55 protein-coding genes and 2 tRNA genes (1 of these 57 running past the window's edge) are annotated in these 57,671 nt (G+C 56.7%); 21 read left to right on the top strand and 36 right to left on the bottom strand.

All coding sequences use genetic code 11. The features are described from left to right. The 5 genes from A6F49_RS09525 to purN form a co-directional block, all read right to left on the bottom strand. A protein-coding gene (locus A6F49_RS09525) for a metallophosphoesterase (RefSeq protein WP_043057483.1) crosses the window boundary here: on the bottom strand, positions 1–1,229 show its beginning. 3,415 nt of this gene lie to the left of the window's left edge; only the first 1,229 of its 4,644 coding nucleotides appear in the window; it begins with the start codon at positions 1,227–1,229; the stop codon falls past the left edge of the window. A gap of 173 nt (positions 1,230–1,402) precedes the next feature. Continuing rightward, the gene (locus tag A6F49_RS09520; RefSeq protein WP_043057484.1) at positions 1,403–2,245 is read right to left on the bottom strand and encodes an AraC family transcriptional regulator; all 843 of its coding nucleotides are present in this window, start codon (positions 2,243–2,245) and stop codon (positions 1,403–1,405) included. Between the two features lie 81 nt (positions 2,246–2,326). Continuing rightward, entirely contained in the window at positions 2,327–3,700 is a 1,374-nt protein-coding gene (gene mgtE, locus A6F49_RS09515; RefSeq protein WP_043057485.1) for a magnesium transporter, read from the bottom strand. Positions 3,701–3,741: 41 nt separating this feature from the next. Next, positions 3,742–5,406, bottom strand: coding sequence for a bifunctional phosphoribosylaminoimidazolecarboxamide formyltransferase/IMP cyclohydrolase (purH, locus tag A6F49_RS09510; RefSeq protein ID WP_043057486.1), 1,665 nt, complete (start codon positions 5,404–5,406; stop codon positions 3,742–3,744). Positions 5,407–5,470: 64 nt separating this feature from the next. Further along, on the bottom strand, positions 5,471–6,076 hold the full coding sequence (gene purN, locus A6F49_RS09505; RefSeq protein WP_043057487.1) for a phosphoribosylglycinamide formyltransferase: 606 nt from the start codon (positions 6,074–6,076) through the stop codon (positions 5,471–5,473). A 76-nt stretch (positions 6,077–6,152) separates the two neighbouring features. On the opposite strand from purN, the gene A6F49_RS09500 reads away from it, so the two are divergent. After that, complete coding sequence (locus A6F49_RS09500) at positions 6,153–6,530, top strand: hypothetical protein (protein WP_043057488.1); 378 nt, start codon at positions 6,153–6,155, stop codon at positions 6,528–6,530. Here A6F49_RS09500 and A6F49_RS09495 read toward each other — a convergent pair. Further along, positions 6,527–7,804, bottom strand: a complete 1,278-nt coding sequence (locus A6F49_RS09495; protein WP_067605741.1) for a cell division protein PerM — start codon at positions 7,802–7,804, stop codon at positions 6,527–6,529. The two genes, A6F49_RS09500 and A6F49_RS09495, sit on opposite strands and share 4 nt — an antisense overlap. A gap of 225 nt (positions 7,805–8,029) precedes the next feature. On the opposite strand from A6F49_RS09495, the gene gdhA reads away from it, so the two are divergent. Beyond that, positions 8,030–9,367: an NADP-specific glutamate dehydrogenase gene (gdhA, locus tag A6F49_RS09490; RefSeq protein WP_043057490.1), complete on the top strand. Its 1,338-nt coding sequence runs from the start codon at positions 8,030–8,032 to the stop codon at positions 9,365–9,367. Between the two features lie 94 nt (positions 9,368–9,461). Beyond that, positions 9,462–10,118 carry a DedA family protein gene (locus A6F49_RS09485; protein WP_082911713.1) on the top strand — a complete coding sequence of 219 codons (657 nt, stop codon included), beginning with the start codon at positions 9,462–9,464 and terminating at the stop codon, positions 10,116–10,118. A 22-nt stretch (positions 10,119–10,140) separates the two neighbouring features. Here the strand turns inward: A6F49_RS09485 and A6F49_RS09480 are convergent, their stop codons facing one another. Both A6F49_RS09480 and A6F49_RS09475 read right to left on the bottom strand, forming a co-directional pair. Beyond that, the gene (locus A6F49_RS09480) at positions 10,141–10,575 is read right to left on the bottom strand and encodes an acyl-CoA thioesterase (protein ID WP_043057491.1); all 435 of its coding nucleotides are present in this window, start codon (positions 10,573–10,575) and stop codon (positions 10,141–10,143) included. Positions 10,576–10,592: 17 nt separating this feature from the next. After that, positions 10,593–11,627 carry an App1 family protein gene (locus tag A6F49_RS09475; protein WP_067605738.1) on the bottom strand — a complete coding sequence of 345 codons (1,035 nt, stop codon included), beginning with the start codon at positions 11,625–11,627 and terminating at the stop codon, positions 10,593–10,595. A 240-nt stretch (positions 11,628–11,867) separates the two neighbouring features. Between A6F49_RS09475 and A6F49_RS09470 the strand changes: the two genes are divergently transcribed. Next, the gene (locus A6F49_RS09470; RefSeq protein ID WP_235604954.1) at positions 11,868–12,659 is read left to right on the top strand and encodes an inositol monophosphatase family protein; all 792 of its coding nucleotides are present in this window, start codon (positions 11,868–11,870) and stop codon (positions 12,657–12,659) included. Between the two features lie 54 nt (positions 12,660–12,713). Beyond that, positions 12,714–13,232, top strand: coding sequence for a pyridoxamine 5'-phosphate oxidase family protein (locus tag A6F49_RS09465; RefSeq protein ID WP_067605735.1), 519 nt, complete (start codon positions 12,714–12,716; stop codon positions 13,230–13,232). On the opposite strand, the gene A6F49_RS09460 is transcribed toward A6F49_RS09465, so the two are convergent. Further along, a complete protein-coding gene (locus A6F49_RS09460) occupies positions 13,229–13,588 on the bottom strand; it encodes a DUF202 domain-containing protein (RefSeq protein ID WP_043057493.1) in 360 nt (119 codons plus the stop codon). The genes A6F49_RS09465 and A6F49_RS09460 overlap by 4 nt on opposite strands. Next, the gene (locus A6F49_RS09455) at positions 13,578–13,976 is read right to left on the bottom strand and encodes a YidH family protein (RefSeq protein ID WP_043057494.1); all 399 of its coding nucleotides are present in this window, start codon (positions 13,974–13,976) and stop codon (positions 13,578–13,580) included. Before A6F49_RS09455 ends, A6F49_RS09460 begins: the two co-directional genes overlap by 11 nt. Positions 13,977–14,060: 84 nt before the next feature. Between A6F49_RS09455 and A6F49_RS09450 the strand changes: the two genes are divergently transcribed. Continuing rightward, positions 14,061–15,191, top strand: a complete 1,131-nt coding sequence (locus tag A6F49_RS09450; RefSeq protein WP_043057495.1) for a VIT1/CCC1 transporter family protein — start codon at positions 14,061–14,063, stop codon at positions 15,189–15,191. A 104-nt stretch (positions 15,192–15,295) separates the two neighbouring features. Beyond that, complete coding sequence (locus A6F49_RS09445) at positions 15,296–15,778, top strand: glutathione peroxidase (protein ID WP_043057496.1); 483 nt, start codon at positions 15,296–15,298, stop codon at positions 15,776–15,778. Positions 15,779–16,199: 421 nt separating this feature from the next. Here the strand turns inward: A6F49_RS09445 and sucD are convergent, their stop codons facing one another. The 3 genes from sucD to pcrA form a co-directional block, all read right to left on the bottom strand. After that, positions 16,200–17,117 carry a succinate--CoA ligase subunit alpha gene (gene sucD, locus A6F49_RS09440; protein ID WP_043057497.1) on the bottom strand — a complete coding sequence of 306 codons (918 nt, stop codon included), beginning with the start codon at positions 17,115–17,117 and terminating at the stop codon, positions 16,200–16,202. 18 nt (positions 17,118–17,135) lie between these two features. Then, complete coding sequence (sucC, locus tag A6F49_RS09435) at positions 17,136–18,299, bottom strand: ADP-forming succinate--CoA ligase subunit beta (protein WP_043057498.1); 1,164 nt, start codon at positions 18,297–18,299, stop codon at positions 17,136–17,138. Between the two features lie 162 nt (positions 18,300–18,461). Then, a complete protein-coding gene (gene pcrA, locus A6F49_RS09430; RefSeq protein ID WP_082911711.1) occupies positions 18,462–20,948 on the bottom strand; it encodes a DNA helicase PcrA in 2,487 nt (828 codons plus the stop codon). 171 nt (positions 20,949–21,119) lie between these two features. Here pcrA and A6F49_RS09425 point away from each other — a divergent pair, with 171 nt between their 5' ends. From A6F49_RS09425 to A6F49_RS09415, 3 genes are all read left to right on the top strand, one after another. Further along, positions 21,120–21,809 (top strand): hypothetical protein, encoded by a 690-nt coding sequence (locus tag A6F49_RS09425; RefSeq protein WP_043057499.1) that lies wholly within the window; start codon positions 21,120–21,122, stop codon positions 21,807–21,809. 72 nt (positions 21,810–21,881) lie between these two features. Then, positions 21,882–21,955 (top strand) — tRNA-Arg (locus A6F49_RS09420). A gap of 217 nt (positions 21,956–22,172) precedes the next feature. Continuing rightward, positions 22,173–22,691 carry a Dps family protein gene (locus tag A6F49_RS09415; RefSeq protein ID WP_043057500.1) on the top strand — a complete coding sequence of 173 codons (519 nt, stop codon included), beginning with the start codon at positions 22,173–22,175 and terminating at the stop codon, positions 22,689–22,691. A gap of 101 nt (positions 22,692–22,792) precedes the next feature. On the opposite strand, the gene A6F49_RS09410 is transcribed toward A6F49_RS09415, so the two are convergent. Then, positions 22,793–23,746: a GlxA family transcriptional regulator gene (locus A6F49_RS09410; protein WP_043057501.1), complete on the bottom strand. Its 954-nt coding sequence runs from the start codon at positions 23,744–23,746 to the stop codon at positions 22,793–22,795. A gap of 99 nt (positions 23,747–23,845) precedes the next feature. On the opposite strand from A6F49_RS09410, the gene A6F49_RS09405 reads away from it, so the two are divergent. Next, a complete protein-coding gene (locus tag A6F49_RS09405) occupies positions 23,846–24,484 on the top strand; it encodes an HD domain-containing protein (protein ID WP_043057502.1) in 639 nt (212 codons plus the stop codon). Positions 24,485–24,568: 84 nt separating this feature from the next. Here the strand turns inward: A6F49_RS09405 and A6F49_RS09400 are convergent, their stop codons facing one another. The 5 genes from A6F49_RS09400 to A6F49_RS09380 all read right to left on the bottom strand — a co-directional run bounded on the left by A6F49_RS09400 (position 24,569) and on the right by A6F49_RS09380 (position 29,360). Then, the gene (locus A6F49_RS09400; RefSeq protein WP_052504788.1) at positions 24,569–25,069 is read right to left on the bottom strand and encodes an SAM-dependent methyltransferase; all 501 of its coding nucleotides are present in this window, start codon (positions 25,067–25,069) and stop codon (positions 24,569–24,571) included. A 157-nt stretch (positions 25,070–25,226) separates the two neighbouring features. Then, entirely contained in the window at positions 25,227–27,104 is a 1,878-nt protein-coding gene (locus A6F49_RS09395) for an ABC transporter ATP-binding protein (RefSeq protein WP_407643837.1), read from the bottom strand. A 54-nt stretch (positions 27,105–27,158) separates the two neighbouring features. Beyond that, positions 27,159–27,410, bottom strand: a complete 252-nt coding sequence (locus A6F49_RS09390) for a hypothetical protein (RefSeq protein WP_043057504.1) — start codon at positions 27,408–27,410, stop codon at positions 27,159–27,161. Positions 27,411–27,491: 81 nt separating this feature from the next. Then, positions 27,492–28,286 carry a C40 family peptidase gene (locus A6F49_RS09385; RefSeq protein WP_052504789.1) on the bottom strand — a complete coding sequence of 265 codons (795 nt, stop codon included), beginning with the start codon at positions 28,284–28,286 and terminating at the stop codon, positions 27,492–27,494. Positions 28,287–28,628: 342 nt separating this feature from the next. After that, entirely contained in the window at positions 28,629–29,360 is a 732-nt protein-coding gene (locus tag A6F49_RS09380) for a metal-dependent transcriptional regulator (RefSeq protein ID WP_043057505.1), read from the bottom strand. Between the two features lie 230 nt (positions 29,361–29,590). On the opposite strand from A6F49_RS09380, the gene serC reads away from it, so the two are divergent. Continuing rightward, complete coding sequence (gene serC, locus A6F49_RS09375) at positions 29,591–30,715, top strand: phosphoserine transaminase (RefSeq protein ID WP_043057506.1); 1,125 nt, start codon at positions 29,591–29,593, stop codon at positions 30,713–30,715. 198 nt (positions 30,716–30,913) lie between these two features. Here serC and A6F49_RS09370 read toward each other — a convergent pair whose 3' ends face one another. Both A6F49_RS09370 and A6F49_RS09365 read right to left on the bottom strand, forming a co-directional pair. After that, entirely contained in the window at positions 30,914–31,552 is a 639-nt protein-coding gene (locus A6F49_RS09370; protein ID WP_052504790.1) for a DUF3027 domain-containing protein, read from the bottom strand. Next, positions 31,545–31,928: a cold-shock protein gene (locus A6F49_RS09365; RefSeq protein WP_043057507.1), complete on the bottom strand. Its 384-nt coding sequence runs from the start codon at positions 31,926–31,928 to the stop codon at positions 31,545–31,547. The genes A6F49_RS09370 and A6F49_RS09365 overlap by 8 nt, the downstream gene beginning before the upstream one ends. A gap of 172 nt (positions 31,929–32,100) precedes the next feature. Here A6F49_RS09365 and A6F49_RS09360 point away from each other — a divergent pair, with 172 nt between their 5' ends. The 5 genes from A6F49_RS09360 (at position 32,101) to A6F49_RS09340 (ending at position 36,066) form a co-directional block, all read left to right on the top strand. Then, a complete protein-coding gene (locus tag A6F49_RS09360) occupies positions 32,101–32,352 on the top strand; it encodes a hypothetical protein (protein WP_043057508.1) in 252 nt (83 codons plus the stop codon). A gap of 57 nt (positions 32,353–32,409) precedes the next feature. Beyond that, positions 32,410–33,117: a response regulator transcription factor gene (locus tag A6F49_RS09355; protein WP_043057509.1), complete on the top strand. Its 708-nt coding sequence runs from the start codon at positions 32,410–32,412 to the stop codon at positions 33,115–33,117. Next, entirely contained in the window at positions 33,118–34,665 is a 1,548-nt protein-coding gene (locus tag A6F49_RS09350; RefSeq protein WP_043057510.1) for a sensor histidine kinase, read from the top strand. Between the two features lie 105 nt (positions 34,666–34,770). Beyond that, positions 34,771–35,061, top strand: coding sequence for a WXG100 family type VII secretion target (locus A6F49_RS09345; RefSeq protein WP_043057511.1), 291 nt, complete (start codon positions 34,771–34,773; stop codon positions 35,059–35,061). A 72-nt stretch (positions 35,062–35,133) separates the two neighbouring features. Further along, positions 35,134–36,066: a DUF4031 domain-containing protein gene (locus A6F49_RS09340; RefSeq protein WP_043057512.1), complete on the top strand. Its 933-nt coding sequence runs from the start codon at positions 35,134–35,136 to the stop codon at positions 36,064–36,066. On the opposite strand, the gene A6F49_RS09335 is transcribed toward A6F49_RS09340, so the two are convergent. The 5 genes from A6F49_RS09335 to A6F49_RS09315 all read right to left on the bottom strand — a co-directional run bounded on the left by A6F49_RS09335 (position 36,063) and on the right by A6F49_RS09315 (position 41,828). Beyond that, positions 36,063–36,980, bottom strand: coding sequence for an SDR family oxidoreductase (locus A6F49_RS09335; RefSeq protein ID WP_235604951.1), 918 nt, complete (start codon positions 36,978–36,980; stop codon positions 36,063–36,065). The two genes, A6F49_RS09340 and A6F49_RS09335, sit on opposite strands and share 4 nt — an antisense overlap. Before the next feature lie 137 nt (positions 36,981–37,117). After that, positions 37,118–38,482 carry a group II intron reverse transcriptase/maturase gene (gene ltrA, locus A6F49_RS09330; RefSeq protein WP_235604950.1) on the bottom strand — a complete coding sequence of 455 codons (1,365 nt, stop codon included), beginning with the start codon at positions 38,480–38,482 and terminating at the stop codon, positions 37,118–37,120. Positions 38,483–39,070: 588 nt separating this feature from the next. Next, positions 39,071–40,708: a chaperonin GroEL gene (gene groL, locus A6F49_RS09325; RefSeq protein WP_043057513.1), complete on the bottom strand. Its 1,638-nt coding sequence runs from the start codon at positions 40,706–40,708 to the stop codon at positions 39,071–39,073. Between the two features lie 212 nt (positions 40,709–40,920). Then, positions 40,921–41,592 (bottom strand): LytR C-terminal domain-containing protein, encoded by a 672-nt coding sequence (locus A6F49_RS09320; RefSeq protein ID WP_043057514.1) that lies wholly within the window; start codon positions 41,590–41,592, stop codon positions 40,921–40,923. Next, entirely contained in the window at positions 41,589–41,828 is a 240-nt protein-coding gene (locus A6F49_RS09315; protein ID WP_235604949.1) for a DUF3263 domain-containing protein, read from the bottom strand. The genes A6F49_RS09320 and A6F49_RS09315 overlap by 4 nt, the downstream gene beginning before the upstream one ends. A 74-nt stretch (positions 41,829–41,902) precedes the next feature. Here A6F49_RS09315 and A6F49_RS09310 point away from each other — a divergent pair, with 74 nt between their 5' ends. After that, entirely contained in the window at positions 41,903–42,616 is a 714-nt protein-coding gene (locus A6F49_RS09310; RefSeq protein WP_052504791.1) for a uracil-DNA glycosylase, read from the top strand. Between the two features lie 14 nt (positions 42,617–42,630). On the opposite strand, the gene A6F49_RS09305 is transcribed toward A6F49_RS09310, so the two are convergent. Together A6F49_RS09305 and A6F49_RS09300 are read right to left on the bottom strand one after the other, a co-directional pair. Next, positions 42,631–44,454 (bottom strand): threonine/serine exporter family protein, encoded by a 1,824-nt coding sequence (locus A6F49_RS09305; protein ID WP_052504792.1) that lies wholly within the window; start codon positions 44,452–44,454, stop codon positions 42,631–42,633. Positions 44,455–44,628: 174 nt separating this feature from the next. Next, positions 44,629–45,495 carry a regulatory protein RecX gene (locus A6F49_RS09300; protein ID WP_043057516.1) on the bottom strand — a complete coding sequence of 289 codons (867 nt, stop codon included), beginning with the start codon at positions 45,493–45,495 and terminating at the stop codon, positions 44,629–44,631. A 347-nt stretch (positions 45,496–45,842) separates the two neighbouring features. On the opposite strand from A6F49_RS09300, the gene A6F49_RS09295 reads away from it, so the two are divergent. Continuing rightward, on the top strand, positions 45,843–47,465 hold the full coding sequence (locus A6F49_RS09295; RefSeq protein WP_052504793.1) for an AlbA family DNA-binding domain-containing protein: 1,623 nt from the start codon (positions 45,843–45,845) through the stop codon (positions 47,463–47,465). A 67-nt stretch (positions 47,466–47,532) separates the two neighbouring features. Here A6F49_RS09295 and A6F49_RS09290 read toward each other — a convergent pair whose 3' ends face one another. From A6F49_RS09290 to A6F49_RS09265, 6 genes are all read right to left on the bottom strand, one after another. After that, the gene (locus tag A6F49_RS09290; RefSeq protein ID WP_043057517.1) at positions 47,533–48,837 is read right to left on the bottom strand and encodes a glycine cleavage T C-terminal barrel domain-containing protein; all 1,305 of its coding nucleotides are present in this window, start codon (positions 48,835–48,837) and stop codon (positions 47,533–47,535) included. A 175-nt stretch (positions 48,838–49,012) separates the two neighbouring features. Beyond that, positions 49,013–49,807: an IclR family transcriptional regulator gene (locus A6F49_RS09285; RefSeq protein WP_161485800.1), complete on the bottom strand. Its 795-nt coding sequence runs from the start codon at positions 49,805–49,807 to the stop codon at positions 49,013–49,015. Between the two features lie 316 nt (positions 49,808–50,123). After that, the gene (locus A6F49_RS09280) at positions 50,124–51,644 is read right to left on the bottom strand and encodes an alanine/glycine:cation symporter family protein (RefSeq protein WP_043057519.1); all 1,521 of its coding nucleotides are present in this window, start codon (positions 51,642–51,644) and stop codon (positions 50,124–50,126) included. A gap of 349 nt (positions 51,645–51,993) precedes the next feature. Further along, positions 51,994–52,070 (bottom strand) — tRNA-Thr (locus A6F49_RS09275). A 67-nt stretch (positions 52,071–52,137) separates the two neighbouring features. After that, on the bottom strand, positions 52,138–52,974 hold the full coding sequence (locus A6F49_RS09270; protein ID WP_043057520.1) for a DsbA family protein: 837 nt from the start codon (positions 52,972–52,974) through the stop codon (positions 52,138–52,140). 81 nt (positions 52,975–53,055) lie between these two features. Continuing rightward, positions 53,056–53,535: a hypothetical protein gene (locus A6F49_RS09265; protein WP_043057521.1), complete on the bottom strand. Its 480-nt coding sequence runs from the start codon at positions 53,533–53,535 to the stop codon at positions 53,056–53,058. A 132-nt stretch (positions 53,536–53,667) separates the two neighbouring features. Between A6F49_RS09265 and A6F49_RS09260 the strand changes: the two genes are divergently transcribed. Together A6F49_RS09260 and A6F49_RS09255 are read left to right on the top strand one after the other, a co-directional pair. Then, entirely contained in the window at positions 53,668–54,576 is a 909-nt protein-coding gene (locus A6F49_RS09260) for a fumarylacetoacetate hydrolase family protein (RefSeq protein WP_043057522.1), read from the top strand. Beyond that, on the top strand, positions 54,563–55,189 hold the full coding sequence (locus A6F49_RS09255) for an NADPH-dependent F420 reductase (RefSeq protein ID WP_043057523.1): 627 nt from the start codon (positions 54,563–54,565) through the stop codon (positions 55,187–55,189). The genes A6F49_RS09260 and A6F49_RS09255 overlap by 14 nt, the downstream gene beginning before the upstream one ends. 63 nt (positions 55,190–55,252) lie before the next feature. On the opposite strand, the gene A6F49_RS09250 is transcribed toward A6F49_RS09255, so the two are convergent. Next, a complete protein-coding gene (locus A6F49_RS09250) occupies positions 55,253–56,386 on the bottom strand; it encodes a tyramine oxidase subunit B (RefSeq protein WP_235604948.1) in 1,134 nt (377 codons plus the stop codon). 257 nt (positions 56,387–56,643) lie between these two features. Further along, positions 56,644–57,249 carry a GNAT family N-acetyltransferase gene (locus A6F49_RS09245; RefSeq protein ID WP_052504794.1) on the bottom strand — a complete coding sequence of 202 codons (606 nt, stop codon included), beginning with the start codon at positions 57,247–57,249 and terminating at the stop codon, positions 56,644–56,646. Positions 57,250–57,671: the final 422 nt, after the last annotated feature.

Genomic DNA, 57,671 nt, shown 5'->3' with positions numbered 1-57,671 from the left:
AGATCACCCTCGTCAACGCCGAAGTGCAGGCCCTGATCGACCTGTACATCACGGACGCCGTCCATGTTGTAATACCCGGTGTTGATGGCAAACCCGGTATTGGTTTCAATCTGGATACCGCGAGCGCTACCGTTTGCCATGCCACCGGCATAAATTTCGGCCAGCGATTCGCCAAGGACCAGTTCCGTGCCATAAAACGCGTTAAAATCCTCGGCGGTGAGGTCATTATTGGCACCGTTTTTGATCCAGTAGACCAGGGTTTGGCCGGGTTCAATGACGACGTCGGACGGCGTTGCCGCCCACAGTGCGTTGCTACCGGTGTCTGGGTAGAGGTAGTTGATCGTGTAGTCGGCCATCGAGATTGGCGTATCTGTCGGGTTGGCAACCTCGATGAACTCGTAGCCGTCGGATCCCCCAACGTTGCTGGAGTCCACGACCAGTTCGGTCAGTAGCAGTTGTGCAGCGGTTGCTGGTGGCAGGCGGTCAGCAAACGGGTCAGCCGGGTCTTCTGGTTCTTGGGGCTCAACCGGCTCCAGGCTGAGTTGTTCTTCGCGTACCTGGCCCGGGGTTGGGGCTGCCTGTTGGGCAATTACCACGCGGGAGGGTTGGTCGCCGGTGATGGCGCGACCGAACTCGATACCCTGCTGAACGCTTGCCGAGCCCGCTGGGTAGAACGACCAGCTGTCCACCTCACCGTTTTGTAGCACACGAATACCGCGCTCGCCACCGTTGGCCATACCGGCTTGGCCTTCAATCCGCACGATGCGCGCGTCGTTGTCATCGGCCATGCCATAAAATTCGCGGAAGTCATCAACCGTGTAGGCGTAGGAATCTACTGTGGCGTTGGCATAGCTCAGCCACATCACCACGGTTTCGCCAGGTGCCAGCACCACTGTTTCTTCATCTTCATGGATGCTCAGCGCAACATCACGACTCTGGTCGGCGGAATCGTCGTAGCTGTACGCGAAGCTGTAGCCGGCTTCGTCTAGATCGATTGGCGCGTCCGAGGCGTTGTGAATTTCGAAGTATTCGAAGTGATCGTACCCGGTGGTGTCCGGCAGGATTTCGGTCACGACCAGCCCGGAAGGCTGCTGCTGTTGAACGTCTTGGACAGTGGTTGCGGGATGGATTGGCATAGCCGCTGCCGAAGACATAGCAAACGGTGACAGTGCGACCAGGCACGCCGCGCTGAGCGCGCCCACCCGGCCACCCAGTGGTTTCGGAGGCATCAAAAATTACCCTTTTCTACGATACGTAAGTGAGAAAGCCGCTGTCAGGCGGACCTTCGACACCGTAAAGTAGCCAAGCAAACACCGGGTGACATAGGCGTCGACAAATGTTCATACACTATTCAGTTGCATGAGTGTCGTCACACGCACGTGTGATTTGACGGCGGCGCGGGTCACTTCCGAACAATGGGGATCCACAGTTCGGCTTGACCGCAGTTGCCTTGCGCATTGAGTTGAGTTTTCAACAGTTGGGGTCCAGGCGCCCATTCATATGGGTTGGCTGGGAACCACTCCGCGGCGGCTGTCGCCCAGAGCTGTTGGAAGGCCTCCGGAACTTTGCCTTCCGTGGTAAAGACCACCCATTGCCCTGCTGGAATAGGTTTGGTTTGAAACGACTCGTCGGGCGTGGTCGTGGCAACGGCGTGCCAATAGATAACCTGGGCGTCGTCGTCATCTAAATATTCCGTTGCGCTCACCGTGCCCAGCGGCTCTATGTTGGACAGCTCGTGGAGGGCCTTCAGTGCTGTGGGGTTCAGGCTTCGCTCAAACTGCTGGATGGCCTCGTTGGTGCCCCGGGCGACGATAGGCACTTGGGTGTTGTATCCCACGAGGTGGAATGCTGATTTTTCGATGATGCGGTATGGCACGTTGTGCGTCCCTTCGATGCTGATGCGTATTTTCAGTTGGGATTGGGAGCGCAAGATGGCACCGGACTCACGCGCTTGGGTTGGGGTGAGTCCGTGGAATATTTTGAATGCACGGGTGAAAGCATCGGCCGAGCCGTACCCATAGGTAATCGCGGTGTCCAGCACGGAGACGCCGGCCAGAAGATTGGCGGTTGCCTTGGTGAGTCTGCGGTTTCGGATGTACTCCGAGATCGGCATGCCGGCCAGCGTGGCGAACATGCGCCGGAAGTGATACTCCGACGTCATGGCCAGTTGTGCCAGGTCGGCAACCTGGATGGGCTCGGTCAGGTTAGTCTCGATGTGCTCAACCGCGGTGTTCCATTCGTGCATAGGTTATCCTCCCAATCGGGTTTCACCTTATAAACGAATTCGGTGTGGCGTCCGATCTTTGGTGCCGGATTCGGTCGGATCCTAAATGCCCAGGATGGTCTTAGCGATGAGGAAATACACGATCAGGCCTAGGGCGTCGACGACCGTGGAGATAAACGGGTTGGAAAACACCGCCGGGTCGACGCCGATCTTGGAGGCAATCAGTGGCATGACGGACCCGACGGAGGCCGCCAGCGTACAGATGACGACGAGCGTGGTACCAATGACCGCGCCGATCCCCAGGTCCCACACTAACGAGGTGCCAAGAAATCCGATTGCCCCGAGCACCACCCCCAGCGTGAGCCCCACGAGTGCTTCGCGTCCGACAACTCGGACCAAGTCTCGGGTGGTCACCTGGGACAGCGCGATCGCGCGCGTGACCGTGGTGGCCGCCTGGTTGCCGGTGTTTCCGCCGGTACCGGTCAGCAACGGGACAAACAATGTGAGCACGACCATCGCGGCCAGGGTGTCTTCAAAATACCCCAGCACCTGCACGGTCAAAATCGCGCCGATCCCCAACACCAACAACCAGACCATGCGGGATTTGACCAGCTGCATGACCGACGTTGAAAGGTACGGCTGCCCGAGGGGTTCCGCACCGCCGGAGCGGAGCGTGTCTTCAGATTCTTCCTCTTCCAGCACCAACTGGGCGTCGGCAACCGTGAGCATCCCGATGAGCCGCTCGGCGTCGTCCACCACCGGCAGTGCTTGGACGCGGTCGTGGACGACTGTACGGGCGGCTTCTTCGACGTCGTCATGCACCGATACCGTTTCGGTGGGCTCCATGATGTCTTCAATCAGCTCATCGGGTTCGGCCCGCACCAGGCGCGGCAGGTGCACCAGGCCCAGCACCTTGTGGGTCGAAGACCCCACCGGCAGCACGCTCAAGTTGTCCACATCGGCGGCGGGCACGGTCACATCACGAATAATGTTCAATGCGGTGGCCGCCGACATGTCGGGTGTCAGTTCTTGTGGCACCACCGACATTCGCCGTCCCACCGAGTCTTCCGGGTAGCCCAGAATTTTGGCGGCAGCATCGCGTTCCGCTGGGCCAAGGCTGGCCAGCAGTCGCTGGGCTACCTCAGCTGGGACCTCATCGAGCAGTCGGGCCTGGGTGGACGACTGCAACTTCGAGAACAAATCACGAGTGTGCTCATCGGCCAGCCCATCGATCAGATCCGACTGCAACGAGGGCTCCATGTTGCCGAACACTTCCACGGCAACATCTTTATCTAGCAGGCGGAACGCCACCGGCATCAGCCCGGGCGGGGTGCGGTCAAGCACGCGCTCCACTTCAGCCACTCTCATGTCGCGCAATAGCTCCGCTGCGTCGGCGTATTCTTTATCGCGCAACAGATCCCAGAGCTCGTCCTCCAGCTCGGCAAGCGTGGTTTCCTGCGGCTTGGGATCTGACATGCGTCCCCCTGAGGTTGTGGGCGAAAAGGTCGGTATGGTGTTTATCCGTGGTAGAAGTGGCGTGCTCCACCCGTGAGATACATGGTGATGCCCGCGGCGTTGGCGGCTTCGATGACCTGGTCGTCACGCATGGATCCACCCGGTTGGACGACGGCGCGCACTCCGGCGTCGATCAGGATCTGCAGTCCGTCGGCGAATGGGAAGAACGCATCCGAAGCGGCAACCGAACCGGTCGCGCGGTCTGGCGCGCCGGCGCCGTCAACGTTTTCTGCACCGCCGGGGGCCGAGACCTCTTGGGCACCGGTTGAGGCGGCACCTAAGGTGTTGGCGCGTTCAATGGCCAATCGGCACGAGTCCAGGCGGTTGACCTGGCCCATCCCAATGCCAACGGCGGCCTGGTGTGCGGCTAGCAGGATCGCATTGGATTTCGGCGCGCGCACAGCCTCCCAGGCAAACACCAAATCGCGCATAGTCTCTTCATCGGCGGGTTCACCGGCCACCAGTTCCCACTGTGCTGGGTTGTCGCCGGGCGCCTGGTACATATCAGCATCCTGGACCAGCATGCCACCGGAAATCTGTTTGAACTCTTTGGTATCGAGTGCAAAATCGTCCGGGAGTTGCAGCAGGCGGATATTCTTCTTCGCGGTCAAAATTTCCAGTGCCTCGGGAGTAAAGGCCGGTGCGACGACGACCTCGGTGAAGATGTCTTTGACCTGCTCAGCCATGGCCGCGGACACCGGACGGTTCGCGGCGATCACCCCGCCAAAGGCCGAAACCGGGTCGGTGGCGTGTGCCTTGGCGTGGGCATCGGCGATCGCGTCTTGGGCACCGGCCGAAGCCACTGCCAGGCCGCATGGGTTGGCGTGTTTGATCACGGCGACGGCCGGATCCGTGAAAGTAAATGCGGCGCGGATGGCGGCATCGGCGTCAACATAATTATTGAAACTCATCGCTTTGCCGTGCAGCAGTTTCGCCTGGGCGACGCCGGGTTTGGGGGTCGTGGCGGTGGTGTACAGCGCGGCCGGCTGGTGCGGGTTTTCGCCATAGCGCAGGGCTTCTTTCAGTTCCAGCGCGTGCCCGGCGTAGGCGGGGTGTTCGGCGTCATCAAACTGTTCGGCCATCCAAGTGGCCACCGCGGTGTCATAGGAGGCGGTGTGGGCAAAGGCTTCCACGGCCAGGCGCTGGCGCTGCGCCAAGCTGAACCCACCATTGGCCACGGCGGTCAAAATCTCGTGGTAGGCCTGCGGGTTGGTCACAATGGCAACCGAGCCGTGGTTTTTGGCGGTAGCACGCACCATGGTGGGGCCACCAATATCGATTTGTTCAATGACTTCCGGCTGGGTGGCTCCCGATGCAACGGTTTGAACAAACGGATACAGGTTGACCACGACCAGATCAAACGGGGCGATATCGTGTTCGGCCAACTGAGCCATATGATCGTCCACGTTCTTATCGGCCAGGATGCCCGAGTGAATAAAGGGGTGCAGTGTTTTGACACGCCCGCCCAGCACTTCTGGGAACCCGGTGACTTGTGCAACCTCGGTGACTGGTACACCGGCGGCCTGGATCATTGCAGCAGTTGAGCCGGTCGAGACGATTTCGACCCCGGCTGAGGCCAGCCCTTGGGCCAATTCGGCCAGTCCGGTCTTATCGTAGACCGACACGAGGGCGCGCTTTACCGGGATTTGATCCAGCTGGATGGTCACTTAGGGTGCTCCTTTGGCAGGTTGTGTTTCTCACCGGCAACCGGTGAAGTCTCCTCGCGTCATTCTAGCGCGGTTTAGCATACGGCCGGATGAGTTGTTCAGGCGTGGTGCCCGCGGCCAGGCGCGCCAGATTCTCCAGCAGCATCTGACGTTCGGCGACCTTAATTTTTTCGTGCAGGCTTGCCTCGTCGTCGTCGGGCGAGATGGCCACGGAGCGCTGATCCAAAATCGGTCCGGTATCCACCCCGGCGTCGACAATATGCAGCGTTGTTCCGGTAACGACCACACCGGCATCCAGCGCATCAGCCACCGCGTGGGCTCCTGGAAATGACGGCAACAGGGCCGGGTGTGTATTGATGAACCGCCCGGCAAACCGGGTGATGAACTCCTCACCCACAATGCGCATCAGCCCCGATGACAACACAATGTCTGGCTGGTAGGCCGCGACGTGCTCCGCCAGTGCCATCGTCCAGGCCGCCCGAGAGTCATAGGCTGTGTAGTCGACGACGAAGGTTTCGATCCCGGCTGTTTCGGCCCGAGCCAGCCCGTAGGCATCGGCGACGTCGGAGCCTGCGGCGACAATGTCGACGTCGAGCTGGCCTGCAGCAACGGCATCGATGATGATTTGAAAATTTGATCCGGAACCGGAGAGTAAAACGACCAAGCGCATACGTCTTAGTGTAGGGAATCAATCGCTACACTGAGGTGATTGGTCGTCCATGTTGTGTCAGGAAGGCAGCCTTATTGTGAGTCAGCGTCAAACCCCAACCAAGCGGCGTCAGATTGCCAACGGTATTTTGTGGCTGGTTGCCGCCCTGGTGGCCACCTATGCCGGGTTGGCGTTACCGCTGCCCTATAAAGTTATTGCCCCGGTCTTTGCGCTGGCCGCGGTGGTCGCCTCGGTGCGGATCTTCCGGCTGGCCTCCAGGGGTGAGCACACGATGTTGGTGTGGTTGGCCGGCACGGCGGGCCTGTTGGGGGCGCTGTTTTATGGCGGGGTGGCCACGTCGCAAATCATCCTGTGGGAACCCACCGCAACCTATGAGCACTGCCTGGCCGAAGCGCTGACCGAAACAGCCTATGCGCGCTGCGATGCCGACTATATGACGAGTCTGTGGGATTAATCTTTGGCGGGTTTTGCCCAGCGGAACGCCCCGTGGCGCAGTGGGGCCATGGCGTAGCCAAGGGCCGAGCCAATACCAATGTGCGCGGCAAAAAGTCCGGCGGCCAGCAGTGGTGGGGCCCCGATAGCAGTTAATGTGCCAATTGCCCAGGAGCCACCCGAGATCGCCATGATGCCCAAACACAACACGCCTGCACTCACCCCGATGCACACACCGGTCAGCAGCACGCCAACGGTAATGGCGGTGGGGGGGTTTGGAATTTTTGCGACGATGAAGTCCTCCAGGTGGTTTTCACCGGCCCCAAAGAACCACCAACCGGCCAGAATGCCCGCCAGCAAGAGTAACAACAGCAGCCACCAGTGTTCCTGCAGTGCCTGTTGGGTGGGGATGGCCGAAAAGATTGGCAGTGCCGGTTGTTCACCGGGCAGAGTTCCGGCCGGAGAGACTTCAAGGGTGCCGATCCGAAAGCCTGCGCCGGTCAGGTAACTCAGGGTCCAGGCTGCGACATTGGGCAGCACCAAAATTTGCAGCACGGTGATGACGAATCCGCCAAAAATGCCGGCGTCCAAGCGCTGATACACATCGGTGACCTCAGCCCAGTGCATGCCAATTTGTACCGAGAGCACAATCGAGGCGATGGCCCAGGCACCGGCCACCGCGATCGTGGCGGCACGGATCAGCGCCCACAAATAGTGCCAGAAATTTCGGGCGGCATCCGATAACCGATCAACCCGCCCACCGATATATTCGCGCAGCGGGATACGGAAATATCCCAGCGCACCCCACGCATAGCCAAGTACAAAAACCACCGCGGGGATCGTCACCGCCAAGGTGGCATTGAGCACGACGGCGTCAAGACTGACCAGTGTGTTGGTCCCCCACACAAAAAACGTAAACGCCGCAATGGCCCCGAGCGTGGGCTGCCACAGGGTGCGCAGTTGGGAGGCTTTGGCTAACCGGGCGCCGACCCGGCGTGCGAGCAATACCCAGACCAATAATAAGCCCAATGGGATGAACCACCAGGTCCCCACGGGGTCTTGAGTATCGACACTGACCAAATCTAGGGGCACCCCAAAACTGGAGAACCACATGTAGGCGCCGATGGCACCGGCATCGCCTAACGGCATGGAGGCAAAGGCTCCGGTGATCCACATGATGGCCAAGGGCACCACGATGATGGCCGCTCCTATGAAGGCAGCGGCCAGCGCTTCCACGATGCCTTGTAACCACAACGGCATTGGGAAAGATTTTGGTTCTGGTGGTGTGTTGGTCATTATCTCCTATCGTGCCATTAGTTGGGCCTGCAGTGGCTTATTGGCACGACGTGGCACCTGACTGTGATAGTCACTTGCAATATTTTGTGCAACGTTGCAGCACTGACAGCGGTTTTCCCCTAAGATTATTGCTGAAGAAGACAACGGTTGTCTCAGGTGTCAGCCGTGTCATTTCACCGCAGGACCCGAATCAACCGCCAAGAGAAGTTTGAGGAAGGTTGCGATATGGAAACCGGTTTAGCCCAGATCAGAGAAGAAGTACTGCGCCGGAACCCTGGGGAAACCGAATTTTTCCAAGCCGTCGATGAAGTCTTTGACAGTCTAGGCCCTGTCATGAAGCGCCACCCGGAATACGTTGAACACGGGATTTTGCGGCGCATGGTCGAACCCGAACGACAAATCACCTTCCGTGTCCCCTGGGTTGATGACAAGGGCGTGGTCAAAATTAACCGCGGTTTCCGTGTGCAGTTCAACTCCGCGCTGGGTCCCTATAAGGGCGGCATCCGGTTCCACCCATCGGTGTATCTGGGCATCATGAAATTTCTGGGGTTTGAACAAGTTTTCAAAAACGCGCTGACCGGTATGCCCATCGGTGGTGGCAAAGGTGGTGCTGATTTTAATCCTTCGGGTCGTTCCGAAGGTGAGATCATGCGTTTTTGTCAGTCATTTATTACTGAACTATACCGCCATATTGGCGAGCACACTGATGTTCCAGCCGGCGATATCGGCGTGGGCACCCGCGAAATCGGGTTCATGTTCGGACAATACCGACGCATCACCAACCGCTTTGAGGCCGGCGCATTTACTGGGAAAGGTGTGTCCTGGGGTGGTTCGCTGGTGCGCCCCGAAGCAACCGGCAACGGTGTGGTCATGTTTGCCAACCAGATGCTCAAAACCATTGGTACCACCCTGGATGGCGCCACGGTGACGGTTTCAGGATCGGGCAACGTGGCAATCAACGCCATCAACTACGCTCAAACCCTTGGGGCAACTGTGCTGACCGCATCGGATTCCTCAGGCTACGTCGTCGACGAGCAAGGCATCGACATCGAGCTGCTGCGCCAGATCAAAATCACTGAACGGGCTCGGATCTCCGAATACGCCGAACGCCGTGCACGGGCGCACTTTGTTTCGGATGGTTCCATCTGGGAAGTGCCCGTTGATGTCGCCATTCCGTGTGCGACCCAGAACGAACTTAGTGGCGACGACGCCGCAACCCTGGTGATGAACGGCGTCAAGGCGGTTGCTGAAGGCGCCAATATGCCCTCCACTCACCAGGCGATCAACACCTTCCGTGAAGCCGGTGTGCTGTTTGGGCCGGGTAAAGCAGCCAATGCTGGTGGCGTGGCAACTTCGGCGCTGGAGATGCAGCAGAACGCTTCTCGTGATACCTGGAGCTTCGACTACACGCACTCCCGGCTGGAAGAAAACATGGAAGATATCCACGACCGGTGCATTGCCACCGCCGAGGATTTTGGGCACCCAGGTGACTATGTGATCGGTGCAAATATTGCCGGGTTCCTCAAGGTTGCCGACGCCATGATTGCCCAGGGCGTGGTCTAACCGGTGCTGCCCCGGCGCCGGCTAGGGACAGCACCGTAGTATTCCGATGCTCGGCGGGACGCCGGTTCGTCGTCGGGGATTATAGGAACCCATCATGGAAGCGCTGAATTGGATCGGCGATTTTTCTGGCGACATAGAGGCCGCGATGGTCGAGCTCGGAGCCTCCTGGTGGTTGATCCTGGTGGTGTTTGTGTTTTGCTGTGTCGATGCGGTGTTTCCGATTGTCCCCAGTGACTCATTCGTCACGGCGGCCACGGTTATGGCGCTGGCCAGCGGGGCCTCCGGTGGTTTTATTGTCTTAGTTATCGCGGCCGCGGCGCTGGGCGGGTTGAGCGGGGACTGCCTTGCCTACAGCATTGGCTCCAAGGTCCCGGTGCAGCGTATGCCCGGGGTGCGCGGGGCCACCGGCCAGGCCGCATTTCGCGCCACCCAACGTGCTTTTGACAGGCGCGGTAGTACGTTTCTGCTGACCGGGCGGTTCATTCCGGTGGGCCGGATCGTGGTGAACATGACGGCCGGGGCGACAGGGTTTCCACTGCGGCGGTTTTTGCCCATTGCGGCATGTGCCGGGGGGCTGTGGGCCAGTGTTGCGGGGCTGATGGGTATCCTAGCCAGTTATGTGTTACCGGACAGCACCCTGCTGGCCATGGTTGTCGGGGTGTGCCTTGGGATCGTTTTCGGGCTGAGCATCGACTGGTTGCTGCAGCGCCGCCAACGGCGCACCGAACTCAAAGCCTCCGACCCGGAGTAAGCCTGGCGGCGCACGGTCTGTGCTAATGGTTTGCCAGCGCAGCGCGCTGGTGTTCGTTGAGTCGCACGGGCATGCCGGTGTGCTGGTTGACGAACACCATGGTCGAGGTCGCTTGGACCGCCACGGCGTCGTCGTCATAGAACCGATAATAAATCTCCACCGAGGCCCCTTTGACCTTGGCCACGCCGACTTCCACCCGGATCGGGGTGCCGCGGTATGGCAGCTGGCGGCGGTATTTTACAGTGTGGTCCGAGATCAGCGTCATCACACCGTCTTCAACTCCCGCCAACAGGTTGATGAGCGGCTGCGGGCTGGTGTCATCCAGGTGCCCGGTGCCGGAGGGAATCCCGAAAACCATGACGCGAGCTTCCTCCATCAACCGCACAATTTGGACGTTATTGATGTGCCCGTAGGCGTCCATATCGCCCCAGCGCAAGGGAATCTCTACGACGGTCATGCTTGTGCTCCTGTGTCTTACGGGTTGTCTTGAGTAAATTGTGGGTAATCGGCGCGCAATTCTGCCACCGTGATCTGTTCTTGTGCGGTTACCGACTGCGGCCAAGCCAACGGCGGGTTGATGCGTGGGGCAAGAATGCCAAAGTTTTCCAATTGGAAGGACAGAGCGGCCCCATCGGGACCATAGGCCCAGGGCACGCCATCGGTGGCGCGTTGGGTTTCTTCGGCCCGCCCACCGGCCAGCAGCGCTTCGGTTGCCGAGAGTTGCCGGATGGCAATCCCGTTGACCCTCCCCGGATGATGGTGGGCAAAGTGCGTATAAATTTCGGGATCGTGTTGGCCGTCGTCGCCGATTAATGACCACGTCAACTGCGGAAAATCCGTGGCCAAGCGGGCCAGGGCACTGACCTTATGCGCCATGCCGGAGCGGAACCACCGATCCTCGGTTGGGCCCCACGACGTCAATAACATCGGCCCGAGCGGAAACAGGTGCCGGGTCATAAAACGGGTCAGCGTATGAGCGACATTCCAGGGCCCGGTGGAAACATAAAAGATCGGCGTGCCGCCGTCCTGTTCTGCCAGCCGGTTGAGCATTACGGGCATGCCGGCCACCGGGCGTCGGGCGTGCTCATCGAGCAAAAAGGAGTTCCAGGCAGCTGTCAGTGGGCGCGGCAGTGCCGTAACCCAGACGGTGTCATCGACGTCGCAAACGACGGCGCGCTCAGCTTCGTCACTAATGATCAACACGTCTTGGCTGCTGGATTCCCCACCGTCAACGTGCAGGGTCACCGTGGCCCAGCCGGGCGCCAATTCGCACGGAATCCGCACATCAACAACCCCGTTACGATCCGCCCGAACCACATGACGGTATCCGTCGACCTCAACTTCGACTTTGGCATAGGCAATCGGTGGGGAAACAAAGTTCTGCCACCCCCGGACCCCATCACGCACAATCTCGGCCAGGTACTCGGCCTCGCTCCACTCGGGCTTGGCCAACAGCACCCGGGAAAAAATCCGCACCCAGCGGGGTGAACCATATCCGGTAAACGACAAAATTCTGGGTCTATCCCCGCGCCGGCGAGCACGGTCGCGTCGGCGGCGTTGAAAACTGTAATAGCTCAGGGTCGCAAGTTGTTCTGGAGGGGAGGCGTCGTTTCCCGCAGCGCTCGACAGCCCCGGGATAGTTGGAAATCGATAAGTCTTACGACGGCGCGCCATAGTATTGCTCGTCCCACTCCTTGGTCATCCACACAGTCTAATACCTTTCCACCCGACTGGTTTATGGTGGAAGCCATGACGACTCTCCGCCAGACCGCGCTCCACGCCACCCGTCCTGCCGCCGCTGAACTCGCCGCAGCATTTACTTCGGGTACGGTCGCAGCCAATGCCAAGACGAATCGCCATGATCTGGTGTCTGATTGGGATCACCGCGTCGAAGAACACCTCAAGTCCCGGTTGGCCCGTGACGGCGCAGTCTTCTGGGGTGAAGAGACCGGTCGTGAACCCGTGACGGCGCCAGGCCAGCTGGAGTGGATCATTGATCCCATCGATGGCACCAGCAACTTCGTCCACGGCTACCCGTTCTTTGCCATCTCGATTGCCGCGGTGATCGACCAACAGGTAGTGGCAGGCGTTGTGGTGGATCCTGTCTCGGGTGATGAATACTCGGCAGATCGCACTGGCGCCTATCTCAACGAGGCACCGCTACAATGCAGGCCTGCCCCAGCGCACGTTAGCCAATACAATCTGGTCACATCATTCCCGGCAGCTGAAATCTTACAGCGGGCACCCCAAGCGCCTGAACTCTTTGGTGAACTAGTAACCCGCTTTGCAACCGTGCGTCGGCTCGTGTCGGGTGCCTTAGAAATGTGCTTTGCCGCCCGCGGCATCGCCGATTTGGTGCTGGGTGTGGATACCAAGCCCTGGGATGTTGCTGCGGCGTCGTACATCTTGCAACAAGCAGGCGGAACGTACCTCACCGGCACCTCGGGACCGGCCCATCTCGCTGCGCATTATGTTGCCGTGGCACCCGGGCGCTCCGCGGAAGCCATCACCGACATTTTTGATCAGATCCGCCAAATGTGACATTTCGCCGTCCAACGGTGGCATCACGGTGTCGCAAGCATCACAATAGAGTTTATGAGCGCCTACATGTTTGAACACAAAAAAGATCAACCGGTTCTGGAGCTGTCACGCCAGCAGGCAGAATTACTGTTGCGCAATACTCGACATGGTCGGTTAGCTTTTCTATCGGAAGGCCAGGTCGAAATCTTTCCGGTCAATTACGTCTTCGACGGCGACAAGCTCTACTTCCGCACCGCGCCGGGAGCCAAACTCATGGCTGCCGAGGCCCACTCCATGGTTGCCTTTGAAACCGATGGCATCTTACCGGATGAAGGCTGGTCGGTCGTGGTTCGCGGCAAGGTCAATCCGGTGGCCGAAGAACACATCGATTACGTGCGCGGTCTGGGGCTTGCACCGTGGATCCCAACGTTCAAAGATTTCTTTGTGTCGCTCAACATCGAAGATATCTCGGGTCGACATTTCATCTTCGCCCGTCAACCGGAGCGTGGAGATACCCGGACCTTTACCTATGACCCAGGACAGACTACCTCTACCCCACCGGAAGATCCCGATCCAACCAGGCTATCGCGCTAAGCAGCCCACATCGCGATGACGCCGGAGGTGGCAATCAACACCGACATGACGGTCATCCAAAATACCGCCCAAAAATCACTGGCGACGTTTTCGTTGGCAATTCCTGCCGCCTGGACCGTATAGCGTCGTCGTTGGGACAACTGGATCAGGCCTGCACCGATAAGCGCAATAATCACCGGTACAAATACGATGCCTCCCACCGAGGGGTACCAGCGGATTAGCAACAGGGCGACCACAGAGGTTGCAAGACCGGTGCGACCCCACGACATCACGGTCCGTTCCGGTTGCAGGCCAGGATCTGCATGCTGGAGCGCCTGGAATCGGTTTCTTGGGCGGTCTGAGAATTTAGAAGCCATTGGTGACCCAGATGGCGACCAACACTGTGATCGCAGCCACGGCACAGATTAACGCAATCAGGGGAATCCAAATGGGGATCGGCAGTGACCGTTTCTGTCGCATCGCGGCTTCGACTCGTAGCCAACGACCCGCAGCAGAGGCCGCCAGGAGACCGCCCAAGATTAACAGTATCGTGCCTAACACTCGTCGTGCGGTATCGTCGAAGATTTCTTGTGTGAATGCTTCGACGGCGATACCACCGGCCAGCAGGGCTAACGATGTGCGAATCCACGCAAGAAAGGTTCGCTCATTGGCGAGGGTAAACCGCGGGTCGGGGTCTTCTCCAAGCTGAAGTGCACGCGGAACGCGTTTGCGCGGCGGCATAGTGGGCTGTTCACCAGTTTCCATAATCCACAGTGTAACCCAGGGTCACAGCCAACACGGTAGGCTGGACTGGGACTGCACAGGTCATGCACAGCGCAAGGAATAGGGATGTCAGGCTCGAAGAAAAACCAGGAAGTCACTGTGGCTGAAGAGCCGACCAAGTCGCAAATCCGTCGCTGGCGTAAATACCTGGCTGACGAGATTGCCGAAGGCCAAATCTACCGTGATCTAGCGGATCGAAGCACCGGCCCCGAACGAGATATTTTGCTGGGCTTAGCGGATGCCGAAGACCGTCACGCCCAGCATTGGCGTGACCTATTGGGAGACGACGCGAACGTCCGCACTAGGCCCAGCATGCACCGAGCGCTGTTGCGCTTTTTAGCACGGATGTTCGGTTCGGTCTTTGTCCTTGCACTCATGCAACGCGCTGAATCCAATACGCCGTATAAACACGACTCAGAAGTTCCGGCAAAAATTGCGGCCGATGAAGCAATTCACGAAGAAGTTGTGCGAGGTTTGGCGGCGCGCGGTCGCGAAACGATGGCCGGCAATTTCCGGGCCGCAGTATTTGGTGCCAATGACGGGCTGGTCTCCAACCTGGCCCTGGTGATGGGTATTGGTGCAACCGGTGTGGCACCCTCCGTCGTGTTATTTACTGGTATTGCTGGGCTGCTTGCTGGTGCGTTGAGCATGGGGGCTGGCGAATACGTTTCGGTGCGCTCCCAACGCGAACTTTTGGAAGCATCACATCCAACCCAAGTGACCCTACGTACCGCAAAATATTTGGACATCGAACAAAACGAACTTGAACTCGTCTACCGTGCACGCGGCATGACGCCCGAGGATGCGAGTCACCGAGCCTTAGAGCGGCTGGGATACCTCAGCTGTGACTGTAATCCATCCTTCTCGGCACGACCCGATGGCTCCCAAGGTCCAGAAGAAGAACTGACACAAGAAGCCTTCGAATCCGTTGGTAATCCTTGGAAAGTTGCGTTCTCCTCGTTCTTGTTCTTTGCTTCCGGCGCGATCATTCCGGTGCTGCCGTTTCTGTTTGGTGCCACCGGCCTCGCCGCACTCATGTGGGCACTGGGCCTAGTGTCCGTGGCATTGCTCATCACTGGTGGCATCGTGGGGCTGCTTTCAGGCGCGTCACCACTCAAACGCGCATTACGCCAGTTGGCCATTGGGTTGGGTGCAGCCGGCGTCACCTACCTGCTGGGGATGTTCTTCAACGTCTAACCGTTCCATGGCGTCTGAGCCTCAACTGGCTTAAGCCCAAGGAACAACTGCCGATTCCGCCGTACGGATGGAATACTGACCACTGACGACATGCTGCAATGACTATGAAGCTTCGCGAGATCCCATTCAAAACCATGCAGGGTGCCGAGACGACGCTTTCCGAGTTCGAAGGCAAAGCATTCCTGATCGTCAACGTTGCTTCTCGGTGCGGGTTGGCTCCTCAGTACGAAGCGCTCGAGCAGCTGCAAAAACAATACGGCGATCGCGGGCTGCAGGTCCTTGGATTCCCAAGCAACCAATTTTTTCAAGAACTCCGTTCAAACGAAGCCATCCAAGAGTTTTGTTCCACCACCTACGGCATCACCTTCCCGGTCCTGGATCGCATCCGAGTCAATGGTCGACGTGAGCATCCGCTATATACCGAGCTCAAAAAGACTCCCGATGCCCATGGGAAAGCAGGCAGGGTCAAATGGAACTTTGAAAAATTCCTGGTCGCGCCATCCGGGGACGTCTATCGTTTTCGGTCACGCACGGAGCCTGATGACCCAGCAGTCATCAACGCTATTGAGCAGAGCCTGCCACAATAAACTCCTGCCACTCCCATAGTTCTCAACCGGGGCTCATTGGTGTTCTTGCGGGCCGTCGTCGCAAGCAGCACCAACGACAATGACCTGTCCCATCAATGCCCTGGTCCTCGTGCCACAGCAGGTGGCCGCGATACATATATGGTGGTAACAGGGTCCTGATAGCCTCCAGAGCGCACCGTCAGCGATATCCGAAGGTCTGGTGGACATACACCGTATCTTTCCGCTCCGACAGCTCTGCTGACGATTCATAGGCGCCCATACCCAACCTTGAGGACTATGACTACCTAGTCAATATGCGCAGTCATCTCACCCGGCTAAAATTCCACGAACACATGCTGTTGTCGAACCGGTTGTTAAAGGCAAATGGAGCCCGAGCAAATCGCCCGGGCTCCATTTTCGGAAATTCTCGTCAGTTCGTGACTTAGAGGTTATCCATAATCTTGCGCATCTTCTCAGCGGCTTCGGTTGGGGTCTGGCCAACCTGAACGCCGACTGCTTCCAATGCTTCTTGCTTGGCAGCTGCGGTACCGGACGAACCGGACACGATCGCACCGGCGTGACCCATGGTCTTGCCTTCTGGTGCGGTGAAGCCTGCAATGTAGCCAACAACTGGTTTGGTTACGTTGTCTTTGATGTAGGCGGCGGCCTGTTCTTCGGCGTCGCCACCAATCTCACCAATCATGATGATGGCCTTGGTTTCTGGATCGTTTTCGAAAGCTTCCAGAGCGTCGATGTGGGTGGTACCGATAACCGGGTCGCCACCAATACCGATCGCAGTCGAAATACCAATCTCGGACAGTTCGTACATCATCTGGTAGGTCAGCGTACCCGACTTCGAAACCAGACCGATTGGGCCGGTTCCGGTAATGGTTGCCGGGGTGATACCTGCCAAGGAAACATCTGGGGTGATGATCCCTGGGCAGTTTGGACCGATGATACGAGTCTTTGGTTTGCCATCGGCACCAACATTGGCCTGGGAAGCAGCAAAGAATTCTGCGGTGTCCTGGACCGGAATGCCTTCGGTAATGATGACCAACAGTTCGATTTCAGCTTCGATGGCTTCCATCGCGGCGTCTTTAGCGAATTTTGGTGGAACAAACATCACCGAGACGTTGGCACCGGTTTCTGCCATAGCTTCTTTAACGGTGCCGTAAACGTTCAGGCTGACGTCGTTGCCGTCAGCGTCGAGGTGCTCGACGGTTTCACCAGCGCGGCGGGCGTTGACGCCACCAACAATGTTGGAGCCGGCTTTGAGCATCAGTGCGGTGTGTTTGGTACCTTCACCACCGGTAATGCCCTGGACGATGATTTTGGAATCTTTATTGAGGAAAATCGACATCTTCTACTTATCCCGTCCTTACTTGTTCGCCAACTCGGCGGCTTTGTCAGCGCCTTCGTCCATGGTGGATGCAAGAGTGACCAGTGGGTGGTTGGCTTTGGCCAAAATGGCGCGCCCTTCGTCCACCTTATTTCCGTCGAGGCGGACAACCAGTGGTTTAGTTGCTGAATCGCCCAGGATCTCCAGTGCTTTGACAATACCGCCTGCGACTTCATCGCACGCGGTAATGCCACCGAAGACGTTGACAAATACGGAATTGACATCTGCGTCACCCAGGATGACGTCGAGACCATCAGCCATGATCTGTGCATCAGCGCCACCGCCGATGTCCAGGAAGTTGGCTGGGCTTGCGCCACCGTGATTTTCACCGGCGTAGGCAACAACGTCCAGAGTCGACATGACCAGGCCGGCACCGTTACCGATGATGCCCACGTTGCCGTCAAGTTTGACGTAGTTCAGGCCCTTGGCTTCAGCTTTGGCTTCCAGCGGGTTCTCGGTGCGCTCATCAACCAGTTCAGCGTGTCCTGGCTGGCGGAAGTCGGCGTTGTCGTCAACGGTGACTTTTCCGTCAAGTGCAATCAGGTTGCCTTCACCGGTCAGCACCAGTGGGTTGACCTCAACCAAAGTGGCATCTTCTTTGACGTAGACGTCGCCGAGCTTCACCAGAACTTCAGCGACCTTGTCGCGGAGGTCCTCAGCGAATTTGGCTTCAGCAACGATCTTGTCTGCAACTTCGCGGTTCAGACCTGTGGACGGCGAAACTTCAACGCGTGCCAGGTCATCTGGGCGTTCTTCGGCCAGCTGTTCGATGTCCATACCGCCTTCTACCGAGGCCATGGCCAGGTAAGAGCGGTTGGCACGATCCAGCAGGATGGAGAAGTAGTACTCTTCTTTGATGTCGGCGCCTTCAGCGATCATCACCTGGTGTACGGTGTGACCTTTGATGTCCATGCCCAGGATCTCTTTGGCATATTCATAGGCTTCGTCAGCGTTCTTGGCGACTTTGACACCGCCGGCTTTACCACGGCCACCAACTTTGACTTGGGCTTTGACCACGGTGACGCCACCGAGTTTTTCAGCGGCGGCCTTAGCTTCTTCCGGGGTTTCGGCAACGATCCCAGCCAGCACGGGAACCCCGTGTGCCTCGAAAAGATCGCGTGCCTGGTACTCATACAGGTCCACGGGTTTGCAGTCCTTTTACCTCGACAACGATTGGATCAGATGCCCACAACAGATTGCATTCGGGCATCTGCGAGTTCGGCTAATAAGCCTGGCAACTCCTAAGCCTTTACCTTAGTGCACGGCGAGCCGTGTTGAGGAACCATGACCTTATATGGGTGATCATCACACTTTTTTCAGCGGTGCATAGCGCAGCAGCAACCGCTTTTCTGATGCGGCAAATTGCACGACGGCGACGGCCTTATCGCCCGCCCCCTGCACGGCGGTGACCACGCCGGTTCCAAACGTTTTGTGTTCTACCATGTCGCCTACCGAAACCGAGATGACTTCCTTTTGTGGGTTCACCTTTGTGCGCGGTTCGGGTTTGGTCACCCGAGCACGTTCTTGCGCTTCGGTAATGCCCTCCGTACCGGCTCGTCCGTAATTTTTCGACGACGGCGAAGCACCCCAGTGTGACCCACTAAAGCGTTGCGCATCCCGATAGCGGAAACCACGCACCCCGGTATCTTGCCCAAAGCCACCCAAACCCGCGCCAAACTTCGCAGTGGCTGGAGTGCCTTTGCCTTCCCGCTCCCATTCAATGAGCTCTACCGGAATTTCCGACAAGAATTGGCTAGCCGGGTTGAACTGGTGCTGCCCCCACATACTGCGCGCTTCGGCTCGAGACACAAACAGCCGCTCGCGCGCCCGGGTCAGCCCCACATAGGCTAAACGACGCTCTTCAGCGAGTTCTTTTTCATCGGCCATGGATCGGGCGTGTGGGAAAATGCCGTGTTCCATTCCGGTCAAAAACACCACCGGAAATTCCAGGCCCTTGGCGGTGTGCAGCGTCATCAGCGTGACTTCACCCATGTGGTCTGCCAGCGCTTGGCCTTCGGCATCGGTGGCATCCGGCAGCTGGTCGGCGTCAGCAACCAGCGCCACCTGCTCTAAGAAATCACCCAGCCCGCCCTCGGGGTTGGCCTTATCAAACTCTCGCACGACACCAACCAGCTCGCCAAGGTTATCGGCGCGGGATTCGTCTTGGAAATCTTTGGAGTTTCGGAGCGCTTCGAGCATCCCGGTCTGCTCCAGCACGGCTTCTAAAATGGTCGCCACGGATTCGGTTTGGGCCAGTTGTTGCAGATCATCCAGCAACTGAGTGAATTTGTTGACGGCTTTCAGGGACCGGGTTGCCAACCCTCCTGGAGCATTTTCAGCATCGCGGAGTGCAGCCATAAAGGTTGATTGCTGACGCGTCTGGTGTGCTGCCACTGTTCCTTCGGCCCGCTCCCCGATCCCGCGCTTGGGTTCATTGAGGATCCGGCGTAGGTTGACATCGTCGTCGGGGTTATCCAGCACGCGCAAATATGCCAGGGCGTCCTTGATTTCTTTGCGGTCGTAGAACCGGGTACCACCGACCACCCGATATGGGATCCCGGAAGCGATCAGGCGTTCCTCAATGGACCGGGATTGGGCGTTGGTGCGATAGAAAATGGCCATATCCGCTGGACGGTACTCGTGATTATCCATCAGATCATCGATCATGTCGGTGATCCACTGGGCCTCGCGCGATTCGGACTCGGCCGCATAGCCGATAATCTTTTCGCCGCTGCCTTCCGCCGTCCACAGGCGTTTAATTTCCCGCGATGGGTTCTGAGCGATCACCGCATTGGCGGCGTCCAAAATAGTCTGCGTGGACCGGTAGTTTTGTTCCAAACGGATCACGGTAGCGTCCGGATAGTCGTGTTCGAAATCTACAATGTTGCGGATATCAGCACCGCGGAAGGCATAAATGGACTGATCCGAGTCACCAACCACGGTCAGTTGCCCGCCTTCGGTTTCCACACCGGGTGGTTCACCCGGTGCCCCGGTCAGCTGGCGCACAAGTCGGTATTGGGCGTGGTTGGTGTCCTGATACTCATCGACTAGCACAAAGCGGAACCTGCGGCGATAGTTATCCAGAATCGCTGGGAAGGCATCAAACATGTGGACGACGTTGGCGATCAGATCATCGAAGTCCATGGCGTTTGCGGTGCGCAGCCGGTTTTCATATTCCTTATAGACTTCGGCAACGGCCTGGTGCCAGGGGTCCCCGGCGGCCGTGGCGGCAAAGGCATCGGCGTCGACGAGCTCATTCTTTAACGAAGAAACCTTATTGCGAATCGCTCGCGGAGCAAAGCGGCGGGGATCCAGGTCCGCGTCTTTGGCGATCTGGGTGATCAGGCGCAACGAGTCCGTGGCATCGTAGATGGAAAAGTTTGACTTCAGCCCGATATGGGTCGCCTCGCGACGCAAAATGCGCACACACGAGGAGTGGAAGGTCGAGATCCACATGCGTGAGGCAGCCTGGCCAACGAGTTCACCGATGCGTTCGCGCATCTCGGCGGCGGCCTTATTGGTAAAGGTGATGGCTAGAAATTCATGTGGGCGAGCATCACCGGTGGCCATCAGGTGACCAATGCGGTGGGTCAGCACCCGGGTCTTACCCGAACCTGCGCCGGCCACAATGAGCAACGGTCCCCCACGGTGGACCACAGCCTGTGCTTGTGCATCATTGAGTCCCGCAACCAGCTGGTCCGCCGTCGCATCGGCCGCTACAAGCGGGGTGTCGACGGTGGGGGCAAGGGAAAATGCGGACGAAAAACTGGGCAAAGAAGTCTGGTGGGCCATGATGCATAAGTCTAACCGTATCCATGCGTTTTACCCGGGCGTGTTCGCGGGCTGTGGAGAGCTGGTCTCGGCCAGTGTTCAGCGGCTCTACTAAGATGATGGTCAGTGATAGTTCCGCACATGGGATTTCTACCTGTGTGCGGGTGCCAATAATATGCCCCCGGAGGATGAGTGGCAAGAAAACGCCGTGCCAAAGATTACGCCAACCACGAGTCTGCCCCAACACAGCAGAAAACTCGGGCTGATCGAAAACGCTTGACCGTGGCTCAAGCCAAAACCGACATTCGGCAAGCCGGCCATCAGGAAGGTAGTCCCGGCATCCTGGTGTTTGCGATTCTCGCCGTCACCGTGTTCATCGGGTTTTACTATCACATCTTGGCACTGCAAGGCATGGAACAGCTCACCGGTGGGCTATCGATGCTGGACCATCGCATGTCAGGCTTCGATCTGGCCGAGGTAGAGCAGCTCGGCGAACGCATGGACGACGAGGCCATGCGCCAATACAACTGGATACACATCACCGCGGGCCGCATCTTCCCGATCATGCTGGGACTAAGCCTGATCGCCGTGGCGTTATGGACCTTGAAAACTACCTGGGCCCGCTGGAGCGCGATCATTGTGGCGGTTGGCTATGCCGGATTAGAAATCTGGGCCGCCACCGCTCGTGAACAGGCCTTGAACGACATCACACAGGCCAATGTGACGCTGGCATCGTCGCTAACGATCGCACAGTGGCTGCTGTTATTCTTGATCGTTATTTGGATTGTCGTCATACTCGTATTGAAGTTTGTGGGCCGCAATAGCGCAGGTTTGGCAACCTCATTAGACGATGAGCGTGAGATCGGTGGCACCTACCGGTAAAGATGATTTCTGCCCGGCCATCGCCTGGTAATCTGTCAGATTGTATTAACCCATCGGCGCATTGATGCCGATGCCCTCGTAGCTCAGTTGGATAGAGCATCCCTCTCCTAAAGGGAAGGTCGCTGGTTCGAATCCAGTCGAGGGCACTTTGTGTTTTAACCAGTCAACGAATCGAAGCCGCCCGATATCTCACCGGTAGCGGCAACCTTAAAAGTTGCTGAGTATCGACTCAGGTTAGCCTCACATACCTTGCGATGACTACGAAAAGCGTATTGAGTAGTAACTAGGAATCAGGGCACAACCGCGTCCCTATTCAGCTTTGCACGACAAACAAAGCTTAGGTCTGCAACAGAAAGGTTACCCATGACTGAAAATTATGCAGAATTTACGGCACCAGGCGTTGAAATGGAGGACGCGCACCGCGTGACTGAAATTCTTCAGGTTCGTCTCCACGCCCTGAACGATTTGCACCTGACGCTGAAGCACGCTCACTGGAACGTCGTCGGGCCAGAGTTCATCTCCGTACACGAGATGCTCGACCCACAGGTTGACGCAGTTCGTGGTTGGGCAGACCTGGTCGCTGAACGTATTGCCACCATGGGTGTTGCTCCCAAAGGTACACCCGGTGCCATCGTGACCGGTCGCGATTGGGAGGACTACCCCCTGGATCGTGCGTCCAGCCTGGCGCACATCTCCGCCCTCAACGATGTCTACACCGGCGTCGTCAAGGACTTCCGCACCGCCATCGCTGAATCCGGCAAAGTTGACCCAGTGTCCGAAGACATCCTGGTTGAAGTCACCCGCGGTCTAGAACTGTTCCAGTGGTTCCTACGCTCATTCATCACCAAGGCAGACGGTTCACTGAACCCCGTCACAGAGTAGTTTCTCGGTCGCGGTAGCTCCGCAACGACCACAAACTCCCCGAGATGTCCGATCACGTCTCGGGGAGTTTTTATGTCCAAACACCGCAGGGTATGACGACGTCACATGGATGTGGAGGCAAACCGGTGTCGAAATGCCGACGGGGTGGTACCAAGATGCTTGGCAAATGCACGCCGTAAGGTTTCATCGGTTCCCAAGCCACACAGTTGAGCAACCCTGGTGATGGAATGACCTTCAAGGATCAGGCCCCGGGCTGCATCGACCCGCACCTGTTCCAACCATTGGGCAGGGCTGTTGCCAACCTCAGCGTGGAAGATCCGATTCAAATGTCGGGTGCTCACACCGATCATCTCAGCCATTGAAACCACCGTGTGCTCGGCAGCAGGATCGGCTATCACGGTTTCCATCATGGTGCGCAGCTGGTCGTTAGTTGCAGGTGGCCCACTGAGTGCCGACGAAAATTGGCTCTGGCCTCCCGGACGCTGCATGAACATGACCAACTCTCGTGCGACCTCTCGAGCGACATCAACGCCCAGGTCGTGTTCTACAATCGCCAGCGCTAAATCGATACCCGCTGTGACGCCAGCGGAGGTCAAATATCGTCCATCCTGAGTGTGGAGGACATCGGGTTCAACGTGGATTCGTGGGTACCACTGGGCCAGTGTGCGGGAATGTCGCCAATGTGTTGTGGCACGTCGATCATCAAGGTGTCCGAGCGCGGCCAGGACGAAGGCACCGGTGCACACAGAGGCTACACGTTGGGCTCCGTCAGCAAGAGTCTCCACTGCCGACAGCAGGGCGGAATCGTGCTCGCGCTGCACCAAGGAAGGGCCGCCAGTCATCAAGAGCGTATCCGGTGGATGTGCCTCAGCCGCCCGAATTGTATTGGCCAGCGTAACCCCGGAAGACGACGTCACCGCTCCCCCGGCGGGAGACATCAGCTGCACATGGTAGTGCTTGCCGGTTGGATCCGCGTGATGAAATACATCCGCCGGGCCACTGGCGTCTAACAGGGTCAGACCATCGAATACGAACATTCCAATGCTATGTGTCATGTCCGAAACCTTGGGTTATTGGTCAGAAAAGACATGGCGTCAGCCTAACAGACGATGCCACGATGGTGAGTGTTGCCCGTTGATTGAAAGGAAATATCCATGGCAGAAGTTATTGCAGGTATCGCTATCCCGGATAGCAAGATGGCCCAAGATGCAACCGATCTGGTGCGCGACGTCGCTGATGATTTGGTGTTTCACCACTCGCGCCGTGTGTTCCTATTCGGTTCCCTGCGCGGCCAGGAACAAGGCCTCGAATACGACCCAGAACTGGTTTACATCGGCGCAATGTTCCACGATCTGGGGTTGACCGATAAATACCGCACTACGGATCAGCGCTTTGAAATTGATGCCGCCGACGTCGCCCGGAGTTTCTTGAGCGAATACGGCATTACCGGCCCGGCTGGTGACAAGGTCTGGAACGCGATTGCGCTGCACACCACCCCGGAGATTCCGCTGCACATGGATCCAGAAGTGGCCCTGGTAACCCGCGGTGTCGAACTCGATGTCCTGGGCATTGGTTATGATGCGATCTCGGATGACCAGCGCTCCGAAGTGGTTGCGGCCCATCCGCGCCCAGACTTCAAAAACCGTATCCTGGCCGCATTTACCAACGGACTCAAAGACCGCCCCGAGACCACCTTTGGCAACGTGAAAGCCGACGTCCTAGAACATTTCCTCCCGGGCTTTCAGCGCGGAGACTTTGTTGAGGTCATCCGCAACAACTCCTGGTCTGAGTAGTTTCCAAACCCCGCCCAAAACACAGCAGTGGCCGTGTCCCAATCAGAAGGGCACGGCCACGGGTGTGTTGAGCAACAATACGGCTTATGACTGGGTGGCGGTCTTTCGGACTAGCACCACCGTGTCTTGCAGCGTGGCGACCTGACCTTCTGGCCCGGTTGCTTCCCGCGAGCGTATCTCTGCGATTTCCAACACCCATGACGATGGATCCAGCTGCAATAGCTCAAGTTCAGACTCAGGCGTGGTCTCGTCGTGGTGGTGGTCTTTAGCATCGGCATCGCGGTGGGCCTGTGCCCACGGTGGGAACGTTGCATGTGAAATCACCAGCAGGTATCCGCCGTCTGCCACATACTGGCTGGTGGCACGGAGAATCCCGGCCCGGTCGAAGTCGCCTTGCGAATGCAAAAATGAACTGACGACGAGGTCATAGGACTGGTCGTTGTCCCATTTTGCCAGGTCTGCCACCAGGAAACGCGCCCGATCGGTTGCTAGCCCTCGAGCACGGGCGGCTTGTTCAGCGCGAGATACCGCCACGGCAGAAATATCAACGCCGGTGGCCTGCCAGCCGTGTTCGGCCAACCACATGACGTCAGCGCCTTCCCCTGAACCTAGGTCCAAGGCGGTGCCCGGCGTTAACGAGCGCCGACATCGGCAAGGGCTACATTGACGTTGCCGGACCAGATGTGGTCTGCTTCGCGATAACGGTTATCCCATATCTGTTGTGGAGTCTCATCTGTCATGTCTACTCACCTCGGGCGTGTGGTTGTTGCCGAAATTGGGTCGAATAGAGCTCAGCATAGCGTCCATTGGCCGCCAGCAACTCGTCATGCGTCCCGCGCTCGTAGATGCGACCGTCTTCGATCACCAGAATCTCGTCCGCATTCACCACGGTTGATAACCGGTGGGCGATCACCAAGGCGGTGCGTTCTTCTAGTGCTTGGTCTAAGGCTTGCTGGACGGCGGCCTCGTTGGTGGAGTCCAGTGAGGCGGTGGCTTCATCCAGAATGACAGCCTCGGGTGCCGCGATCAATAACCGGGCAATCGCTAAGCGTTGACGTTCTCCACCCGATAGGCGGTAGCCACGCTCACCCACGACGGTATCTAGACCATCGGGCATGTGCCGGACGACCTCGGCCAACCGAGCGTGGTCCAGAATCTGCCAAATTCGTTCATCGTCCACCTCACGATGCCCCAGCGTTAGGTTCTCCCGGATAGACGTGTGGAACAGATGCGAATCTTGGGTCACCATACCCACGCGATTGTGGATGTCTTGGGCTGCCGCATCTCGCAGATCGACATCGTTGAGAGTAATTGCACCACCGGTGACGTCGTAGAGGCGGGTGACCAGGTTTGCGATGGTCGATTTCCCCGCACCCGATGATCCCACCAGGGCAACCGTCTGACCTGGCTCCACGGTGAAGTTCAAGTCGTGTAGGACTTGTTCGGATTCCCGACTATCCAAGACCGCGACCTCTTCCAACGAAGCCAACGAGACTTCTGACGCGGCGGGATAGCGAAAATCGACGTCGTGAAATTGGATCCGCACTCCCCCGGTGGGGATCGTTTTCGGGTTGGCGGGGTCTTTGATCATCGGTTGCAGATCCAAGACCTCAAAGATCCGTTCGAAAGATACCAGTGCGCTCATCAGTTCAACACGGGCAGTGGCTAGGCCAGTCAGTGGGGCGTACAGTCTGGTCAGGAGCAGGGCCATGGTGACGACGTCGCCGGCGTTTAGCCCGCCGGTAATCGCCTGATAACCGCCGATGCCATAGACCGCAGCCAACGCGAGTGATGACACCAACGTCAGCATGGTCATAAAGACCGAAGTCCAGACGCTAATGCGCACCCCGGATTCTCGAACACCATCCGCACGATCTGAAAACACCTGGGACTCGTGGCGTTGTTCGCCAAATAACTTCACCAGTGTTGCACCCGGTGCTGAGAATCGCTCAGTCATCTGGTCGCCCATGGCGGCATTACGTGTGGCACGTTCCCGGGTCTGGCCAGCAATCCGGTGGCCAATGCTCCGGGCAGGGAAGAGAAAGATTGGCAGCAACAGCAGCGCCACCAGAGTGATCTGCCAGGACGTAGTGAACATGACCACCAGCGTCACGCCGAGGGTCACGATATTCATGACCACGGTGGGCAAGGTTCTGGCGATCGCCGTTTGCGCGCCGATGACGTCGTTATTGAGTCGAGAGACTAACGCCCCGGTTCTGGCACGAGTAAAGAATGCGACCGGCATCTTTTGGACATGGTCGAATACGCTGGTTCGTAAATCAAATATGGTCCGTTCACCCAGGGACGCTGACTGCCATCGCGAGATGACATTCAGCAGTGCCTCCAGCAAAGCAACAGCGGCGATGAGTAAGGCCAGGTTGATCACGACGCTGACATCGGATTCTGCAACGATCGCGTTGACGACATCACCGGCAAGGATCGGGGATACAACGGTCAGCACTGCTCCGAGGGCTGAGACAATGAGATACAGGGTCAATCGAGTTCGATAACGCGCAATGAATGACCACGCCCGGGCGATGGTACCGGGTTTCAGTGACTCTTGATCTTTACTTTGGCGGAGTTTGCCCAAGGCTGCCCAGCCTGCATGATTCATGCTCACGTATCAATGTTCCTTCTGCTGCTTCCCCAAGGTGTCAACACGGACCGGGGGATATTATTCCGTGACGAGGTTCTTGGCCATGAAGTTCACGGAGGCTGCGTGGGCTTTATCGAATCCCGCCATGCCGCTGCCTTGTGCCATGCCAGCGGCATAACCGGCGATGAATCCGACCAGTAACTCATCGGTTTTCGGGTCATATTCGATGCCATCAGCGATGCGTCGTAAAGCGTTGACATCAACGTGTACGGGGTCGATCTCGAGTGAGGTGAGTAGCTGGGTGGCCCATTCAGGCAGCGGGTGGGTCATGTAAAGGACTTTCTGTTAAACACAATAAAGTCCCTCCTGGTAATCAGGAGAGACTTTATTGAGCAGTTGTAAGGAAAAAACCTAGCCGACGTAGGTGTAGTAACCCATCAGTGGGTTGCGGGTCACGTCGTGAAGGATGGTGCCGACCGAAGGGTTCTGCGCACCGATCATCTGGCCGTTGCCAACGTAGATACCAACGTGGGATCCACCGTTTTGGAAGACCAGGTCACCTGGTTTTGGGCTGCCGGTACGAACGAACTGTCCGGAGCCCAGGATGGCCGAGGTGGAAGATGGAATGCTGATACCGGCCTGAGCATATGCCCATGCGGTAAATCCAGAGCAATCCCAGCCGCCTGGGCCTTTGCCGCCCCATACGTACGGGGTTCCGACACCGGAGTATGCTGCAGAAACTACAGCACCCAGGGAACCGGTTGCAGTCGACTCTGGAGCGCTTGGAGCTTCCTGAGTGGTTGCCGACTGCGTCTGAGTGCTGCTGTCAGCGGTGCTGTTCTCGGCAGCAGTTTCGTTAGTTACTGGAGAAACGTCTTCTTCAACGACCGGCTCTGGTTCTGGTGCCGGAGTTGACTTGAGGGCTGCGCGTCCGAGATCCAGGCTTACTGAATCAGCAGTGATGACATCGGCTTTGCCCGACGTGCGTTCCAGTTTAAAGTTTGTGGCTGGCAGAGTCGACGTTTCACGATCGGTCTGCACAGGTGCAGCCGTTGCTGCTGGTGCTACGGTCAACACCATTCCGGAGGCAGCTGCAATCGCAGCAGCCTGGCGACCCGAGCGGCCAAGAGCCTGGGTCATGGCTTCTAGCGTGGCGCCCTTCGCAGGAGTTGCACGGTGACGTGCAGATGAAATGCGCTTCGACACTTGGTTTACCTCTCTCATGTGCTTAGTGGCTTGTCGCCCCACTCCGCCACGAACAATTTTCACAACTGCTGTGTTTTGCCCCTCCAGCTGCGGAGTGTAAAAGCAAGCTGGTGGCGGGTGCTGAATCACATTTTGTTATCAACACCGAGAGCTAGCTTAGTAGAAGTACAACGGAATGTCACATTCGGATAACAATTCGTTGTGTCTTCTGATGAATTTTGCGCTTACATCCGCAGCATCACGCGGCAGAAGGCAAAATAACATTCTGTTATTTTTCTTTGTCGATTCGTTATTTTTCGGTCAAAACAGGGTCGTGCTGAGCCTTTAAGGAGCACATTTCAATCACTTAACGCGGACCACACGAACATGCGCAGCGGTGTCTTCCGAAATTTCGAGACCTAGTTCCGAGATGTCATCAATCTCTCCAGGCAGCGCAGGACCACGCTCCAGGGTACGAACCGCTACATAACCATCTGCTGGCTCTGCAACAAGGGTGGCGCCAGGCTGAATACCAGCCGCAGCAAATTGCGTCAGCAATTCGGGATCGGTCTGGATAGCTTCTGTGAGGACCTTGACTTCAAAAGTCCCAGCTTCTTCCAGTGCAACGGAGAGCGGCTCACCTTCATACAGCTGCGGATCCAAGCCGGTGGTCGGGCCACCAAGTTCTTCAAGCAGCGGAATCTGGTTGCCAAACGGAGAGTTCGATGGCGAATCCAGCAAATCCATCAACCGCGCCTCGACCTGGTCACTCATCACATGCTCCCACCGGCATGCCTCATCGTGCACGTAGGGCCAGTCCAAACCAATGACGTCGGCCAGTAAGCGTTCAGCCAGTCGATGCTTTCGCATCACCGTAGCGGCAGCTTTCAAGCCTTCATCTGTGAGCTCAAGCTTCCTATCGGGTGCCACATGCAAGAGACCATCGCGTTCCATGCGGGCTACCGTTTGTGAAACGGTTGGACCGGAATGATCAAGCCGTTCAGCAATTCGGGCTCGCAACGGTGCAATACCTTCTTCCATCAATTCATAGATGGTCCGCAAGTACATTTCCGTTGTATCAATCAGATCGGCCACAGCCACATTCCTTCATAGCGATATACGTCTTGAATATTCTGTAATCACCAATCATCATACGTTCGCAGTGAGAACTCGGCCAGAATTTATCCACAGGCATCGTTATTAAGTGTTTTGTTAACCACATTTTGGGCGAAACCGGAGTCACATGTTGGCTTATTCTGATGTTTCAGGGTCAGCCAAGTCCACAATAGAAGCGTATTCTGCCACCTTTATATAAGGAGTAGCCCATGTCCACACCGGGCATTGAAATCCCCGAGAATCTCAAACCAGCGGATGGCCGCTTCGGTGCTGGACCGTCGAAGGTCAGCACCCAACTGTCTCAAGCGGTCGCAACGGCAGGCGCGACGCTGCTGGGAACCTCGCACCGTCAGGCACCGGTCCGCAACTTGGTCGCATCCGTTCAAGAAGGCATCGCCCAACTCTTTAGCGCGCCAGAAGATTATCAAGTGGTTCTGGGCGTGGGCGGAGCGACGGCATTTTGGGATATCGCCACCTTTGGGCTGGTCCGCAAGAAGGCCCAACACCTCACCTTTGGTGAATTTGGTTCGAAGTTTGCCAAGGCAACCAATAATGCACCGTTTCTGGAAGACTCCGTGATTTTGCAGGCCGATCCGGGGACCCGTCCTACGCCACGTGCTGAGCACAACGTCGATGTCTACGCTTGGCCTCACAACGAGACGTCCACAGGTGTTGCAGCACCGGTACATCGCGTGGAGGGTGCCAATGACGACGCGCTGGTGCTCATCGATGCAACCTCGGGCGCAGGCGGTCTGCCAGTCGATGTCAGTCAGTCGGACGTGTATTACTTCTCCCCGCAGAAGAACTTCGCTTCAGACGGTGGTCTGTGGTTGGGCTTATTCTCCCCCGCTGCCCTTGAGCGGGCAGAAGAAATCGCTGCGAGCGACCGTTGGGTTCCAGACTTCCTGAACTTGAAGACCGCAATCGATAACTCGGCCAAGAATCAGACCTACAACACCCCTGCATTGGCCACCTTGATCATGCTGGATGAACAGCTCAAGTGGATGAATACCAACGGTGGGTTAGATTTCGCCACCGCCCGCACAAAGGATTCCTCCGACCGGTTGTATAACTGGGCCGAGGCGTCGAGCTACGCCACACCATTTGTTACCCGTCCTGAGGATCGTTCCCAGGTCATTGTGACCATCGATTTCGATGACAGCGTTGATGCTGCAGCCGTAGCGTCCATCCTGCGTGACAATGGCATCGTGGATACCGAACCGTACCGCAAACTCGGCCGGAACCAGCTACGTATCGCGACCTTTGCCGCAATTGACCCAGAAGATATTTCTGCACTGACCGCGTGCATCGACTACGTCGTGGATCGCATCTAGATCGCCCAAGACCACGGCGATGGCCGGTGTTGACGAGCATTCTTGTTCGCCCACACCGGCCATCGTGTTTCCAAGGGGAATGGGCCTAGCCGACGTTCACTACGTACGACGTCGTTGCTCACTTTTGTAGCCGGTCAAACGTTCCGGCTTCCTATCAAAAGAAAAAGCACTGCCGAAGCAGTGCTTTCTTCTCATGTTTTATTTATCTGACGACTTGGCCTTGGTATCAGACGCAGCAGATTTTTTCTTGCGTTTCTTCCGATCGGCTTGCTGTCGCGCCCGGCGACGTTTGGCATCCCGGCGGGCCTGTTTCTTGCCGCTATCATCTTGGGTGGCCGGTTGCTCTTCTGAAACGACAGGCTCTTCTTCTTCAAGAACCTCGGGGCCGTAGCCTGCTGCTTCAAGAGCTTTTGCTGGGTCCTCACCGGCAGCGATGGCATCAAGACGGATGCGTTCTTCCTCTGAGGCGCGGTCGCGCCAGGGCACCCACTTCGGTGCCAGGAGTGCATCTTCCCCAGGCAACATGCCGGTTTCACTGACCGTGATCACTTTTGATCGTGGCGCACGGGCCAGTGTCGCAAAAAAATGCCAGCCGCTATAGCCCGCCACATGGGCGGTAAAGCGGTGTGTCACCACGCGTTCGTCGTCGGCAACGGTACCGAGGTGCTCGCCGATCTCAGCGTCGTCGGCAAACTCTTGCAGCGCTGCTCGAGCAACGTCTACGGCTTCTGCCAGCACGGCATCGACCCGGGGTTTGCGGGTAATGACCCGTGGTGGGCCAAAGGTCGGTTGAACGGGATTCGCGGTAGAAGCGGTATCTTCAGCGACATTAGGCATCGAATGCATCAGCCACCCTTCTCATGATGGTGGCCATTTGTTCGGCCTGTTTGGCTGCCGGGTACCGACCACTGCGCAGACCCGTGGACGCGTTATCCAGCATGCGGATCAGATCGTCTACGATACCGGCCATGTCGTGGGCCTTCGGTCTGGTGGCCCGAACCACCGAGGGCAATTTGTCGAGCACTTCAACGGACAGCGCCTGCGGACCGCGTCGCGAATCGACGATGCCAAATTCCACTCGGGTCCCCGGGCGCAGCTGGGTCACCCCTGAGGGGAGGGCAGATGACGGCAGATGGATGTCATCGCCGTCGTCGGTGGTAATAAAACCGAAACCCTTAGTATGGTCGTAAAATTTCACTCTGCCGGTTGGCATGGATTTTCTATTCCTTCGTCACGTGCATCATTCACAAAGGGTTCCCGTCACACATCCCTTGCAGGTGCGGTTACAGGAACCCTCAAAGCCTATCGGAGGCTAGTATAGTGCGTTTTGCCCCCGAATCTTCGCAATGATCGGCCACCTGTGCTGCAAGCGTAGAATAACGCACATGACCACCCAAAAATCTCAGAACCTCGATGTGACACCCGCCTGGATTACGGCGGTGCTGTGGGTCGGAGTAGCCATTGTGATTGCCTCCTTCCTGGCCTTGATCGGTGTGCTGGTGTACTACTTTGCCGGAATCACCCCTGCCACATGGCTGTTTTGGCTGGCCCTGCTGGCCTTCCCAACGGGCTTTATTTTGATGCTCGTTGCCCTGGTAGGCAACGTGTTTGTACGCAGAAAACGCCAGCACGCATAACCCTCTGTCCAGCAAACACACAGCAACCTCACAGGTTAGTTTTTTTAGAATAGGCGTATGACGTCGCAATCTTATGAAGCAAAACTCCTAGTCGTTGATGATGAACCGAACATCCGCGAGCTGCTGTCCACCTCTTTACGGTTCGCCGGATTCGAAGTCGTTGCCGCTGCAAACGGCCGTGAAGCACTCGAAGCCGCTGAAGCCCACAACCCTGACCTGGCGGTGCTCGACGTCATGCTGCCGGACATGGACGGCTTCACCGTCACCCGCAAACTGCGCGCCTCAGGCCGGTTTTTCCCCGTTGTCTTTCTTACCGCCCGCGATGAGACCGAAGACAAGGTCACCGGGCTCACCGTTGGTGGCGACGACTATGTGACCAAACCCTTTAGCCTCGATGAAGTCGTGGCCCGAATCCGGGCCGTCTTGCGCCGCACTGCGCCCGCCGAAGACGACGATGCGATACTGATCGTAGATGACCTGGAACTCGACGACGACGCTCACGAAGTTCGCCGCGGTGGTGAAATCATCGACCTGTCCCCCACCGAGTTCAAACTCCTGCGTTATTTGATGATGAACCCCAACCGAGTGCTGTCAAAAGCACAAATTTTGGATCACGTTTGGGAATATGACTTCAATGGTGACGCGTCAATCGTAGAGTCCTATATTTCCTATCTGCGACGCAAAATCGATGTCGACGATCGCCCCAAGATGATTCAGACGAAACGCGGGGTCGGGTACCTGCTGCGGACCCAAGACAAACGCTAGATGGCCAGACCCCAACCACTGCAATGGATAGCCCGCCGCTGGCAGGCTACGTCGTTGCGCACTCAGCTGACGCTGATCACCGGAGTGCTCATGGCCCTAACCGTGGCCCTCACGGCGATCTTGACGGCATCGTTATACCGACAGGAACTGATCCGGCAGATCGATGAGGACATTTTCACCAACCGGCACAACGTGTCGATGTACTTGACCTCCATGGGATCCGCCGGGCCGTATGAGACCAGGAGTTTCGAACAAACCATTGTCCGGTTTTACGGCGAGTCCTGGAATAACGACGGCGAATTCGTCACCCGGATTTATGCCGAAGGCTCAGACGTCCCCGACATCGAACCGATGACCGCCCGCCAGGCGGCCGCCCACGGATCGACCCCTTTTAATGTGCCTGGACTGGCCATGCCGCAGCACCAGTGGCGAGTCCAGATCTATCGGTTGGAATCTGACAGCGGCACCGTAGCCATCGCCTTACCCCTGGACCCCGTGGAGCGTTCCGTGGAACGCGTGACCACCCTGGTCATCACCATCGGGTTCTTAGCCACGCTCGTCGTGACCATGATCGCCTACGGCTTGGTGACCACTGCGTTTCGTCCCCTGAACCGAGTGGAACGCACTGCCGCCGGGATTGCCGCCGGGGATCTATCCAAACGTGTCCCCACCGGGGCCCCAGACACCGAGGTGGGCCGCCTATCCCGGTCACTGAACGCCATGCTGGCGCACATCGAAATCGCTTTTCGTGCCAATGAGCAATCCGAGGAGCGCATGCGCCGCTTCGTCCAGGATGCCTCTCATGAACTGCGCACCCCGCTGGTGACGATTCGCGGATTCTCGGAACTCTACCGCCATGGGGCGCTGGCCTCCCAAGAGGACGTTTCTACCGCGATGGGCCGGATCGAGTCCGAGGCAAAACGCATGACCCAACTGGTCGAAGATCTGCTGACCCTGGCCCGTCTCGACGAACAGCGCACCATGGATACCGACCCGATCGACCTATTGCAGCTAGCCTCGGATTTGGTGCTCGACACGCGAGCAACCGCTTCGGATCGTCAGATCACACTAACCGGACTGACCCCTGAATCCTCGCCCCAATCAGCGCCTACCCTCGGCGATGCCAATAAGCTCCGCCAGGTCATTTCCAACCTCATGACGAACGTGCTGCGCTACACACCGGATGGAACCGACATCGAAATCGCGGTAGGCACCGCACCTTCGGTCAACGGTGCGGTCACCGAGTCCATCATTAAAATCTGTGACCACGGACCGGGCATCTCAGATAAGGATGCCGAGAAAATATTCCAACGCTTCTACCGTGCCGATACCTCACGAGACCGCGACACCGGCGGCAGCGGTCTCGGACTGGCCATCGTGGCCGGCATCGTGAGTCAGCACAACGGTTCTGTGCGCCACGAAGAAACCCCAGGCGGCGGTGCCACTATGGCCGTCCGGCTCCCCTATCATCCACTGGATCATGATGACGACGATGGTGACTGGGACTCCGATGACGACTTCTCCACACCCGAACAGCCTGACCACTAATTATCCACAGTGCGCTTGGTAGCACGCATCACCGGGAGACGATCTTTCTAGGCTGGCAGTACCGCATCACAAACAGTGATGATTCGTCGATACAGGAGATCCAAGATGGCTCGTATTCAGATTGATGTCCAAGAACTCTTTGCCAAAGCCAGCAATGTCCAGGCCACTGCCGATCGCATCCAGGCCGAAGTCAACACCATGGATGCTGCCCTACGACAATTGCAGGAATCCTGGGTTGGCCAGGCCTCCTCGAATTTCCAGGCAATTGTGACCGAATGGCGGGCCACTCAGCAACGTGTCGAAGAATCGTTGCGTTCCATTCGCGAAGCAATGCAACATGCCGGGCAGCAATACGAAGCCACAGAACAAGCAAACGCTGCGATGTTCCGAGGCTAAAAGACTCACCAAGCCTTCGTCTGGTGCCCCGACATGGCACCGGACGAAAGGTTTGGTGGGTAGGCTAGGGGCATGGCCATATTGATCGATCCCGCACGGTGGCCGGCTCATGGCACCGTGTTCTCTCATCTCGTCTCAGATGAGTCTCTTGAAGAACTGCATGCTTTTGCTCGTGCAAACGGGGTCCCGCCACATGCCTTCGACGGCGACCACTACGATATCCCGGTGAGTCAATACGAGGAACTTGTCTCAGCTGGAGCCCAGGCAGTCTCTGGGTCCGAGTTGGTCCGTCGCCTGGTGAAGTCCGGGTTACGTATTACTGCCGCAGAGCGCGCTTCAAAACTCGAAAAGATTCTTCATCAGCGTTTCGACCGACTGTTCCCAAACACATCCGAGCTGGATCGTGGACCGATCTGCGATGCACTCATAGAACGGTGGAGTGAAGACCACCGTCACTATCATGATCTGACCCACCTGATGTCGGTGCTCAAAGGCATCGATTACCTAGAACGCCAGGGCGAACGTATGGGGCCATTTCCACGGGCTGTCAAACTTGCAGGCTGGTTTCATGATGCTGTCTATCGTGCTGACCCGATCTTGCCCCCGGGGCAAGATGAAGAAGACTCGGCTCGACTTGCAGAGCGTGTCCTGCCCGAACTCGGTGTGCCCGGTCCCGAGATTTTAGAAACCGCTCGGCTAATTCGCCTCACGTTCACGCATGATCCCCACGAGGAGGATTACGGCGGCAAAGTGTTATGCGACGCCGATCTTGAGGTGCTATCCAGAAACTCGGGTGGCTATCAGCGCTACCGCGAGGGCATCCGCAAGGACTTCGTGAAAGTCAGTGACGACAACTTTGCAACCGGTCGGGAAAAATTCTTACGTCGCATGCTGGCACGAAACCCGATCTTTAATACCGGCACCGGCCGCCGCCGTTGGGAACGACCTGCTCGTCGAAATCTGATGTCTGAATTATATCCGCGCCGCGGCAAGACACAGAACTAAGATTCGACGGCCGCTGTGCGACCGGTGAAGTGATCCATTGTCGAATTAATCCCCAGCAGATCATTCACCTGATCAGCTACCGGCACCGGCAGAAGTTTCAGCCAATTGGCCACGACCGCGCTCGACGGCAAAATCAGCTGGCGCTTGCCGGACTCAAGTGCACGAAAAATTTTGTGCACGACTGCCTCGGGTTGCAGAATCGGCAGCAACACATTTGGCGAACTCGCGCCGTCGAACATTCCGGTATCCACGTAAAACGGGTGAACCGACAGCGTATGGATGCGATGGCCGTAGTGTCGCATCTCGGCACGTAGCGATTCGGTAAACCCGTGGGCTGCCCACTTTGAAGCGGCGTAATCAGTCTGCCGGGCAACGCCGGTTAATGATGCAGCCGAGGCGATAACGGTCACGGAGCCGAAATTATTGGCAAGCATACTGGGCAGGAACTGCCGAGTCACCCGATACAGTGCCAGGGTATTAATTTGAAAGGTGCGCTCCACGTCGTCGTGGCTTTGTTCAAGAAACCTCTTGCCGGTGACAATGCCGGCATTATTGATGAGAAAATCTATTCCCCCGAGGCGTTGGCGCACAGCTTCACCGGCGGCATCGACGGATTCGTCATCGGCGAGGTCAACGACATCATAGGAGGCATCGATTCCATAAGCTTGGATTGCATCAACGACTTTGCTGGCGGCTTGTTCGTTAATATCCCACACCACAACGTGGGCGACGTTGCGTTGTGCCGCCCCAAGTGCCAGTAGCCGTCCCAGACCGGATCCGGCACCGGTCACTAGGACTGTTTGGGCACGCAGGGAGAGGTGTCGTTCTGCGCGTTTACGGTACCAAACACCGGCACTACCAACTGCACCTGCTGTAACACTAAGGTTTCGAAGACCCCGAAGAAGTTTGCCCACGACACTTTCCTTTCTCGCCTATCGATACATTCTACAAACCCGTCAAGTGCGTGCCCCTCTTAATCGAGTAGGAGGGTCGGGTTTCCCGACCCTCCTCTCACACCACCAGGCATGCGGGCCCGCACCTGGCGGTTCGCTTAGCCGTTTGGACGAAAGCGTAGCCAAGCATCAGAGAAGAATAGCGTGCCTTGCTCTTGCCAATATTGAGTTGAGAGCGCTCGGTGCAGAATCGGGGACTTGGCAATCCGCCAATAGGCCCGACTGGTATGACCCCATTGATACGCCAAATCAGGTCGTACCCCCAACGATCGGAGCATCCGAACCCGGGTGCGGGGCCGTTTCCATTCCTTCCACCGGATCTGTCGTAATCGTCGACGGAACCACTCATCCAGGGCCTTGAGCATTTTGGGCGTATCGATCAGCCGGAAATAGCCCATCCAACCCCGAACAAATTGATTCAATCGTCGGATACGTTCTTCCATGGAAAGACTCCACCGACGCGAAGTCAACTCCCGGATTCGATCCTTCACCCGCTTGCGCGTGGAAGGCGTCATCCGCAGTTTGACCTGTGAACCTTTAGCAAAATAGAACCCGTACCCCAGCAACTCAGCTGAACCTGCTGGTTTCACGGAAGATTTCGCCCGATTCACTTTCAACCGCAACGAGTCCTCAAAGAAGCGTGTCGCCACGTCCAAGACCCGATAGGCGGCCCGCTGTGATTTCAAGAACAGCCGAACATCGTCAGCGTATCTGACAAATCGGTGACCCCGAGACCAGAACAGTTGATCGAAATCATCTAACACAATATTCGATAACAACGGTGATAACGGCGACCCCTGCGGGGTTCCCTCACTGGTTGTTTGCACGACTCCGTCAGCCATGATGCCGGCCTCAAGATAGGCACGAATCAGCTTCAACAGGCGCTTATCTTCTATCTTGCGCGCAATTCTGGCCATGAGCATATCATGATGCACCCGATCAAAGAAGGCATCCAGATCCACCTCGACCACCCACCGATACCCATCCTGGATTGCATTCTTTGCAACCAACACGGCATCATGAGCAGACCGATGTGGCCTGAATCCATACGAGACCGGAACAAATCCCGGATCAAACACCGGGACCAGCACTTGCGCAATGGCTTGTTGGATCAGCCGATCCACCACACTGGGCACACCAAGACGCCGCTGGCCACCATCAGGTTTTGGGATCATCACCTGAGCCACCGGCAACGGCCGATACACCCCCGCATCCAACAACTCACGGGTTGCTTCCCAGTGCTCCGACAACCAATCCCGCAGCTCAGCCACAGTCAGACCATCAACACCAGGCGCACCCCTGTTTTGCTCGACACGTTTCAACGCACCCACCAGATTCGCCTGTGAAAACACCCGTTCCCACAAGCTGTCCTGCTGGGCCTCGATATCACGTCCACTATTCGCCGGAAGCACGCGACTACGCACAGCCAGTGAGTGTTCCCGGAATGCACCGGTATCTGTCACGACTGCTCACCCCTAGAATTCATCAGGTGATTTTCTGCGATCAAGCACGACTTCACGAGATATAGTGTTCGTCAATATCACACACAGCGTTTGGTCCTTCCCCATCATTTGTAGCCGGTGTTCAGTCTCATGAACCACCGCGCCGATCCCTGACAAGTACTACGACCGCTGCTGACTTCTGCCCCATCAACCACAATCCTCACGGATCACGGTCGCTCCACCAACAGTGGTGCTCCGGGACAGATCTCCCCGGATAAGGACATGTACTGTCACTTGACTCCCGCCGCATTTACACACAGACCGTCTTGATGGAACGGGCATCACCATCTCGTGCTGGCTCACCCCAGACTGCATGCCTGATGCGATTCGTATACCTCGGTGCCAAGCTTTGCCAACCGGCTTCCTCCCCACCACACCTCACGATGCAGCAGTTGCCATCGGCTAGGAGTTACACCATCTTCTCCTCCAGAGGACTTCCACCTCCAAGCACATGCCCATGCCGGGCGTACACGACCAAGGTCCCGGTCAGTTGACCGGGACCTTGAGAAGATAGCGTCTATCTTCGGGTGTTGCTTGGAGCAAGCAGGCTTACATCATGCCGCCCATGCCACCCATGCCGTCCATGCCAGCAGCTGCAGCGGCTGGATCGATCGGTTCTGGCTTGTCAGCGATGACAGCTTCGGTGGTCAGGAACAGGCCTGCAATCGAAGCGGCGTTTTCCAGAGCGGAACGGGTCACTTTGACTGGGTCGTTGATGCCGGCTTCCAGCAGGTTGACGTATTCGCCGGTGGCAGCATTCAGGCCGTTTTCGTCCGGCAGGTTCTTAACCTTGTCGACGACGACACCTGGCTCCAGACCAGCGTTCTGTGCAATCTGCTTCAGTGGGGCTTCAACACCGATCTGGACGATGCGAGCACCGGTGGCTTCGTCACCTTCCAGCTTCAGCTCAGCAAATGCTTTCTGAGCAGCTTCGATCAGTGCAACGCCACCGCCAGCAACGATGCCTTCTTCAACAGCGGCTTTTGCGTTGCGGATGGCGTCTTCGATGCGAGCCTTGCGTTCTTTGAGTTCAACTTCGGTGGCAGCACCGGCGCGAATGACAGCAACACCGCCGGCCAGTTTGGCCAGACGTTCTTGCAGTTTTTCACGGTCGTAGTCGGAATCAGTAGTGTCGATTTCGCCACGGATCTGGTTGACGCGACCAGCGATCTGATCGGAGTCGCCAGCACCTTCAACGATGGTGGTTTCATCCTTGGAAACGACAACCTTGCGGGCGGTGCCCAGCATGTCCAGGGTGGCGTTTTCCAGGGTCAGGCCAACTTCTTCAGAGATGACCTGGCCACCGGTCAGGATGGCGATGTCGTTGAGCATAGCCTTGCGACGGTCACCGAAGCCTGGAGCTTTGACAGCAACAGACTTGAAGGTGCCACGAATCTTGTTGACAACCAGGGTTGCCAGGGCTTCGCCTTCAACATCTTCGGCGATGATCAGCAGTGGTTTGCCCGACTGCATGACTTTTTCCAGGATGCCAACCATGTCACGAGCATTCGAGATCTTGGAGTTGACGATCAGGATGTATGGGTCTTCCAGGACAGCTTCCTGGCGTTCGCCGTCGGTTGCGAAGTAACCGGAGATGTAGCCCTTATCGAAGCGCATACCTTCGGTCAGTTCCAGATCCAGGCCAAAGGTGTTGGACTCTTCAACGGTCACAACGCCTTCTTTACCAACCTTGTCCAGCGCTTCAGCGATGATACGACCAATTTCGTTGTCACCAGCGGAGATGGAGGCGGTATTTGCGATCTGTTCTTTGGTTTCGACTTCGCGAGCCTGATCCTGCAGCGCTGCGGTGACAGCCGTAACGGCCTTGTCGATACCGCGGCGCAGTGCGATTGGATCGGCACCTGCAGCAACGTTGCGCAGGCCTTCAGAAACCAGGGCCTGGGCCAGAACGGTTGCGGTGGTGGTACCGTCACCGGCTACGTCATCGGTGCGCTTGGCAACCTCTTTGACGAGTTCGGCACCGATTTTTTCGTAGGGGTCTTCCAGTTCGATCTCTTTAGCGATCGAGACACCATCATTGGTGATGGTCGGCGCGCCCCACTGTTTTTCAAGTACGACGTTGCGCCCACGTGGGCCCAAGGTAACTTTGACCGCCTCAGCCAGGGTGTTCAGACCCGTTTCGAGGCCGCGGCGAGCTTCTTCGTCAAATGCAATGGTCTTAGCCATGTATTGCACGGTCCTTTCGGGACGATTAGGTGTTCCACACCTGCACCACAGTGCCCGCGACGGCAAACCCTGACACCTAACCGGGTGGCGGTGCACAGAGTTTCAGCTGATGGTGAGGTAATCCTCCGGATAGACTTTGGCAGTCACACCCAGAGAGTGCTAAATCTATTTTTAGCACTCGGAACCCCTGAGTGCAAGTAATACTTCAATTGTTAGTTCGCTGTTAAGACAACTAACACGCCTTCTACCGTGGGTTCATACACGGCAACGGCGCCAACCTCATCCGCCACGGCTAACGCAGTGGCTTCGTTGGACGAGAAATACACAGTTGTTTGTGACGGCACATTGCCCGTCCAGTTGTCGGCCACCGGAACGTTAAATCCGGCCCCACCCAATTCTTGAGCAATCGATGCTGCGTAGCCCTGAATACTTGAGGCGTTATACACCGAAATCGGCAGTGAGTAATCAACCTCTTCTTCGGGTTCGTCGGTTTCTTCTTCGGTTGGTTCGTCAGTCGGTGATTCCTCGGGTTCTTCAACCTCGGGTTCTTCAACCTCAGGTTCTTCGACTGGCTCTGGCTCGAGAAGTTCTCCAGGTTCTTCCGTCGGTTCCGGCTCAGCCGTTGCTTCCTCGACCGGCGCACTGGCCGTTTCGGTGGGCTCCGGCGAGGCCATATTCAACGGGTCACTGGGTGCCAACCACAGGAACGAGCCAACCCCAATGGCTAACGCTGCCCCGCCGGCCAAGATAATCGCGTTGAGCTGTCCGGTGCCCTTGGGGGTTGAAAATTCTTTGCGGTGCGCGCCCTGTTGGGTGGTATACGGATCGACGTCGTCGAAGCGGTCACGCGGGAATTGAGAAGTAGGTTTTAGGTCCTGACTCAAGATGCCATACCTTCTGCACGGTGCATTGTGGAACGGGATTGCAACAGGCGCTCGACCAACATTGGGTCATAGGCATAGGCCTGTTCTGTGGTAATCAGCCGCGCCAGCTTTTGATAATACCTGGTCGGCGTCATCCCAAATGTATCGGAAATATCCCGATCTTTGGCACCCGCGTAATGCCAGGAGCGTTTTTCAAACTCCAGCATCTGCTGGTCGATATCGCTCAACCCAGCCATGCTACCCCTCTCAGATCCATTCATCGCCACCAGTCTAAACTACCGCATGCCTTCAGATTCGTTAGGCTAACCGCATGACCTTTTCCACTTGGCCCGAAATTCATCCGTCGTGGTATCCCATCCTGGAACCGGTATCCGACAAACTGCACACGCTCATGGAACACATCGCCTCGCGCCGTGACGACGGCGAGCATATCGAGCCCGCTGCCGACAACGTGTTGCGGGTCTTCAGTATGCCCTTTGACGAAGTCAAGGTACTCATCGTCGGCCAAGACCCCTACCCCACCCCGGGCCACGCGGTCGGGCTGAGTTTCGCGCTCGATCCTGAGGTTCGCCCACTGGCCCGGTCTCTGGTCAACATCTATAAAGAGCTCCAAGACGATCTCGGCATCGCTCCGGCCGACACAGGCGATCTATCCGGCTGGGAAGCCCAAGGAGTTTTCCTGTTGAATCGGGTCCTGACCGTGACCGCACATGCCGCCGGATCACATAGAAATCTCGGCTGGGAGACCATCACCGATGCGGTCATCGATGGACTGGCATCCCGTGGTACTCCCCTGGTCGTGATCCTGTGGGGTGGTCAAGCCAGAACTCTGGCCCCGCGCTTCACCGCCGACGACACGTTGGTCCTCACCTCGGCCCATCCTTCGCCATTATCCGCCCGCCGGGGCTTTTTCGGTTCCAAACCGTTTTCCAAAACCAACGAGTTCCTGGCCAGCCACGGCGTCGAACCCATCGACTGGGCCGCCAATTCGAACCACCAGCCCGCACAATCCGAGCTGTTCTAACCGGCCTGTCAGCGCTAGCGGTGCCCCGAACGACGTCGTTCGTTGGACTTCAGCCCGGAAGTCAGCGGCCGCGCCAGGGCATCACCGAGAACCAGCCCCGATGCCATGGCCATGATAATGACCGAGGCCTGGAGCAACACCATCACCCCGCCTGACATCATCTCCACGTTGGTCCCGATTTCATACATCGCCCGGAAAATCATGAGCCCGGGGAGTAAGAAAATGCTGGCCGGAACCGCAACCACCAGCTGGGGTGCCCCCAGGCTCAGCGCCACAATGCGAGCGCAAAACCCTACGACGACGGCGGCAACCGCCGGTGCAATGCTGGGACCTAAGCCAAGTTCTACTGCGCCGACATATACCAGGTAGCCCACTGCCGAGACGAGTCCGGTCGGCAAAATAAGTCGCATCCGAGTTTGTTCCGCTATGGACATTCCCATCGCGGCAATGGCTACGATCGCGGTGATTAACCAATACGGATATTGGCGCGACGGCATAGCGGTGATGTCGATTTCGGGGGCGTCCAGCATACTGAAGGTCACAATGCCTACCGTGATGCCCGCTACCAGCCCCACGTAAACTAATGCCGAGGACACCATACGTCCGGCGGAGGTCACCGGGAAGCCGTTAATACCGTCCTGGACTGCTGACACGATGCGTAACGACGGCACCAGGGTTAGCAGTGAGGCGGCGATCATCAGGGCTGGGTCGCGAAACACTTCGGACCAATACAGCCCAAAGGCGATGAGTGTAGCCATGAGCCCACCGGCCATCGTGGCAAAAACATCTGGAGCGCGCAATCGTCCCATCAGATACACGGTTGCCATGATCAGCGCGGTGACGCCCAAGGTCAGCAGTGCTGAGAACCACGAGCCCCCGATGAAAATGACGAAGGCGGAGGCCCACACACCATTGGCAAGAAACGACACCCAAGTGGGAAATGTTTTCTTACGCTGTCGAATGGCGGCGAGTCGGGCATGTGCGTCGTCGCGCTCGACCGCGCCAGCAGCAATTTCGGTCACCAGCTGGTGTAAATCTGCCAGGCCTGCGTAGTCGGAGCCCCAGGTGCGGACCACCCGTTGGTAGGTCGCTGGTGGCTCACCAACCGGTGCAAAATTCAGCGAAATGGACTGGTTGGTGATATCAACTTCGGCATCAAACACCCCATAGGCTTGGGTCACCACGATGATCGAAGTTTCAACCTCCAAAGCACCGGCACCGAAACGAAACATCGTCTCGCCCAGCTTGAGGGCAAGCAGCATCGTGTTATGGGCTTCTTTGGCCTCAGCAACGGCCTTATAGCGAGCCCCGGTGAGTTGATAGGGCGAATCCTGCAGCCGGTCAACCAGGCGTAGAGCCTGGGTGGGCAGCGCTTCGGTGTAGGGCGTATATTCTTCGGTAAAGCTGGCCCAATCCCCATCATGGTCAGCACTTTTGGCTTTGGTGCGATCCGTAAGCCCCTGGAAGGCTTGGCGCCACGTTGTCAGCGCCGGGAACTTTCGGGTATCCGGCGCAGTTTTTTCCTGGACGTAGGCGGCTTCCTGTTCCGGTTTGGGCGGTTCCCGTAACGGCACAACCGTCTCAGGATCATCGCCGGCCGCAAGCACCGAGGTCGGAACCGGGTCTTCCGGGGCCGTCTCAGGTTCGGTAACCTGCGGAGCCATCTGGCGTGCGTCCACATCTGGGTTCGGCAGGGTCACCGCCGGGCGGATCACCGGCATGATACTCACCTCGGCGGGTGGCTCCTGCGGGTTGTGGAGTTCATCCACCGACTCTTGACCAGTTTGTGGTTCCACTTGCTCTTCAGCCTCAGATATACCGCGTTGCTCGTTGGCCACAGCCGCCCTCCCTCCAAGGAAAAGTCCCGGGTCATTTCCTCCCGGGACTCTTGGATCGTGGTCCGTTGTTGATCAACGGAACCAAGGATCCCAACACGCATTGACAGTATTAGAATCCCACACTTTTGGCAGTGGTCCAAACCGCGAAACGGCTAGGAAAAACCTGGGGTGTGACTAGTCAATATTGTCAAAGGCATGGTCGATTTCGGAGTCCTGGAACCCAGCATATTCCAGATACTGGCGCAGCTCAGCTTCAGAGTAGTCATCGAAAGTTTCTGTATATGATTCCAATGCTTGCAGCGCCTGGGCATTGTAATCAATATCGATGTTGTCCAGTGCATGCTGAACCTCATCGTCCATAAAGCCCGACCTGCTCAGCGACTCTTGAATCTCTTGTGCCGAGTAGCCACTGTATTCACTGTCGCTCATGCGCTGTGCGGTCCCCAGCGCTTGTTCATTCCAGTCGACGTTCGCGGTATTCAGTGCATATTCGATAGCCCCGTTTTGATAGCCTTCATAGCGCAGCAGATCAATGAAATCGGTGGGCCCGTAATACGAGTATCCGTCGTCGATGCGTTCTTGAACGGTCGCAAGCGCCTGTTCATCGGTGCCACCGTCTGGCAGCACGAATTGGCCGTCATCAGAGCGTTCAACCCGCAAGTCGTCAGGGTTGAGGGACTCTTCGGATGCTTCGGGAGCCAACGGTGCCGCCGGTCCATCCAATCCGGGCTGTTGCGCGACGTCATCATTGGAGGTCTGACTGGATGCCACGGCCAGCGCAATAGCGATCCCACCCAGGGCCAACACCACCAGAATCGTGATGAACCACCACTGCTGATACACGGGCTTGCGAGGTGAATGCCCGTTTGGCATGTGGGTGGCCTGATGCCAGGCCGCTGGGTTATTCGGATCGTAGTAGTGCTGAGCCGGGTCATAATATGGGCCAGCCTGCCCCTGCCAGTATTGGGACTGGTTGATGTGTTGGTCAGCTGGGCTTGTCCAGTGTGCGGAGTTGTCTTCCGAGGTGTGATGGTGTGTCATAGTCATTCCTTACATTCGTTGATCACCGTATCACCGAGAGGACCAGGCGGAGATTATTCTGACGTGCCAAGGCAACCGTGACGACGTCACTCCTATCGGGAAGAACCTTTCGCGGGCGGCGAGCGTCCTGGCAGAGCAAGAGGGTTGCCTGCGGTAGGCCAATTCGAGTTGAACGACAGCCAACCATGAGATTTCCACGATGATAAAAGCTTGAGAAGTCGTCCAGTGCCCTGTCGTTTTGGCGTAAATCTGCGCTAGCGTAGTGTCAGAAGGCTCCACCGAGTTTATTCGGTGGAGCCCATGGACCGCTCGGCGGCTCCAGCTATTTCTCACGATTGGGATCACCTATGGCAGTGGTATGGGACGGAAGAACGGACGAGGAAAAACTTCAAGAACTTCTACGACTCGGCGAACAGACTCAGCTGGAGTTTAAAGTTGAGCTCGACCTGCGCGATCGTAAACACGAACTAGATTTCGTCAAAGATGCAGTCGCCATGGCCAATCGTCCGCCCGGTGGATACATGTTGATCGGCATCACTGACGAAGGCACACTGCCAACTACGCCCTGGCGAATCAAAAACCCGCAGATGTTCGACGGTGCGACACTGCGCGACAAGATCGGCAAATATATTGAGGCCGATATTGAAGTCGTCTCGCAGGTTCATACGGTCAACGGCAGTGACGTCGTCGTTATAGCTATCTTTTCCACCCGCTCCGGACTGCCGGTGCCCATGATGCGAGTTGGCCAATATAACTCGCCCAATGGCAAGGGTCGAATGAAATCGAAAACCGTATTCCGGCCCGGTGAAATTTTTATTCGTGACGGCGCCGGCAACGCGCCGGTGCGTTATCGCGATTGGCCATCGGTACTTGCCAAACACGATCACCAGATGAAAGAAGCAGCCACCAGCGACGTCAACTCTCTGATGTCGAAACTTGCCGAAGCTATCGGTGCCGGTGGCAAGCTCAATGTGCCGCTGGAACCGTTTTTGGCAGATGACACAGTCTCCAGTGCGATTCGGGCTAATATTCGCCAGGGTAATCGGGCTGAGCTGAAAATTTTCCTGCAAAACACCAGAGAAGAGATCGTGTTGGCCGAAGATAAGGTCAAACCGTTGGTACGACTCGTTGGGGTCGGATGTGAGGCAATGCTTGCCGATGACTACGATTTAGCCATCAAGACCATCGGCACCATGTATGATGCGTTCACTTCCATTGCCAAGTTCCCCAGCGCTGTAGCGGCCACGATTGTGGCCGCTTATTTATTTGGAGCAGCAGCGGTGCGGCTAGGCTGTTGGGAACTGATTCCCGAGTTGGTGCTGCGACCGTTTCAGCGCACGCCTGCGCACCCGCGCTACAGCTCTTGGATTCGGTACGGGCAGATCGAAGCTTCCGCTCACGATCAGTACCCGTTTACCTCACGTCCCGCCGATGCCACTGACGAGGACGCCGATGACAATGGTGCCATGATCTCAGAAGGCCTGTCCTGGGCACGGACCTATCCGTTGGTGCGTCCCGATGTGATGCACGACTTTGGGTTGCATAACAATAAGACACGCAAGACCGATGCGTTATTGAATTCGTTGTGCCAGTTTGATTTTCTCTACGCCTGGCTGGTCAATGCTTCAGCACGTGAACACGGCGGTGGTGGCGCGTATGCGGCGTCGTCGGCGTTCAAACACTGGCGGACACTGCCGATCATTGAACGGACCGTTACCAACGGTGAGATGCGAGCCAAGCTCTTTCCCAAAGCTCGCGAAAAAGAAATCGCCCAAGCCTTGCGAAGTACCTACAGTCACGCAGAAAACGTTTCGAACCGAGAAAAGTACTTCACGGGCTGGCAACCTCTGCCGCCATGGATCTCGGAGTTTATCGATCAGATTGTCGAAGGGAGCAACGGTGCTAACCATCCCCCTGCTCGCTCCCGACACAATGTCCTTGATTTCACGCCGCACCGAAACAGCGGCTGATCAGGCACCTCAACGCAACCGTGGGACTCCACTACCAAGTGAAGTCCCACGGTATGTCGAGGGCCTATTAGATAGCAGCGTCCATGCCCTTGCCGCGCAGAATTTCACGCTGATTCGGATTGACCGATTCCCTAAATGGCATCTCAACAACCTGCGCTGCCACGGGGCTGCCGGGTACGTCTGCGTATTGTTCGGGAAGGTGAACCCACAGTTCAGTGCCCAGTGCCGATTGTTCCACCGGGACATATGCCATCGCAATATTCTGCCCGATTTCGGGTGAGTACCACGGTGAGGTAACGTACCCGGCCGGCTCGCTATCTGAAGTTGTGGAAATCAACCAGAAGTCTGGCGCGTAGTCATCAATCGGTGAGCCACCCATGATCAGGCCAACCAACTGATGCGTAAATGGGTAACGACCGATTTCGAGTTGGGCACGAGCTGATTCAAGGGCAGACTTGCCGATATAGTCGGCCTGCTTCTCGCGCGGTACTTGATATGACAGGTTCACCTGGAACGGTAAGACCTCTTGATCCATATCCTGACCCCACGACAGGATACCGGCTGCGATACGACGATGGTGCGCCGGAGCTACCACCGATAGTTGGTGTTTTTCACCGGCTTCGAGGACGGCGTTCCACAGCACTTCCGCGTGCTGAGAAGCGTCATAGAGGTAGATCTCATAGCCTTTCTCTCCGGAGAAACCGGTTTGTGAGATGATCACGTCATGACCGGAAACATCACTTGCCATCAACCCATAGGGCGGTAACTCCGCGACCTGGTCACCAAACAGATCGACCATCAAGTCCACCGACTTGGGTCCTTGGATTTGCACGGGAGATACGTCAATCTCTTGGATTTCCACGTCAAACCGTCCACCGACGTTGACGCCTTGTAGCCACAGCTCAAGGTCAGAGTCGGAAATGGAGAACCAGAATTCGTCTTCTGCCACACGCAACAACACCGGATCATTGAGAATCCCGCCGCGTTCATTGCACAGAATCACATAGCGTGCGCGCATCACCGGAATCTTGGTGGCGTCTCGGGTGATGACAAAATTGACGAAAGCCTCAGCTTCGGGGCCCTTGACCTGGATCTGACGCTCGACGGCAACATTCCAGAGGGTTACGTGGTTAACCAGCGCATCGTATTCCACCATCATTCCGCCATCTTCAGGACGGACATAGCCGCGAGGGTGATACATGCGGTTATAGATCGATGCACGCCAGCAGCCTGCCTCCATGGACAGATGCCAATACGGGGATTTCCTCACCCTGGTGTCGATGAGCATTTCAACCGGGGTGGGTCCCGACTGTCGTAGGTTGATTGGAACGTTGCGGTCAGATTGATTGATGGAAGGGAAATTTGCAGTCATAGTGGTCCTCCCCTGGGGAAAGGAGGGTGGGATGCTCAGTCGGCACCACCCCCGCTGTTGCATAGTGTGCTACATCGTTCGCACTATGCAGCACTACGTCACATCCTACTGTGACAATCGTCACGCGTAAAGAGGGGTGCGGGGCCTTTGCTGGAGCGTTTTCTTACAGCGATCGTCAGGCGGTTGGTATCACTCGTGAGAATCCCAAACGCGCCTCAAAATCTTTGGCTGCCGCCTGGACATGGATCAAAAATTCATCAAACTGATCTTCCGGCATACGAAAGGCCGGAGCCGTGACAGACACGACGGCTACCAGCTGACCGGTGGCGTCCCACACCGGGACTGCGAGCGCGTTTATGCCCTCTTCCCACTCGCCAATGGCAGCGGACCAACCTCGTTGTCGAATGCTGTGCAGCTCTTCGGAAAGTTGAGACACATCCTGCTGAGTTGCGTCGGTATAACGCTCAAGTGGTTGGGACACCAGCTGTTGCCAAACATCATCCGGGGCATAGGCTAGCAGGAGCTTGCCGGTCGACGTCGCATGCAAAGGAACACGTTGCCCGACATACTGTCCTGCTACGCCGACCATCTGTTGTCCGGTGCTCTGCGTGATCGTTACCGCATGGCCCTGATCCAAAATAGCGATATTGGTGGTCTCTTGCGTCGTTTCGGCAAGTGCATCACAGATCGCTTGGCCGTCACGTGCCAGATCAAATCGAGTCGAGACAGGATAGGCCATACGCAAGATACCCAGGCCTAACCGATATGCTCCGCGTTCTGATACCTGTTCGACGACGTCGCGGTATTCGAGCGTCGCTAACAGTCGGGAGGCCGTTGATCGGTGCACTCCGAGCTTTCGAGCAATTTCTGAAGTGCTCAATTCAGGTGCCTCTGTGAGGAACTGCAGTATTTGTATGGCGCGGTCCACCGACTGTATGGGAGCTACGGTTTCTGGAGTGTGTTCTGCCATCGCCATAGTGTTCCTCCCTCAGGGTTATGCCAGCGTACTCGTCTAGACTACCCAACTTCAGTCAGTAGCACACAGCACCGTATTGTTCGCCAGAGCAAGATGTCCTTCACTCGTCCCGAACCGACCATCCATGGTAGCCCAGCACGTTCAGGGATCATCACGGCCTTATTCTATGAGATGGCAACCAATTGAAACATCGGGGCGGTCCTAACCAAGGCTTCGCCGTAACTGCAACGAGAACTGTAAAACGTATCCGGCGGCGCAGTTCGAAAAAACTGCGTCGCCGGATACGTTTGCGTTGCGGAAATCAGCTCGCCTAGGGCATATGCCGAGAGTCGGTAGTATCTTTCGGCTTGACGCCATAGTTTCGGGAGGAACCAATGACGTCGCCGGATTTCCATTCGGCCCAACCCGGCCGACCGGCCATGAAAGCCTCGATCTGGTCCTTGTCGGCCTCTAATTTAGGATCATGTTGGAGGTAAAACTTCGTTTCTCGAGCAATGAGGCCGGAAAGCACGAGCAGGCCGATGAGGTTCGGTAGCGCCATCAGGCCGTTGAAGATATCGGAGAACAACCAAACGACTTCAAGTTCTGCGGTGGCGCCGACGAAGACGATCAGCGAGAACAGGATGCGAAACGGCATCACCAGGCCGCGGCCAAAGAGACGTTCGATGTTTCGTTCCCCATAATAGGACCACGCCAGAATCGTGGAGAAAGCAAAAAGTACCAGACCAAGTGTGACCACCCAGTGACCCCATTCGCCGGGCAGACCGTGACTGAAGGCCTCTCCAGTCATCAGTGAGGCGGAAATCTGTTCTCCCGTCGTGGGATCCTGTTGTGACCAAGTACCAGTGGTAACGATAACTAGGCCGGTAATACTGACGACGATGATGGTATCGATGAAAGTTTGAGTCATGGATACCAAGCCTTGACGTACCGGGTGAGTGGTTTGTGCGGCTGCCGCAGCAATTGCGGCTGACCCAAGACCCGATTCGTTGGAGAACATGCCGCGGGCTACACCGTACTGGATCACGATGATGATAGCCGCGCCGGCGAAGCCGCCAACAGCTTGTTCTGAGCCGGCGAATGCCTTGGTGAATATCTCGGCGAAGGCACCGGGCAGTGCTGTGATATTCACAAGCAAAATGTACAGCCCCCCGAGGACATAGAACACAACCATAAACGGAACAAGACCTGAGGTGACGCGTCCGATGGATTTAATGCCACCCACCAATACGATCAGGGTCAACACGGTAAGGACTAAACCAGTAACCCAAATGGGTACACTCCAGCTGGATTCAACATTTGAGGCGATCGCATTGGCCTGGGTCATGTTGCCAATACCGAAGCACGCGATCACCGCGAAGATCGCGAACGAGAGACCTAAGATCTTTCCTAGTGGACCCTTGATGCCGCGCTCCAAATAGTACTGCGGCCCACCAGACTTTTCACCCGCGGTATCCGTACCGCGGAACCGCACACCGAGGAAGGCCTCTGAGTACTTGGACGCCATGCCAACCAGGCCGGTCATCCACATCCAGAACAAGGCTCCGGGTCCGCCGATAGCTAGTGCGGTCGCGACCCCGACAATATTCCCGGTGCCGATGGTCGCGGCCAGTGCTGTCGTGAGCGCTTGGAACTGCGAAATATCGCCTTCCGAGCCCGGGTCCTTCCGCTTGATGATGCCCAGGGTCAACGCTGGGATAAGTTTCGTAAATTGTATCCCTCCCAACCGGATGGTTAGGTAAAGTCCTGCTCCCAGCAGCAGCGGGATTAAGAGAAACGGCCCCCAAACAAAGCCACTAATCTCATCAAGAATTGTCGTTAAATCTGTCATGGCGCTAGATCCTCTTCAGACTGTCCCTGAGGACGGCAGGTGTGAGCAAAGGAGATGAGCATCACTACGTACGCCCCAGGTTACCCGACAAGTCCTCTTCGGCGGTAGACCTTGGCTAGCCATCCACTGCAGAACTCAACATCTGGAAGACATCACCTCTCCGGAATTGCAGTGTGAAGTCACCAAACGCCCAATTCACAGCTCTAGCGCCGTTCGATAAGCTGATACTCCCCGTCTATTCGGCGTGCAACGCCCAAAGTAATCATGGGAGGTGTGGAAGCCGGCTGAAGCTTCGACGGTGGTCCGCCGACGAAAAACCCCGGAACTTCGAAGTGAAGTTCCGGGGTGGTGGAGCCCCCTATCGGATTCGAACCGATGACCCCCTGTTTACAAGACAGGTGCTCTGGCCAGCTGAGCTAAGGAGGCGTGGCTAGACTAGCCGCGATCATTGCGACCTTGGCTAGTCTAGCTCAAAGATTAGGGAAAGAAAAACTTAGCCGTCGAGTTGAGCTTCAGCCCATTCTTGGAAGGGCTCGCCGTTGGCAGTGTTCTCGTACTGCACACCGTTGACCCACACCGATGGGGTGCCGGCAATTCCGGTTTCAACGGCTTTAGCCGTCGTGAAGTTCACGAATGGACGGAAGGTGTTGTCCGAAACGCAGCCATTGATATCAGCGCCCACCTCGGACGCAAGGCTGGTTAGTTCATCATTAGACAGGCCTGCACCCTGGTGCGAGTTATAGCTCATGAAGACTTCGTGGACGAAGTCCATTGCGTGCTCTGGTGATTCTTCAGCTACACAGGCCATCGCATTTGCAGCACGTGAAGAGTAGTTTTCGGTACCGGGGTTATCCAGGTAGTTCACTATGCGGTATTCAAGTGAATGCCCATCGTCCACCAGCTCATTGAGCGTCTCGGCGTTCTCTGTCTCAAATTGTGCACAGTAGACGCAGTTGGCATCAGCGTAAATAATGATATCTGCTTGATCAGTGCCGGGTACTTCGGTCGGTACCTGGCCGGCAGTATCAGGATCCGGCTCTTCAACAGTCGTGGCGTCGACTTCAGCAGGACTGTCGCCTTCGACAGGTGCGCCATCTTCAAACAAGAGCCCGCCAGAGGCGGTCGCCGCGGTTGGGGCCGGACCGGCATCTGGGATCGAACGAGATGAGTTCATCAGGGTCACCACGACGATGATCGCAACGATAGCAGCAATCACACCTACGATGGTCCACGTAATGGTACGTGACCGACGTTTTTCAGCTGCCAGTTGGTTAGCGTGGGCCTGCCGTACGGTGTCACGAGAACTCCGGGCTGACTTGTTTTTGGCCATTATCCTTACCTAGCGTAGAGAATAGTTAAATTTTGAACGACTCAGATTATACGTTTCATAACTGAGCGTTCCCTGAACTGGTTACTCTTGGATTCCCAACTCAGGATGGTCTCCTTGAACGGTCGGCTCGCCGGTTTCAGAATCAAATAAGATCCGAACCGGAAGGCGCTCCCCATCCACCGTGGTCACTTCTGCTTCCAAGAGATTGCCATGCCACTCTTGTGGTTCGACTTCCTGGACCTGGGGGTATTTTGCGATCGTGTTGGACTCCAACACAGCATTCTGTTGCTCTTGGCCCACCATGCCGTAAACAATACCCGCGGTCCCTAGAAGCAGTGCCACAAGTCCAGCGATGGTTTCTATGCGAACGTCGCGTGGCGCATCCGGACGCTCACCGCGTGAGTCGGTCCCTTCAAAGCGTCGAGATTCCCCTGCTGCCCATGCTTGCAGACGGCGCCGACGCCATGTAGCGTGCGCCAAGATCGCAGCACCGGCGATGGCAAAGACGAATCCCAAGCCAACGGCCAGTTGCGGGGTCTGGAGGTCCAAGGGCTCAAACATACTTCTATTGTCTATGATTCCCAGCATCAGTTGGCCCATATGCAGAAGTTTTGACTCAGCGCGTAGTTATTTCTGCTGCTTGGCGTGGTCAAAGCGTACCTTGGAGCTCCAGAGTGTGATGAACTTGGAACTATGAAATTAGCTACCTTTCGAATCCCTGATCAACGTCTTGATGAACCCGGTGCCACCTTCGCAGCCGCCATTACAGAAACCGACACAGATGACTCAGGCGTGGAATACGCCACGCAGGCGGTCATGCTGGAGGGCATAGTCGATGTCGGCACGTATCTCACGCTGCCGTTGAATGATCGACAAGAACGCGTTCACCGCGCGATCGAAGAAGCACAACGCGATCCGAGCAAAGTGCTCGATGTTTCCGAGTTCACCTACGACACCCTCATCTCGTATCCTTCGAAGGTGTTTTGCATCGGCTTGAATTACCGCAATCACATCCTCGAAACAGGTCTGAAGCTGCCTGAGTATCCAACCGTTTTTGCCAAGTATGGTCAGACCCTCACTGGCCCCTATAGCGACATCGAGCTACCAGCATTAGATCACCGGCTGGATTACGAAGGTGAGCTAGCCGTCATCATCAGTGCACCCGGCAAAAACATCCCTGCCAGCAATGCGAGGAACTACATCGCCGGCTATGCAGTCAGTAACGATTTCTCGCTGCGCGGCATGCAGGGGCGCACCGATGAATGGACTCAGGGCAAAATCTTTGAGGCGACCACGCCGGTTGGCCCATGGTTGGTTACGCCAGATGAGTTCAAGGAAAACGCGCGCCTCACTACCCTGGTCAACGGCGAGGTTCGCCAAGATGATTCGGTTGATGACCTCGTCTTTAAGGTCGATGAACTGATCGAATATCTTTCAGAAATCATTACCTTGCTACCGGGCGACATCATCCTGACTGGAACACCCGGTGGAGTGGCCTTAGCCATGCGTGACGAAAATGGGCGTCGTCCATGGCTCAAAGCCGGCGACGTTGTTGAGACACGAATTGAAGGACTTGGTGCCCAGCGCAATGTCATCGTCTAGTCGCATCGGTATTCTTGGGGCGGGCCGTGCTGGGACCGCGTTCGCTCGAGCAGCCGCACGGGCAGGTATTGACGTACAGATCGCGTCAACACGTACCCCGTCACAGATGCGCTATCACCTGATGCAATACGCACCCCAAGCCCGCGCGGTGCAGGCTGAAAATATTGCTGAAGGGGTCGATCTGGTGCTCCTTGCTGTCCCGCAGGAGGATTTGGACGACGTCGAGCCAGAGTGGCTTGCCCACCGTATTGTGGTAGATGCCACGAACCGGTGGGAAAATGAGCCGCTACCCTTGTGGTTCGAGGAGGGACTGGCTTCTGGGTTGAGTTCATCAGAAGTGATCGCACAGCGCTTTCCCGACTCTCAAGTGGTGAAGGCGCTGAACCATATCTCACACTGGGCGATGGATGCACCGGTAACTGAAGAAGCACGCGCAGCCATAGTAGCCGCGGATGATGTTTCAGTTGCTGAGCCTGTCGCCGCGTTGGTTAGGAGCCTGGGCTTTGAACCAGTGATAGCCGAGTCGCTAGCAGCGGGCCGGCATACTGAGCCGGGCACGCCCTATTTTAATGTTCCTGCTACCGCAGAGCAATTGAGTCGCGAGTTGTTATAGCACCTGGAGACAGCAACAGCGGATCCGAGATTTTTTCGGATCCGCTGTTGCTATTGAATGCGTTTAATACGCGGCTGGGGTTTCCCAGAGATTCAACGAGGTACCAATATTATTTTCTTTGGCGTAGTTGTAGAGATCGTGAGCCCAGGCGACGTCCTCCACTGGCATACCGCCAACGGAGTAGATGATGATCTCGTCGTCCGATTTCCGACCTTCTACGCGGCCCGCTGCGATGTCACCGATTTGCTGCAGATCTTCGCGGGGGAAGTGTCCGTCATGTTGGAGTTTCAACATGCGTGAACCGATGATCCCGATCTGGTCGTAGGCAACTTGAGTGGTGTATTCGTGGTGCCATTCGTCGTAAAGACCCATGTAGTCGACGACTTTGCGGGTGTTGATTAGGAAATCGTCGTCGAAGTGAGTTGCCCCAGGCGCGATTACGAGCGTACCTGGAGAGAGCCATTCGCCCTTCACCTGTGGAAATTCCGTATGGCCATTTGGAGAAGCGTTAGCACCGGTAATAAGAATCTCCACGTTTTCGACAGCTTCTTTTTCGCTGTCGACGATGGTGACGGATTCTAGTTGTGGATGTGCTGCACGGATCTCTGCCGCTGAACGTTCTGTCGAATCTTTAGAACGTCCCTTGATCTTGACATGCTTGACGCCTTCGCGTTGCGTCAGCAGACCTTTGAGCGTTTTCTGCGACATAACACCCGGGCCAATGATGCCAATAGTTTCGACATTGTCGACTGCCAGGTGTGTGGTGCCTACGTTCGGAACCGAGGCGGTACGGTATGCCGACAACAAGTTACCTGACATGATGGCCAAGGGCGCTCCAGTGTCGGTGTCGTTGAGAACGAACACGTGGATGGAGCGTGGCATCTCGGATTTACGGTTCTCAATGTTGGACCCATACCATTTGACACCAGTGGCGCGGAAGCGGCCACCAAGGTAAGCCGGCATTGCCATGAATCGACGATCGATATCGTCCTTTGGCATTCCTTGGTGTTTTGGCTCTTTCGGGAAGGAAATCATCGCACCGTGGGAATCACCACGGTCGCCAGCCATCATGTAGTCACCGTCTGCAAGGAGAATAAGCGACTCTTCCATCACCTCAATGCAACGTGCAATATCTGTCACACCGGCTTGAATCATGTCCGGTTCGTTGAGATAGAGGAAATCTATACGTTTATCCAATTAGGGCTTCCTTCTGTTGATACTTCAAAGCTCAGAATCGTGAGTCCACAGTGAAGTATGGCAGAAGAAAAAGACCCTGTCAGCAACCGACGAGCCTTAGCCAGAGTAACCTTTCTTACATCCAGAAGGAAACGCCTGAGTTTAGGAATAGTCCAAGAACTATCACCGCTTCAGTGCGTAACTCGGGTCACCAGAGAACACCAAAATGCAAGACCCGACATATTTTCGTTGCTCGGAAACCAGTCGACAAATTTTCCTTAGGACTTTCTGCTGCGACGCATCCGGTAGCGTCGCTGGAGATCCTCAAAATACTGGGGAGTTCCGGGCTCGGGTGTACCGTGGTCTACTTCTGAAGGAGTGTCTTCGTTAAGACTTGGCCAATTATCAGGATGGATATCATCACGTAATTCACTGTCTGATTGCAGCATCGGTTCACGGATCATAGTCACATGCTCCATGCCTGCTTCATAGAATGGTTCACCGACAGTTTCCAAGCCAAAGGTTCTGTACCAGTCTTGCAAGTGAGTCTGGGCATGCATTGTGAGACGTTGGTCTGGATAGTAGGCCATCACGGCTCTGATGAGGGCACTGGCTAAGCCGTGACCCCGGAAAGCTTTATCAGTAGCTACACGTCCTATAGACAGTGTAAGCGGATCCTCGCGCAACACACGCAGTGTAGAAACCGGGACACCTTCGACCTGAATCCACCAAATTTGAGTAGTGGGTTCCAGATCCCTCCCATCGAGCTCCTCAACGCTAATTACGCCCTGCTCCATGACGTAGACGCGGTTACGTAACCTCGCGATGTTATAGGCGGTTTCGTGCCGCATTTGAGTCCAGTGTGCATTTTGGATTTCAACCATGCTCATATTCTAAAGCACGGAATCACTCGAGGATATCTGAATCATTATGCGATCGAAAACAATTAGCAAAACCGACCAAGTGCCATCGACTGCACTAGGGCCCAGAGGTCGTGTGCTTAAATGCCAGACCCCCTGACACAGGGGTGTCAGGGGGTCTGGTGAATGGTTGTCCGGCGGTGTCCTACTCTCCCACACCCTCCCGGGTGCAGTACCATCGGCGCTGTGGGTCTTAGCTTCCCGAGTTGGCTCATTTTTCGGCAGTAGCCAGGTCTGAGGCTGGGATTTCGGCATGATTGCAGGGTTGATGGTTGACGAACAGGGCACTAAGCGCTGGTCGTAGACTGGGTTCGTGGGGTTGTATATTCGTCAAGTGTCGACTGCTTCTGGTGCGACGGCGGTGCAGATTGCCAGGAAGTATCGTG

Source organism: Enteractinococcus helveticum, from assembly GCF_001657475.1.
GTDB lineage: Bacteria > Actinomycetota > Actinomycetes > Actinomycetales > Micrococcaceae > Yaniella > Yaniella helvetica.
The sequence above is the reverse complement of the archived record's forward strand: the minus strand, read 5'-3'. Positions and strand labels throughout refer to the sequence as shown.

Coding starts and splice junctions, on each gene's coding strand:
- A6F49_RS09260 (WP_043057522.1), top strand. CDS start 53,668: ATGAAATTAGCTACCTTTCGAATCCCTGATCAACGTCTTGATGAACCC.
- A6F49_RS09445 (WP_043057496.1), top strand. CDS start 15,296: ATGAAGCTTCGCGAGATCCCATTCAAAACCATGCAGGGTGCCGAGACG.
- A6F49_RS09520 (WP_043057484.1), bottom strand. CDS start 2,245: ATGCACGAATGGAACACCGCGGTTGAGCACATCGAGACTAACCTGACC.
- mgtE (WP_043057485.1), bottom strand. CDS start 3,700: ATGTCAGATCCCAAGCCGCAGGAAACCACGCTTGCCGAGCTGGAGGAC.
- A6F49_RS09245 (WP_052504794.1), bottom strand. CDS start 57,249: ATGGTTGAAATCCAAAATGCACACTGGACTCAAATGCGGCACGAAACC.
- A6F49_RS09410 (WP_043057501.1), bottom strand. CDS start 23,746: ATGACACATAGCATTGGAATGTTCGTATTCGATGGTCTGACCCTGTTA.
- pcrA (WP_082911711.1), bottom strand. CDS start 20,948: ATGGCCCACCAGACTTCTTTGCCCAGTTTTTCGTCCGCATTTTCCCTT.
- A6F49_RS09360 (WP_043057508.1), top strand. CDS start 32,101: ATGACCACCCAAAAATCTCAGAACCTCGATGTGACACCCGCCTGGATT.
- A6F49_RS09345 (WP_043057511.1), top strand. CDS start 34,771: ATGGCTCGTATTCAGATTGATGTCCAAGAACTCTTTGCCAAAGCCAGC.
- A6F49_RS09300 (WP_043057516.1), bottom strand. CDS start 45,495: ATGACACACCATCACACCTCGGAAGACAACTCCGCACACTGGACAAGC.
- A6F49_RS09265 (WP_043057521.1), bottom strand. CDS start 53,535: ATGTTTGAGCCCTTGGACCTCCAGACCCCGCAACTGGCCGTTGGCTTG.
- A6F49_RS09455 (WP_043057494.1), bottom strand. CDS start 13,976: ATGGAAACTGGTGAACAGCCCACTATGCCGCCGCGCAAACGCGTTCCG.
- A6F49_RS09400 (WP_052504788.1), bottom strand. CDS start 25,069: ATGTGGTTGGCCGAACACGGCTGGCAGGCCACCGGCGTTGATATTTCT.
- groL (WP_043057513.1), bottom strand. CDS start 40,708: ATGGCTAAGACCATTGCATTTGACGAAGAAGCTCGCCGCGGCCTCGAA.
- A6F49_RS09295 (WP_052504793.1), top strand. CDS start 45,843: ATGGCAGTGGTATGGGACGGAAGAACGGACGAGGAAAAACTTCAAGAA.
- A6F49_RS09270 (WP_043057520.1), bottom strand. CDS start 52,974: ATGGCCAAAAACAAGTCAGCCCGGAGTTCTCGTGACACCGTACGGCAG.
- A6F49_RS09495 (WP_067605741.1), bottom strand. CDS start 7,804: ATGACCAACACACCACCAGAACCAAAATCTTTCCCAATGCCGTTGTGG.
- A6F49_RS09465 (WP_067605735.1), top strand. CDS start 12,714: ATGAGCGCCTACATGTTTGAACACAAAAAAGATCAACCGGTTCTGGAG.
- A6F49_RS09280 (WP_043057519.1), bottom strand. CDS start 51,644: ATGACAGATTTAACGACAATTCTTGATGAGATTAGTGGCTTTGTTTGG.
- A6F49_RS09315 (WP_235604949.1), bottom strand. CDS start 41,828: ATGGCTGGGTTGAGCGATATCGACCAGCAGATGCTGGAGTTTGAAAAA.
- A6F49_RS09480 (WP_043057491.1), bottom strand. CDS start 10,575: ATGACCGTCGTAGAGATTCCCTTGCGCTGGGGCGATATGGACGCCTAC.
- A6F49_RS09405 (WP_043057502.1), top strand. CDS start 23,846: ATGGCAGAAGTTATTGCAGGTATCGCTATCCCGGATAGCAAGATGGCC.
- A6F49_RS09450 (WP_043057495.1), top strand. CDS start 14,061: ATGTCAGGCTCGAAGAAAAACCAGGAAGTCACTGTGGCTGAAGAGCCG.
- A6F49_RS09350 (WP_043057510.1), top strand. CDS start 33,118: ATGGCCAGACCCCAACCACTGCAATGGATAGCCCGCCGCTGGCAGGCT.
- A6F49_RS09460 (WP_043057493.1), bottom strand. CDS start 13,588: ATGGCTTCTAAATTCTCAGACCGCCCAAGAAACCGATTCCAGGCGCTC.
- gdhA (WP_043057490.1), top strand. CDS start 8,030: ATGGAAACCGGTTTAGCCCAGATCAGAGAAGAAGTACTGCGCCGGAAC.
- sucD (WP_043057497.1), bottom strand. CDS start 17,117: ATGTCGATTTTCCTCAATAAAGATTCCAAAATCATCGTCCAGGGCATT.
- A6F49_RS09285 (WP_161485800.1), bottom strand. CDS start 49,807: ATGGCAGAACACACTCCAGAAACCGTAGCTCCCATACAGTCGGTGGAC.
- A6F49_RS09340 (WP_043057512.1), top strand. CDS start 35,134: ATGGCCATATTGATCGATCCCGCACGGTGGCCGGCTCATGGCACCGTG.
- A6F49_RS09370 (WP_052504790.1), bottom strand. CDS start 31,552: ATGCCTAATGTCGCTGAAGATACCGCTTCTACCGCGAATCCCGTTCAA.
- A6F49_RS09365 (WP_043057507.1), bottom strand. CDS start 31,928: ATGCCAACCGGCAGAGTGAAATTTTACGACCATACTAAGGGTTTCGGT.
- A6F49_RS09310 (WP_052504791.1), top strand. CDS start 41,903: ATGACCTTTTCCACTTGGCCCGAAATTCATCCGTCGTGGTATCCCATC.
- A6F49_RS09485 (WP_082911713.1), top strand. CDS start 9,462: ATGGAAGCGCTGAATTGGATCGGCGATTTTTCTGGCGACATAGAGGCC.
- serC (WP_043057506.1), top strand. CDS start 29,591: ATGTCCACACCGGGCATTGAAATCCCCGAGAATCTCAAACCAGCGGAT.
- A6F49_RS09290 (WP_043057517.1), bottom strand. CDS start 48,837: ATGACTGCAAATTTCCCTTCCATCAATCAATCTGACCGCAACGTTCCA.
- A6F49_RS09415 (WP_043057500.1), top strand. CDS start 22,173: ATGACTGAAAATTATGCAGAATTTACGGCACCAGGCGTTGAAATGGAG.
- A6F49_RS09390 (WP_043057504.1), bottom strand. CDS start 27,410: ATGACCCACCCGCTGCCTGAATGGGCCACCCAGCTACTCACCTCACTC.
- A6F49_RS09355 (WP_043057509.1), top strand. CDS start 32,410: ATGACGTCGCAATCTTATGAAGCAAAACTCCTAGTCGTTGATGATGAA.
- A6F49_RS09255 (WP_043057523.1), top strand. CDS start 54,563: ATGTCATCGTCTAGTCGCATCGGTATTCTTGGGGCGGGCCGTGCTGGG.
- purN (WP_043057487.1), bottom strand. CDS start 6,076: ATGCGCTTGGTCGTTTTACTCTCCGGTTCCGGATCAAATTTTCAAATC.
- A6F49_RS09470 (WP_235604954.1), top strand. CDS start 11,868: ATGACGACTCTCCGCCAGACCGCGCTCCACGCCACCCGTCCTGCCGCC.